The sequence below is a fragment of the Allobosea sp. FBZP-16 genome (genome assembly GCF_002831785.1).
Classification (GTDB): Bacteria; Pseudomonadota; Alphaproteobacteria; order Rhizobiales; family Beijerinckiaceae; genus Allobosea; species Allobosea lupini.
Map to the genome: position 1 here is coordinate 194654 of NZ_LNCQ01000022.1, position 57671 is coordinate 252324.

General features: G+C 65.8%; 40 protein-coding genes and 2 pseudogenes (1 of these 42 cut by a window edge). 25 read left to right on the forward strand and 17 right to left on the reverse strand.

Annotated elements, in window-relative coordinates; genetic code table 11:
* The 5 genes and pseudogenes from CXY91_RS30070 to CXY91_RS31095 all read left to right on the forward strand — a co-directional run.
* A pseudogene (locus CXY91_RS30070) lies at positions 1-540 on the forward strand (hypothetical protein); the annotation flags it as partial.
* On the forward strand, positions 530-2140 hold the full coding sequence (locus CXY91_RS07200) for an AAA family ATPase (protein WP_099503634.1): 1611 nt from the start codon (positions 530-532) through the stop codon (positions 2138-2140). The pseudogene CXY91_RS30070 and the gene CXY91_RS07200, both read left to right, overlap by 11 nt.
* A 4-nt stretch (positions 2141-2144) precedes the next feature.
* Positions 2145-2987 carry an HNH endonuclease family protein gene (locus tag CXY91_RS07205; RefSeq protein ID WP_099503632.1) on the forward strand — a complete coding sequence of 281 codons (843 nt, stop codon included), beginning with the start codon at positions 2145-2147 and terminating at the stop codon, positions 2985-2987.
* A 2-nt stretch (positions 2988-2989) separates the two neighbouring features.
* Positions 2990-3709 (forward strand): class I SAM-dependent DNA methyltransferase, encoded by a 720-nt coding sequence (locus tag CXY91_RS31090; RefSeq protein ID WP_199777375.1) that lies wholly within the window; start codon positions 2990-2992, stop codon positions 3707-3709.
* A complete protein-coding gene (locus CXY91_RS31095; RefSeq protein WP_282569370.1) occupies positions 3621-4439 on the forward strand; it encodes an HsdM family class I SAM-dependent methyltransferase in 819 nt (272 codons plus the stop codon). The genes CXY91_RS31090 and CXY91_RS31095 overlap by 89 nt, the downstream gene beginning before the upstream one ends.
* A 721-nt stretch (positions 4440-5160) precedes the next feature.
* Here CXY91_RS31095 and CXY91_RS07215 read toward each other — a convergent pair.
* Positions 5161-5352, reverse strand: coding sequence for a hypothetical protein (locus CXY91_RS07215; protein WP_100960002.1), 192 nt, complete (start codon positions 5350-5352; stop codon positions 5161-5163).
* A gap of 10 nt (positions 5353-5362) precedes the next feature.
* Here CXY91_RS07215 and CXY91_RS07220 point away from each other — a divergent pair.
* From CXY91_RS07220 to CXY91_RS07230, 3 genes and pseudogenes are all read left to right on the forward strand, one after another.
* Positions 5363-5545, forward strand: a pseudogene (locus CXY91_RS07220) (ABC transporter ATP-binding protein); the annotation flags it as partial.
* Positions 5546-5650: 105 nt separating this feature from the next.
* A complete protein-coding gene (locus CXY91_RS31285; protein ID WP_465246848.1) occupies positions 5651-5968 on the forward strand; it encodes an AAC(3) family N-acetyltransferase in 318 nt (105 codons plus the stop codon).
* 223 nt (positions 5969-6191) lie between these two features.
* Complete coding sequence (locus tag CXY91_RS07230) at positions 6192-6419, forward strand: hypothetical protein (RefSeq protein ID WP_100960004.1); 228 nt, start codon at positions 6192-6194, stop codon at positions 6417-6419.
* 88 nt (positions 6420-6507) lie between these two features.
* Here CXY91_RS07230 and CXY91_RS07235 read toward each other — a convergent pair whose 3' ends face one another.
* From CXY91_RS07235 to CXY91_RS07275, 9 genes are all read right to left on the reverse strand, one after another.
* Positions 6508-7320 carry a glycosyltransferase family 2 protein gene (locus tag CXY91_RS07235; protein WP_091829548.1) on the reverse strand — a complete coding sequence of 271 codons (813 nt, stop codon included), beginning with the start codon at positions 7318-7320 and terminating at the stop codon, positions 6508-6510.
* A 31-nt stretch (positions 7321-7351) separates the two neighbouring features.
* Positions 7352-8104, reverse strand: a complete 753-nt coding sequence (locus CXY91_RS07240) for a response regulator transcription factor (protein WP_100960006.1) — start codon at positions 8102-8104, stop codon at positions 7352-7354.
* Positions 8105-8479: 375 nt separating this feature from the next.
* Positions 8480-9160, reverse strand: a complete 681-nt coding sequence (locus CXY91_RS30845) for a LuxR C-terminal-related transcriptional regulator (protein ID WP_248307387.1) — start codon at positions 9158-9160, stop codon at positions 8480-8482.
* Between the two features lie 255 nt (positions 9161-9415).
* Complete coding sequence (locus CXY91_RS07250; protein WP_248307388.1) at positions 9416-10075, reverse strand: response regulator; 660 nt, start codon at positions 10073-10075, stop codon at positions 9416-9418.
* The gene (locus CXY91_RS07255) at positions 10072-11253 is read right to left on the reverse strand and encodes a sensor histidine kinase (RefSeq protein ID WP_100960009.1); all 1182 of its coding nucleotides are present in this window, start codon (positions 11251-11253) and stop codon (positions 10072-10074) included. The genes CXY91_RS07250 and CXY91_RS07255 overlap by 4 nt, the downstream gene beginning before the upstream one ends.
* Positions 11228-11782 carry a methanogen output domain 1-containing protein gene (locus tag CXY91_RS07260; RefSeq protein ID WP_100960011.1) on the reverse strand — a complete coding sequence of 185 codons (555 nt, stop codon included), beginning with the start codon at positions 11780-11782 and terminating at the stop codon, positions 11228-11230. Before CXY91_RS07260 ends, CXY91_RS07255 begins: the two co-directional genes overlap by 26 nt.
* Positions 11783-12752: 970 nt before the next feature.
* The gene (locus CXY91_RS07265) at positions 12753-13622 is read right to left on the reverse strand and encodes an HAD family hydrolase (protein WP_248307389.1); all 870 of its coding nucleotides are present in this window, start codon (positions 13620-13622) and stop codon (positions 12753-12755) included.
* 5 nt (positions 13623-13627) lie between these two features.
* Positions 13628-14284 (reverse strand): class I SAM-dependent methyltransferase, encoded by a 657-nt coding sequence (locus tag CXY91_RS07270; protein WP_100960015.1) that lies wholly within the window; start codon positions 14282-14284, stop codon positions 13628-13630.
* A gap of 89 nt (positions 14285-14373) precedes the next feature.
* Positions 14374-17268, reverse strand: a complete 2895-nt coding sequence (locus CXY91_RS07275; protein WP_158673300.1) for a right-handed parallel beta-helix repeat-containing protein — start codon at positions 17266-17268, stop codon at positions 14374-14376.
* A gap of 222 nt (positions 17269-17490) precedes the next feature.
* Between CXY91_RS07275 and CXY91_RS07280 the strand changes: the two genes are divergently transcribed.
* Positions 17491-18891: a lipopolysaccharide biosynthesis protein gene (locus CXY91_RS07280; protein WP_158673301.1), complete on the forward strand. Its 1401-nt coding sequence runs from the start codon at positions 17491-17493 to the stop codon at positions 18889-18891.
* Complete coding sequence (locus CXY91_RS07285; protein WP_100960021.1) at positions 18888-19586, forward strand: 4'-phosphopantetheinyl transferase family protein; 699 nt, start codon at positions 18888-18890, stop codon at positions 19584-19586. Before CXY91_RS07280 ends, CXY91_RS07285 begins: the two co-directional genes overlap by 4 nt.
* A gap of 25 nt (positions 19587-19611) precedes the next feature.
* On the opposite strand, the gene CXY91_RS07290 is transcribed toward CXY91_RS07285, so the two are convergent.
* The 6 genes from CXY91_RS07290 to CXY91_RS07315 all read right to left on the reverse strand — a co-directional run bounded on the left by CXY91_RS07290 (position 19612) and on the right by CXY91_RS07315 (position 34830).
* Entirely contained in the window at positions 19612-21867 is a 2256-nt protein-coding gene (locus CXY91_RS07290; RefSeq protein WP_100960023.1) for a condensation domain-containing protein, read from the reverse strand.
* A gap of 6 nt (positions 21868-21873) precedes the next feature.
* Positions 21874-29838: a hybrid non-ribosomal peptide synthetase/type I polyketide synthase gene (locus CXY91_RS07295; RefSeq protein ID WP_100960025.1), complete on the reverse strand. Its 7965-nt coding sequence runs from the start codon at positions 29836-29838 to the stop codon at positions 21874-21876.
* Positions 29831-31837 carry an amino acid adenylation domain-containing protein gene (locus CXY91_RS07300; protein WP_158673302.1) on the reverse strand — a complete coding sequence of 669 codons (2007 nt, stop codon included), beginning with the start codon at positions 31835-31837 and terminating at the stop codon, positions 29831-29833. The genes CXY91_RS07295 and CXY91_RS07300 overlap by 8 nt, the downstream gene beginning before the upstream one ends.
* Before the next feature lie 259 nt (positions 31838-32096).
* Complete coding sequence (locus CXY91_RS07305) at positions 32097-32966, reverse strand: methyltransferase, TIGR04325 family (RefSeq protein WP_100960035.1); 870 nt, start codon at positions 32964-32966, stop codon at positions 32097-32099.
* Between the two features lie 3 nt (positions 32967-32969).
* Positions 32970-33404, reverse strand: coding sequence for a hypothetical protein (locus tag CXY91_RS07310; protein WP_100960037.1), 435 nt, complete (start codon positions 33402-33404; stop codon positions 32970-32972).
* Positions 33405-33546: 142 nt separating this feature from the next.
* Positions 33547-34830, reverse strand: a complete 1284-nt coding sequence (locus CXY91_RS07315; protein ID WP_158673303.1) for a polysaccharide biosynthesis/export family protein — start codon at positions 34828-34830, stop codon at positions 33547-33549.
* Between the two features lie 336 nt (positions 34831-35166).
* On the opposite strand from CXY91_RS07315, the gene CXY91_RS07320 reads away from it, so the two are divergent.
* The 9 genes from CXY91_RS07320 (at position 35167) to CXY91_RS07365 (ending at position 49855) form a co-directional block, all read left to right on the forward strand.
* A complete protein-coding gene (locus CXY91_RS07320; RefSeq protein WP_100960041.1) occupies positions 35167-36153 on the forward strand; it encodes a UDP-glucuronic acid decarboxylase family protein in 987 nt (328 codons plus the stop codon).
* The gene (locus CXY91_RS07325) at positions 36153-36947 is read left to right on the forward strand and encodes a WecB/TagA/CpsF family glycosyltransferase (RefSeq protein WP_100960043.1); all 795 of its coding nucleotides are present in this window, start codon (positions 36153-36155) and stop codon (positions 36945-36947) included. Before CXY91_RS07320 ends, CXY91_RS07325 begins: the two co-directional genes overlap by 1 nt.
* A 106-nt stretch (positions 36948-37053) precedes the next feature.
* Positions 37054-38064 carry an NAD-dependent epimerase/dehydratase family protein gene (locus tag CXY91_RS07330; protein ID WP_100960045.1) on the forward strand — a complete coding sequence of 337 codons (1011 nt, stop codon included), beginning with the start codon at positions 37054-37056 and terminating at the stop codon, positions 38062-38064.
* Positions 38065-38107: 43 nt separating this feature from the next.
* Positions 38108-39583 carry an exopolysaccharide biosynthesis polyprenyl glycosylphosphotransferase gene (locus CXY91_RS07335; protein ID WP_100960046.1) on the forward strand — a complete coding sequence of 492 codons (1476 nt, stop codon included), beginning with the start codon at positions 38108-38110 and terminating at the stop codon, positions 39581-39583.
* A 95-nt stretch (positions 39584-39678) separates the two neighbouring features.
* On the forward strand, positions 39679-41847 hold the full coding sequence (locus tag CXY91_RS07340; RefSeq protein ID WP_091829509.1) for a GumC family protein: 2169 nt from the start codon (positions 39679-39681) through the stop codon (positions 41845-41847).
* A gap of 581 nt (positions 41848-42428) precedes the next feature.
* Positions 42429-44882, forward strand: a complete 2454-nt coding sequence (locus CXY91_RS07350) for a right-handed parallel beta-helix repeat-containing protein (protein WP_158673304.1) — start codon at positions 42429-42431, stop codon at positions 44880-44882.
* 261 nt (positions 44883-45143) lie between these two features.
* Positions 45144-46883 (forward strand): type I secretion system permease/ATPase, encoded by a 1740-nt coding sequence (locus CXY91_RS07355; protein ID WP_100960050.1) that lies wholly within the window; start codon positions 45144-45146, stop codon positions 46881-46883.
* On the forward strand, positions 46880-48307 hold the full coding sequence (locus CXY91_RS07360) for an HlyD family type I secretion periplasmic adaptor subunit (RefSeq protein ID WP_244543663.1): 1428 nt from the start codon (positions 46880-46882) through the stop codon (positions 48305-48307). The genes CXY91_RS07355 and CXY91_RS07360 overlap by 4 nt, the downstream gene beginning before the upstream one ends.
* Positions 48308-48457: 150 nt before the next feature.
* Complete coding sequence (locus CXY91_RS07365) at positions 48458-49855, forward strand: mannose-1-phosphate guanylyltransferase/mannose-6-phosphate isomerase (protein ID WP_100960052.1); 1398 nt, start codon at positions 48458-48460, stop codon at positions 49853-49855.
* An 11-nt stretch (positions 49856-49866) separates the two neighbouring features.
* On the opposite strand, the gene CXY91_RS07370 is transcribed toward CXY91_RS07365, so the two are convergent.
* Positions 49867-50679 carry a GntR family transcriptional regulator gene (locus tag CXY91_RS07370; protein ID WP_100960054.1) on the reverse strand — a complete coding sequence of 271 codons (813 nt, stop codon included), beginning with the start codon at positions 50677-50679 and terminating at the stop codon, positions 49867-49869.
* Positions 50680-50814: 135 nt separating this feature from the next.
* Between CXY91_RS07370 and CXY91_RS07375 the strand changes: the two genes are divergently transcribed.
* The 6 genes in view from CXY91_RS07375 to CXY91_RS07400 are tightly spaced (at most 21 nt apart) and all read left to right on the forward strand, a layout consistent with a single transcriptional unit that may run on beyond the window.
* The gene (locus CXY91_RS07375; RefSeq protein WP_100960056.1) at positions 50815-52140 is read left to right on the forward strand and encodes a M20/M25/M40 family metallo-hydrolase; all 1326 of its coding nucleotides are present in this window, start codon (positions 50815-50817) and stop codon (positions 52138-52140) included.
* An 11-nt stretch (positions 52141-52151) separates the two neighbouring features.
* Complete coding sequence (locus CXY91_RS07380; RefSeq protein WP_100960058.1) at positions 52152-53705, forward strand: ABC transporter substrate-binding protein; 1554 nt, start codon at positions 52152-52154, stop codon at positions 53703-53705.
* A 21-nt stretch (positions 53706-53726) separates the two neighbouring features.
* A complete protein-coding gene (locus CXY91_RS07385; protein WP_100960060.1) occupies positions 53727-54674 on the forward strand; it encodes an ABC transporter permease in 948 nt (315 codons plus the stop codon).
* Positions 54667-55491: an ABC transporter permease gene (locus CXY91_RS07390; protein ID WP_100960063.1), complete on the forward strand. Its 825-nt coding sequence runs from the start codon at positions 54667-54669 to the stop codon at positions 55489-55491. The genes CXY91_RS07385 and CXY91_RS07390 overlap by 8 nt, the downstream gene beginning before the upstream one ends.
* Before the next feature lie 3 nt (positions 55492-55494).
* Entirely contained in the window at positions 55495-57117 is a 1623-nt protein-coding gene (locus tag CXY91_RS07395) for a dipeptide ABC transporter ATP-binding protein (RefSeq protein ID WP_100960065.1), read from the forward strand.
* A gap of 16 nt (positions 57118-57133) precedes the next feature.
* Positions 57134-57671 carry the beginning of a M20 family metallopeptidase gene (locus tag CXY91_RS07400; protein WP_100960067.1) on the forward strand. Its footprint extends 683 nt past the window's final position, so only the first 538 of its 1221 coding nucleotides appear in the window; it begins with the start codon at positions 57134-57136; the stop codon falls past the right edge of the window.

Genomic DNA, 57671 nt, shown 5'->3' on the forward strand with positions numbered 1-57671 from the left:
GGCCTAGAGCGATACCGGGCGTTGCCGTTCCCGACGCCACCTTTGGCGGAGCAGGCGAGGATTGTGCAGGCGGCGCGAGATCGGCTGCGCATCACACAACAACAGATATCAGCCGTACGGACCTCGTTGGCTCGCCTGCCTGATCTCGAGCAGGAGCTGTTCGCTGCGGCCGTGGCCGGAGAACTCGCTCCTCAGGATCCCAACGATGAGCCGGCGTCGGCGCTCGCAATCAGGCTGGGCGGTCCGCCGCAGGCTGTGACCGCGGTGACGACGAAGAGCTCGGGAGGAAAGAATATGCCGCAACGTAAACCACGCCCATCGCGACAGGCGGAGCCAAGTCCTGATCTGACGTCCGTCCTCCGCGAGAATGGCGGGGTTCTTCCCTTGCCGGATCTGTTCGCATTAGCGGGATACAATCGCGACATGCCCGAGCATGTCGAACTTTTCTACCTCGCGCTTCGCGAGGGCATGAAAGGAAGCTTGCGGCTGAGAGGCGAGGCAACCGAGAACGCCGAAGTGGAGATCGTCGATGCGGCTTGAGAAGGTCAGGATCGGCTCCTTCAAAAACCTTCGTGACCTTAACGTCGTCTTCGACGAGCTCTCACCTTACACCGTCCTCGTTGGCGAAAACGGTGCCGGGAAGTCGAATCTGATCGAGGGCCTAGCGCTGGTCTTCCGCAACCTCGATCTCGATGTGGAGGCCCCCTTCGACTACGAGCTGCAATATGAGTGCCGTGACAACATCATATCGGTCAAGGCGAAGGCCGACCAGCATCCCAGCTTTCGGATAAGGCGGCCGGGCGAAGAGTCGTTCGCGGACTTATCCCGCAAGGCCTTCATGGCGGAGGACGCGGATGGGCGGCCTCGCCACCGGCCGGCGTTTGTGTTCGGCTATTACTCTGGGCCGAGTGATCGCCTAACGTCGATCTTCGAGAAGCATCGGGAGCGCTTTTACAGCTGGATCATCAAAGCGCCGGAGCAACGTGGGAAGGCGATCGCTGACCCGAATTCGCTGCGACGGCTGTTCTACGCCGAAACGCTGCACGGCCAGTTCGCCCTGATCGCCTTCTTCATGGAGGCGAGTGAGGCGTCGAAGGCCGACCGCGACTTCCTTCGCGACCACCTGCAAATCGAGGGTCTCGACAGTGTTCTGTTCGCTCTCAAGGAGCCGCCGTGGAAGCGCAAAGGCGGCGATCCGCGTTTCTGGAACGCCGTGGGCGAGGTTCAGCAGTTTCTTGCTTACCTTTACGACAAGGCACTGTTGCCGCTCCGTATGACGCGGCGAATTCCGATCGACTTGACCAAGAACCCGATCGTTCAGAGCTTATACCTGTTCCTCTCCAACACCGACGCGCTGGCCGAAGTTTACCGAACCTACGGCAACCAATATGCCTTCTTCACGGCATTGGAGAGCATGCACCTATCGAAAGTGCTCGGCGAGGTGCGCACTCGCGTCAAGATGACGCCGGAAGCTGGCGGCGGGAACGTGACCTACCGCGACTTGAGCGAGGGCGAACAGCAGTTGTTGCTCGTGCTCGGGCTTCTGAAATTTACCGCGAGGGATGAAGCTCTCTTCCTGCTCGATGAGCCGGACACCCATTTGAACCCCGCCTGGAGCACTCAGTATCTCAGTTTCCTCGACCGTTTCATCCGCGATCGGGACAGTTGCCATATTGTGATGTCGACGCATGATCCGTTGGTCTTCGCTGGATTGAAGCGCGAACAGGTGCGGATTTTTCGGCGTGACGAACAGGGGTGCGCCGTTGCTGACCCTCCTGACCAAGACCCGCGGGGCATGGGCGTCGCAGCTATTCTAACAAGCGATCTCTTCCGGCTGCGCACCACATTGGACCCCGAAACCCAGGCGGATCTTGATAAGCAACGCCTGTTGGCCATGAAGGAGAACCTCACTGATGACGATCAGGCCGAACTGGCGCGGCTGCGGGAGGTGCTGCGCGGGCGCGGTTTCGACCTGACGCAGCGCGATCCACTTTATCAGGAATTCCTGAAGGCCTGGACTGCCCAGGAGGACCCTCGCTGGCGCGAGACTGTGGAACTCACCCCTGAACAGCAGCAGGCGCGGAGCCGTTTAGCCGCTCGCATCGTCGAGGAGCTGCGTCGCGAGCAGGGCATGTCGTAACGCGATGCAGTACATTAATTTGGAAGATATCCTGCCCAACATCCGGCATCTGCTCGCCGATCTGCAAACGGCGCAAGACCTCATCATGGCCGAAGCCGACCCCCGCCGTCGGGCTGCGCTCATTGAGGCAAACCAGAACCGGTGGACTGCGTTGCGCGACGCCTTCGAGGGCGCGTCGGGCGGCAAATGCTGGTACACCGAGTGTGAGAGTCCTGGCGCGGACAACGACATCGACCATTTCCGGCCGAAGGGGAAGGTAAAAGAGGACCGGCGTCATCCCGGCTACTATTGGCTGGCCTTTGACTGGCGCAACATGCGGTTGAGCTGTCAGCGAGCGAACCGGCCACGGATTGCTCCGGGCGCCCGCGTTGCCGGCGGGAAATCGACCCATTTCCCGCTTCTCGCGACCGGTGTACGCGCAACCGAGCCAGGCGACGACATCCGTCTTGAGCATCCGGCTTTGCTGGATCCCACCGACCCCGGGGATCCGATTTTGCTGACGTTTTTACCGAACGGCGAGATCGATCTGTCTCCGCAGTATCGCGGAAATGCTGTCGCTGAAGCCAAGATCGCCGCCAGTCGATTGGGCCTGCACCTAAACTGGCCAAAGTTCGTGGAGGGCCGCATGACGCTCTACAACATTATTGAGCGCGACGTGGAGCGCGGCAAGCGAGAAGCGCCGAACGACTACCTTGGGATGCCGCAAGCCTCGCAAGCCTTCAAGGATGTGATCGGTGACCTCAAAAGGCGGCTGAACCCGAGGGCGCAGTACGCGGCTGCGGCCAAGGTCTACGTCGAATCGTTTCGTGATATTTGGTGGATTAACGACGTGGTGTTGAAGCTCTGATTATGGTGGGAACCCAGCAACGCGCCGATGGCGCACAGAACATTGTTCGTCGCCTCTGGCAGTATTGCAATATCCTGCGGGATGATGGCTTGTCTTACCCAGATTATGTCGAGCAGCTTACTTATCTGCTGTTTCTCAAGATGGCGGACGAGCAAGCGGGTGAGATGGTCCCAAAGGAGCTCTCGTGGGGCGTTCTTGCCAGCCTTGATGCGGTCGAGATGCACGCGCATTACACCCGTATTCTGCCCGCCCTCGGTGAGCTGGGAGGAATGCTGGGCCTGATTTTTGGCAACGCCAAAAACAAGATACGCGATCCCGCAAAACTGCGGCTCCTCATCGTTGATCTGATTGGCCAGACGGAGTGGACAGGCCTATCCGATGATCTGAAAGGGGACGCGTACGAGGGGCTGCTTGAGAAGAATGCACGCGACACCAAGAGCGGGGCAGGCCAGTATTTCACTCCGCGCCCCTTGATCGAGGCCGTTGTCGCTTGTGTGGATCCGCGTCTGGGCGAAGTCATCTGTGATCCAGCGTGCGGCACAGCCGGATTTTTGCTCGCGGCTCACGACTACCTCCGAGAGAATAATCCCGAAAATGACGCCGCGGCAACGCAAACAGCTTGCCACCAAAGCGATCCGCGGGGTCGAACTCGTCGAAGAGGTTGCACGGTTAGCCACGATGAACCTGCTGCTGCATGGCGTCGGCGGCAATGCCGAAGATGAGCTGCCGATCGCGTGCGAGGACAGCCTGAAGGCACCACCAAAGATGCAGGTCGATGTGGTGCTTACGAATCCCCCCTTCGGCATCAAAGGCAGCGTGACCTATTCACAAGGGAAGTCGTCCCGGGTCGACGACAGCCTTACTATCGTTCGCCCCGACTTTTGGGTTCAGACCGCCAACAAGCAGTTGAACTTCATGCAGCACATCGTGGCGCTGCTGAAACCGGGCGGCCGTGCGGCGGTCGTCGTGCCAGACAATGTTCTCTTTGAGACCGGTGCCGCAGCATCGGTTCGCCGCCGCTTGGTTGAGACATGCCGGCTCCACACCATCCTGCGGCTTCCGCCGGGCCTGTTTTATGCCGCGGGCGTTAAGTCAAACGTCGTCTTTTTCGACAAGCCGGTTCGCGCCTCCGGCGGTCCTGCGGAATCGATCTGGGTCTATGACCTTCGGTCTGACAAGCGCTTTTCGCTCCGTACCAAGCCGCTGCAGGCTGAAGACCTTCGCGAATTCGTAACGCTGTTCAAATCGGATCATCGGGAAAGCGGCGATCGGCACCGGCAATTTGCGACGTCTCACGTCCTCGCGAACGCTGACTGCCGGCTCGATCTTACGTGGAGCGCGACTGGGGCGGCGCAACGCACGCCCGGCCTCGCTCGTCTCGATGAGCTGTCGGAGTTGGTCGCTGATGATCTCCGGCGGGCGCTGGAACTCATCACTAAGGCGAAGGCTTGAATAACGACCATCGCCTCGTTCCGCCTTTAGGTCCCCGAGTTTCGGCAGCATCGATGTCGCGGGTTATGCCGAAGCGATCGCGCAGGATCGTGCCTTCATCGACAGCGCAAACGGCAACTAGCCGGACGATCCGAAGCGGCTCGCCCATCGGATCGTCGCGCTTGCTGCGCAGTTTGAGCCGCCATCGCGGCTCGTGTTCGGTGACGCCCTGCAGTGGGCGGCGCAAAGCTCGAGTAATGCAGCAGGAGATTCTCCAATCCGCCAATGATAACTGACAGGTGAGGCCGATAACCGCTGTTGAAATGCCGGACTCAGCGAAGGCCAGCAATCCGGTATGCCGCGGAGCGGAGGAAAACGACATACATTGAACAGTTTAGCGGCGGCTGACGGTATAGTGGGGCGGAGGATGTAAGGGAACAGTCGTACCGGGGCGTACAGGCGGCGGGGGGTGCGAACGCGGTCAGGAGGGGAGTTGGCTTTCCGTGCGCCGCGATAGACCGCGAAGGATCAAATTCCGGAAACCAACCAAAAAGACCAGTGTTTTCAATAGCCGGTGTTTTTGACGGTGTGCCTGACGGTATAGAGAACGTCGGAAAATTTTTTTGCGCGCAATATCAATTGGTTATGGTACTAGGAAATAATCGAGTGGGAATGATTTTTGCCACAAGCCAACCATGAACGAGCCTGAACCGGCCGCTCATGGGGGCATGCCAAGCGGGCTTTAGGCTTCTGGCGTCGCAGGGCGCTTTGCCTGCCGCTTCGCCCAGCTCGGCCGAACCATATCGAACCGATCCGTCGAGCGCAGATACCCCCCGCTCGCGTGCAGGCGGGCAATGAGCTTCAGCCCTGGCGTGTCGATGTAGCGGCGCTCGGGATCGATGACGAAGCGGTCGTCGATATGGGCATTGAGCACCCTGCCGATCACGATGCGCGAGCTCGGCGTCTCGGTGTTGCTGGTCGAACAGAATGCCCGCGCCGCGCTCGAGACCGCCGATTACGGCTATGTGCTGGAGACCGGCGAGATCGTCCAGCAGGGCAAGGCAGATACCTTGATCCACGATCCAAAACTCATCGCCGCCTATCTCGGGGGCGGCGAGGGGCACTGAGCCGTTGCGCCGGCTTGCTTAGGCTATTGCCGGACTGTGCGAATGCGCGCTCGCATGATTGGTGCCGGGCTGATGGCGAAGGGCAGCGGGATCTCGCCTGGCCGGATGCCGGACGACCCAAGAAGAAGGCATCGCCAGAAGCGCAAGGCCAGTCACGGTGGCAAGCCTTGGGAAAGATCTGCTGTCGCTGGGCGCGCCCCTGGGGGCACGCTTCTCGTGTACGCCTCCCTCCGTTCTCTAGGCTGGGGGAATGGCGGACCGGTCACCGTGATCCACGCTCTGCTTACGGCAGTGGGGGCCGAGGGCACAGCCTTCCGCCTTGCCGAGCATTGGGCTTGGCCCGACGGCCGAGGATCATCGAAGGCGCGCCTTGGATGCGCGACGGACAGCGGCAATGGGTCGCCTTCGACATTCCGAGCGTGATGGACGGCGATGCGTTTCGGCTGGTCTGAGCGAGCGCGCTGCGATCGGGATTGGCCACTGCGATATCCTCTGCGCTTATGGCGCGCGAGGCGGTTGCTGTGCTGTACGCCGGGCCGCTGCGGTAGTCCCGAATGGTCGGCAGAGATACCTTCCTGCCTCCTTGCCGATGCCTGCGTTGGCGCTAGCGTGACCTACGGAAGCCATTCGCCGATAGGCGGTTCAGATGGTCATCACGTTCGTCAGTCTAGCGGCGGCCCATCTGCTGATCGCGAGCCTGATCGCGCTCAATTCGGTTCTTGAAGCCGAGCGTGAGCGGCTCACCGCCAAAGACATCCTCATCGTTGCTCTGGTCTGCGCCATCTGGCCACTCGTCGCCTGTGTCCTGCTGCTGACACAAGGACGACGGAAGCTTGATCCTGGGCAGCGCCAATGTCAGCCCACGATGCGCTGACGCTTCAGCGCCGGACAACCGACACCCCGGCGGACTGGCATGGCCCGTCGGAATGTGGCTTGCCTGAGCAGCCTGGTGACCGGGCGGGTCAGAAATGCGCTTTCGGCTGAAGCCTCAGCGTCGCACGCGTCGTGTCGGCCATCTTCGACAGCATCCAGTCGGGATTGCCGAGGTTGAAATAGGCCTTCAGCAGCACCCGCCAGAACAGGCGTTCCGCCTGCGATGAAGGTCCGTGCTGGGCGTAGACCCGCGCGCATTCGGCGGCGGTACGGCTGCCATGGATCGCACTGTTGTTGACGCCCGTCCGTCGGAAGCAGGCGATCGGCTGGGTCATCCGGCCGTAAGGCTCCTTCGCCAGGGCCCGGCAGAACATGTCGTAGTCGCCGGCGTCCCGGTAGGCGATGTCGAACCCGCCCAGTTCCTCGAAAAAGGTCCGGGAGAAGTAGGTCGCCATGTGCATGATCGGATTCCAGCCCAGGCAGACAAGCATCGCCGGCGTCATCCAGTTCGGAGGCGCCGCGAGCCCGCCGAGGCCATGTCCGTTCGAATCGATCCATCGGATCGCGCCGACGACCCAGCGCCGCCGGCTCTTGCGGTAGGCGTCGACGACCGCCGCCGCCGCGCCCGGGAGCATCACATCGTCGGCGCCCAGGAAGCCCAGCAATTCGCCCGAAGAATTGAACGAGCCCTTATTGATGGCGTCGAAGATGCCGCTGTCCTTGCCCTGCATCACCTTCAGCCCATAGCTGCGCGCGAGCTCCACGGTCCCGTCGGTGCTGCCGCCGTCGACGATGACATGCTCGATCTCGATCCCGCGCGTCGCATTGCGGCGCGCGGATTCGATGCATTCCTTGAGATAGTCGACGGCGTTCAGCGTCGGGGTCACGATTGTCACGATCATTGGCGCAGTTCCGCTGCTGGAGCCGGTGCGGTCAGACGTGCCGAGGAGCGGAAGCCATGTCGGGCCTCGCCTGGATCATCGGCATCGGCGCCGCTTCCGCGGTGTCGGCCTCTTCGACGACCGGAATCCGGGTTACCGCGTTCTGCATGGCCCACATCGCCGCCTGGGTACGGTTCCTGACCCGGACCTTCCGAAGGATCGCCTTGACGTGCACCTTCACGGTGGCTTCGGCGATCTCCAGCTTGCGTGCGATCACCTTGTTGGACTCGCCGAGCATGAGCCCTTCCAAGATGCTCACCTCGCGGACCGAAAGCCCCTGGAACGGGGAGCCGTCAGCCCGGCGCTGCACGCCCTGCAGCAGGCGCTGCGGCTCGACCGCGACCTCGGAGAGCTGCGACAGCAGCTCGGGCGGGAACACTGCGCCGTTGGCGATGACGACTTCGAGCGAGGTAATGAGATCTTGTGCCGAGACGGACTCGACGAGATAGCCGACCGCACCGAGCTGCATCGCGCGATGCATCAAATCCCGGCTGCCGCGGAGGGCGAGCGCTACGATCTTGGCGCTCTTGAACTGTCGCTTGATGTCGCCGACGATGGAGCAGGACATGTCGTCGATCACGACGATGAAAAGATCGGGCGCCTGCTGGCCGTTATCGTATCGATGCAGGTCGAGACTGGTGGTTCTCTGGCTTACGTGGAAGCGAGCGCCATCCAACAACTTGGTTATGCCTTCGCGCAGAAGGGCATTGTCGCTCAGTACAGCGGTCTCGATGATGTCTGACATCGGTACTTCCCTCTTACTCGACACAAAACTGGGGTGGCGGATGCAGCCAGGCGCATGTCGCCCAGCCGCACCAGCGGAGGTATTCCGTAGCGCTGTTTGAGAAATTCCGAGATGAAGCAGGCAGTGACTAATCCAAAACGGCCACAAAGTGACACTGAGGGATGCAAGCACCCTGAATGTCATCGTTAATAATTAGTTCATTCGGATGTAGTCGTCTTGTCAGGAAAAATACGATCCCGTCAGGAAAAGCCTTACACGCGACCTGCGACAAAGCGTCCGATTTCACCAGCTTGGCTTGCAAGCCGGGGAGGGGATTGTCTTTAGGTTGCCGTAGAGGAAGCCGCTGATGCTCGGCCGCTTTCCGCGCGAGCCGTTTCAGCCGGTCGGATCGGTCTTGAGGATGCGGATGAGATCCTTGGCCAGCACGGCCGCCTCGGTGCGATTGCGGACGTTGAGCGTCCGCATCAGTGCGGAGACGTGGATCTTGGCCGTCGGTTCCGCGATATGGAGGGCCTGGGCGATCTCCCGGTTGGAGAGCCCGTCCGCAAGCAGCGCGAGGACATCCCGCTGCCGGCGCGTCAGCCCGAACGGATCCTGCTGAGAGCTGGTCCGGCGCTGCGGCGCCTCGCGAGAGCGGTAGGCCTCGGCGGCCGAGCCGAACGGGGTGAGGCCGCGTGGCACCGCGAGGCGGCCGGCGATCACCTCCTGAACCGCTTCGATGATCTCGTCGTCCCGCTGCAGCTTCGAGATGAAGCCGTGGAAGCCCTCCGCGATATAGTGGAGGACCTGGTCGAAGGTACCGTTGCCCGAGATGACGACGTAGCGTGTCGTCGGGGAGGCCCGCTTGAAATCCCAGATGATCGCCGGATCGGTGGATCCCGTCAGGCCAAGGCTGACCAGCACGAGATGGATAGGCTGTTCTTCCATCAGGTTGCGCATCAGGCCGTCGAAGTCTTCGGCTTCGAGGAGCTCGGCCTCCGGCAACGCGGCCTGCAGGATCGTACGCAGACCCGTGCGGTAGAGCGCATGTTCGTCGGCAACGAGAATCCTTGCCATGGTCGTGCCGCCGCTCTGGTCGTTTTTTCGGTGGGGACGCGGCCGCAATATCGGGCTCCGCCGTTCGAAGGCGGTTCCCGAGCGCAGGCCCCTATCCCCGGCCTGTCGTAGCGGGAACGGCTGTTCAAGTCGCGACGCTCTTCGGGAGATGCCGTTACGGGAGCTTGGCCATTATTGTGTCAGTCAAGCCAAGCTGAGTACTCCTCACAGGAGCAGGTCTGGCAATTCAACGCGCCAATGGCTTAGTCAGTATCGTCAGACGTCGAGAATCCAGCCATGGCTGGCGCCGTATCTGATGATGTCGAGACGCGAGTGTAGCATCAGCTTCTTGCAGGCCCTGTAGCGGTAGGTCTCGACCGATTTGATGCCGAGGCCGATGCGTCGGGCGATCTCCTTGTTGGAGTGGCCGACCGCAGCCAGTCGCAGGACCTGCATCTCGCGATAGGTCAATGTGTCGCTCGCGGTCGCCGTGCTGACGCCGGCTGCCGGACACAGCTTGCGGATCCATTCCGAGCGGAAATCCTCCAGCTCGGAATCGATATAGACCCCGCCGCTCAGGACCGTCCTCAACGCCTGGGCCACCTTGTCGCTCGCCGATGCCTTGAGGACGTAGCCGCGAATGCCGGCCCGCAGCGCCTTCTGGACATAGCTCGGCTCTGCATAATGGGTCAGCATGACGATCAGGGTTTCGGGCAGTTCTTCGAGGATGCGCTCGGCCAGCGTCAGGCCGTTCATGCCGGGAAGCCCCATGTCGAGGACAGCAAGATCCGGTCGTTGACCGCGCACGAGCGCGAGCGCCTCGGCCGCGCAACTCGCCTGTCCCACCAGCTCGAAATCCGGCTGGCCGAGCACGAGAGCCTTCAGTCCGGCCAGAACGACCGGGTGGTCGTCGACCAGGATGATCCGCGTCGTCACGAGGAGACGCTCCGCGGCACGACGCCGGTCAAGGGAGCGACCGCGGTGACGATAGTGCCCTTGCCGCAGCGGGGCCCGATACCGAGCGTACCGCCGACATCCGCCATGCGCTGGCGCATGCCTGGCAGCCCGATGCCGGTCTGGAGCCCATCTCCCGGCCGCTCGGGCTGACTTCGAAGTCCGATGCCGTCATCGGCTATGCTGAGCGAGACCGAACTCCTCGCGAAGTCCAGCACGACATCGAGCTTTCGCGCGCCGAGTGCATGTTTGAGAGTGTTGGTCAGAGCTTCCTGCGCCACCCGGTAGAGTGTGTCCTCGATGACGGCAGGCATCGGGTCCGGCTCGGCCCCCTTCTTCCTGAAACAGAGCTGGAGCCGCCCATCCGCTGCGAACGACGCCGCCATGGCCTCGATGGCACGGCTGAAGCCGAGTTCCTCGACGATGCGTGGTCGACCGCTGACGACGGCGTGATGGATCTTGCGCCCGACCCCGGTGACATGCTCGACGATCTCGTCGAGGCGCCGTCTTGCAAGTCCCTTCGTGCTCTCCTGCAAGGCTCTCAGCTCGATGAGGACCCGGGCCATCTCCTGCCCGGTATGGTCGTGCAGGTCCCGTGCTATGCGCGCGCGCTCGTCGGCTCGGATGTGGTTGAGTTCATCCTCGAGCCGGTGCGTCCGCGCCTCCACGATCCGCAGCGCCTCGGCAACGAAGCAATATTGCTCGACCAGCCGGAGGCGGTCGCTGCGCAACTCGTCGAATTGCTGCATGGCAAGGCGACGCTGCCGCTCGGCCGTCAAGCGTCTCATCCGCTCCGCAGCTGCCGAGAAGCGCGGGTCGAGCAGGGGGAAGAGCCGCAGGAGGAGCGTCGCCGGCTGGCTCTTGCGCCGCGGGATCAGGACATTGCCGAAGCAGCGGTAGTCGCCGGGGCCGTCGGGACCATTGAAGCCGACCCTTTCGATCAGGGGCTGGCGCGAGCCCGAGCAGGCGAGGAGATAGGTCCGCAAGGCATCGACCCGGCTCCCGCAGATGTCGAGCAGCGACGTGGCTGCTCGGCCGGGGGCAAGCAGCTGGCTGGCGGCGCGATTGAGCGCACGGATGCTTCCGTCGGTCAGGGCGATGACCGACGGCTCAAGATAGACCTCGAGATCCAGCTCATGCCGAAGCTGCAGATGCATCATCTCGGTAATATTCCCTCGTCCCCGGGCCCGGCTCGATCCGCTTCAGATGGAGGACCACGCGGCATTCAGCCGCCCCCGAGGCAATCGTCTCCTCCAGATCGACCGCGGCGTACCCGACTGCGTTGGCGGTCAGGCGGCCGAAGATGTTCGATGTCAGCATGCACAGTGAGGGACGGTTCGCTGCCGCCCGGCCAAGCGGGCACGCGCAATTGCTGAACACGACCCTGTCCTCGTCCTGCTCGACGATCGAGAATGCGCCGCCGGCGCGGTTTTTCAGGTCGATCAGGATCTCGAGCAGTTGATCGCGGTTGAGACGCTGGACACCGAGTGCCGTCTTGTACTGTTTCTCGATACCGGTGCCCAGGCGCGCGGCGATGCCGCTGACATAGGCGCAGGCGTCTTCGACCCCTGCAATGCTTTCCAGCAGCTCGGCCATGTCGGCCACCAAGATGTTGAAAAGACCATGATGATCGAAGTCGATCTCGAGAGCGCCGATACTCGGCGAAATATTGGAGACGGATGGAGTCACGCTCGCTAGCCCCCTGAATTGACACCCGCCCCAGGCGATCATTCTTTGCACGCAGCTCTGTACGAGGCTGCTGATCCGCGAGGGAGGTTAGACCAAGAGCCTTTCTCCGATTGGATTCGGGAAGGAATAGTTCAGAAACTTATCTCTTGGATCAGAGACGTGTTTCTTGGTGTGTTTCTCTTTTTGTATCTATAAATCGTTTAGCGAATGATATTTTCTGCAAAATAACAAAATTGAGTTCAAGACAAGACGTATTAGAGAGTTATCGTTTACAACATGAAATCCATTTCCAGGCCCGTAAAATATCGAAACAACCGGTTCTGTTGGGGCAGTTCGTCTCAAATTTTGCGTGGATTTTTATGGTGGATATACGGATAAAAAATACAGGAGAGCAGCGGTCATTCAGGCGTCGAGAGAACGGATCGTACAGGCCATCTCAGGTTGGGGTACTTATCTTCAGGGTGATGATAGCACATTGTCGGCGTTTGTCTGCCCAGATTCGTGGATGTATTTCCAAAACGGCTTCTTTGAACTATGAATTCTAACATAAGTTGTATCCGCGATTCTGTTTCGAATTTTAGACAGCTGGGGTTGCCGCCTGCGGGGACGAATAGACAAAGAAATATGAAAATATTATTCAAATATATATATTATTTTAATATTTGAAATAAGATTCAAACAATTTGCAGGTGATTGTTGGAGATAGGAAATAAGCTTAGAATCTATAATCAATGATAGTTCAGACTAGATATGGCTAATTTTCGTTTATCTAAAATGATTCGTATCTGTAGGAATGATGGCCGGTCGCCAAATCATCGTCCTGGTAATAATTTCGTGATCGGTGCGTCCAGACGCACGATTCCGTGGCGAAAACGTCGCGCAAGGCGTCGGCGTGCTTGGTTGCCGCCGGGTCAATGTTGACGGCTGTTCACATTTGTCAAGATGTTGGCCGCAACCAAATTCCGTTGCGTCACTCGGCGGGCAGGTTCGGCAGGCTGATGTGCCGAGGACGAGGCTGCGAGATCAGCTTGCGAAAGCGCCGCCAGGCGAAGGGCAGGAAGCTCTGCTCGGCGTGATCGCGAGGCGTGCGCAGCACCAGATCCGGGTCGATCAGCATCGCTCCGCCGGTCAGGGCGGCGAGGCGGCGGTTGAAGACGAGATGCTCGCAGATGATGGGGCCTGCCTGACGATAGCTGCCGAGACGATACGTCTCGGCGCGATAGAGGCACAGGCCGTTGAACGTCGAGGCGCAGGAGATCTCGCGATCGGAGGTGAGGGCGCGCTGGTGCGGATAGATGCGTGAGCGGAAGAAGCGGTAGTATTGCACGATCCCTGACCGATTGATCGCAAGCTCGTCAAGTAACGTCGTGAAGGACCTGTGCTCGTCTTCGTAGGCCAGGAGATCGTAATAGTGTGGGCGAGAGCTTGCCGATACGCCGAAGACGCCCGGCCGGTCCAGTTTCGCGGCAGCGGCGAGCAGCGCCGGAATGGAGGGCGGCACGGCGATGACGTTGTCGATGTCGAGCACGCAGACGACACGGGGTTCGAGGCCCGATGCTTCGAGCTCGCTCTTGAGCCGCTGTCGGCCGAGCGCCATCCGCCTCAGCCGCTCCGGCTCGCTTGCCATGAACGCGGTCGGGACGAGGATAAGCTCCCCGCGCCTCTGGGCCTGATCGAGCAACGCCTGCGTTCCGTCACGCGAGCCGTTCTCCCCGACAAAGGCGGCAACGCTCGAGCCGCTGCGCCTCAGCGTTTGCAGCAGCTCCAGAAACGGCGGGATCGTGGCTGCACAATCCTTGGCGAGGGCCAGGAATGCGAAGTCCGGCCGGGGGTTCCCCACCTGTCTCACCTGGCGGGAGCCCTGATGGCGATCAGCGATTTCGGCAGGAACAGGACGTTCTCGGTCAGGATCTCCGCGTCCGGAAAGAGTTCGGCGAGTTGGGCCCGGTCAAGCATCGTGGTGCCTTCGACGATCTGCATCGCCTGGTCGAGGGAGGCCGCCTTCGCGTAGAAGCCGCGGGCCTTGCTCGACACCATCCGCCGCTGCAGCGGTTGCGGCAGCCAGTGCATGATCGGCGCGTTGCTGTGCGGATCGAGCGGAAACCAGAAGTTCGGTGTCTGCACGTAGTAGTTCGGTGCCAGCCGTCTGATCTCGGCTGCGACGCGCTTCATGTCGGCCCAGCGCCCGACATGCTCGATCAGCGAGTTGGAATGGACGAAGTCGAAGCTCTGGTCGCCGAACGCATTGACGTCGCGCGCGTCGCCCTGGACGACATGGAAGCGCGGATCGGGCGAAGGGGGCTTGGCTTCGATGTTCAGGAGCGAGATCTCCACGCCCGACGGCGGCAGGTCGAACTGCCAGTAATCGGCGTCCCCTCCGAGGTCGAGGATGCGGCAGACCCCCCGCTTCTCGATCACCGCGTCGATGATCGGGCGGACATAGGTCTTGAACCGTTCTTCGCGGAACTGGGAGCGGCGGAACGAGCGCGGAATCATGTTCATGAGCTCTTCGCCTCGCGATGATCTACCGGTTCCGGTGCGCGATCCTAGCGCCAGGCGTTCAGCCGGCAGCCTGGTCCGACGGCTGAGCGCTAGGGCTTCTGGACTAAGCCGTTCTGGGCAGGCGGCCCCTGGTCGGCCCGGATGATCCGGCCGTTCGCCTCCTGGCCGAGATCGCGGAAGCGTTCGTAGGAGACCGGCTCTCCGCCCCAGATGAAGAGCGGGGCATTGGTCGGTCCGCGCAGCACATAGGTGTTGCGGTCGAACCGGTTTCCGCCTGTTTCGATGATCCCGAAATTCGGATTGGAAGCGGGAGCGTCGCTTGCTCCGCCGGACAGGCCGGAGTTGCCGTCGTAGACGATTTCATTGTCGTACACGGCGTTGCGCGCCGTCAGATAGAACAGCTTCTTTTGGCCGTCCTTCAGCCTGGGCTGATCGAGCCGCTCACGACCCTGATCGACGATGACGATGCCGGTGCCGCCCGAAGCTACGGTGACCTTGTTGCCGTAGACGCTCACGCCTTCGGACGCGGCGATCTGGATGCCGGCGCCCCAGATCCAGGCGCTGCCCTGCTGGCCGCCGCGCCCGGTCCCGTTCAGGCGAACCGTATTGTTGCGGATGATGGCGTCGAAGCTGATCTCGTAGAAGATTCCGGCGTCCGAATTGCGCTCGACGAGATTGTTCTCGAACAGGACGTTGCGGCAATCGACATCGCACCAGAGCCCCGAGCCGTAATTGTCGTGCACATGGTTGCCGCGCAGCGTCAGGCGCTCGACCTTGCCGGCCTTGACGCCGCCGGCCTCCCAGGCAGCATCGAAGCCGTAGATGTTGTTCTCATAGATCTCATTGTCTTCGATCACGACATCGCTGCCGTTGGGCGAGATGCCGAGCTGGCCATTATGGTGCACCTTGTTGCGGCGGACCATGCTCCTCTCCCCGGTCGCGATCCCGGATCCGCTGTTGAAGCGGACCTCGTTGTCCTCGATCAGCCAGTCGGTGGCGCGGGGATGCTCGTCGCCGAAGATCGCACCCTGCTGGGCGGGGGTCGCGTATTTCTCGACGATCAGGCCTTTGACGGTGACACCGCGCGCGCCCCGGCTGTTGAACGCATAGAGCAGGCGCGCGCGCTCCAGCGTTCGGCCGCGCGGATCGTCCGCGAGATAGCTCAGCCCCGTTGCGGCATCGGAATAGACGCGGCCCGGCTGCAGCTCGGCACGGTCGGAAACCGGCTCCAGCGGTTGGCCATCGAGAAAGAAACGTCGCGGATCGTTGCAGCGGGCGCGATTGGGCAGGCAGGAGCCGAACCGCTTGGTCCCGAACTGCGGCATGGCGGTCACCCAGACGGTGTCCTTCGGGCTGATGTCGGTGATCAGCTCGGCGCCGTTCAGAATGGCGCCGGGCTGACCGATGAAGGTTTGTCGATCTTTTGGCGCGACCAACTGGTCTCGATGAACGCCGGCTGCGATGCAGAAAGTGGCGCCCGGCGCGGCCTTGTCGACAAACGCCTGGATGGAGGCGCCCACCGGCACCAGGATCGAGCCGGATGGGCAATGCGCATTTTCGGCAGCGTCGGAGCGCGAGCTGCCCAGCAATGTCATCGCTCCGAGAAGAGCTGCGCCGGCGATGTGCGCGCCGCCGCGTGCAGCGCGACCGAAGCGGACCGGCGGCGCGACGATGTGCCAGGCCCGGTAGACCATCAGCGAGCCGAAGCCGATCCCGAACAGGATCCAGAATGGAATGCCGAGCATCGGTCCCTCGAGCGCGACGTCAAAGGAGGCGTCGATGACGATCGAGGCGAGGTAGCAGACCAGGAAGACGAAATAGCGCGCCCAGTCGAGGTCGCCGCGCCGCCAGGCGAGATGGGCGGCCCGCAGCAGCGCGATCGTCCAGCTGCCGATGGCCAGGAGCCAGAGGGCGAGACCGGGCACGCCGCCGCGCGCGAGATAGGTCATGTGTACGCTGTGAGGGCTGCGCACGATGGGTCCGCCGCGTTCGAGGCCGACGACGAAGCCGTCCGCCTCCGCCAGATTCACGCCGAAGCCCTTGCCGGTCCAGAAGTAGGGGCCGTGGATGGTGTAGTTGCGAATGGCTTGCCACCAGCTCAGCCGCCATTGCTTGGTCCCGTCGAGATTATTGGCGTCGCTCGATCCGGCGACGCTGGCGAGGTTCTCGACCACGGCGGCCGCGCTGATCGGCCGCTCGCCTCGCGGCAGGGCGAGCTCGAAATCGGCGGCGTAGGCCACCATCATGACGAGTGTGAGGGCCATGGTGATGCTGGCGAGGCGACCGATCTGGCCGGTTAGGACCATGCACAAAAGCAGGGGAAGCAGCAGGGCCAGCATGCCGCCGCGGCTCTGGCTGGCCACGAGCAGGGCCGCGCCGAGCGCGGCGACGAGCCAGGTCCGGCTGACCCTGCACAGGCCGACCAGGACGAGAACGAGCGCGCCGCACAGATGCGCGGCGAGTTCGCCGGAGCGCACCGAGATGATCTCGATATTCTGGCCCGGCAGCTTCGGGATATAGGCATTGAAGAAGCGCGCGATCAGATAGAACACGATCGCGATCGGGATGAGCACGCGGGCATGGACGCGAAAATAGCCCATGATCTGCGCGATGCGGATCGGACGCTCCACGATCAGCGCCGCGACGATGAAGGCGAAACCGCCATAGAGCGCGACCGCGCCGTCCCGCAACGCGTCGACCCCGTAGGAACCGATGCCTTGCAGCGTCCGCAGCAGGACCCAGCCCATCAGCAGGGCGGCGCTGAGCGCCGGCACGGTGGTCAGCAGCGCCGCGGTGCAACCCGAGGCGAGGAAGGCGAGCAGGCCGAGCGCGAACAGCATCTCACCGACGAAGAGCGGCGGCAGGCCGAGATAGGCGAAGCTCTTGCCGAAGACGACATAGCCGGCAAAGCCGAGCGCCAGGATCGGCAGGTAGCGGTCGGTCGCCCGCCGGTCAATTGCGGCGCTGGCCGGTGCTCGTGGCATTCCCTTCACGGTCGACCCTTGCTCTGCGCGGCGGCTGCCGTCCCGGGAGCAGCGTAACTCCGGGCCGGGCTGAAGCAGGCTGGGCATCCGAGGTAGCCAGGCCGGCGAGACAACTGGCCAACCTTCCTTCTGGGCAGTCCCTATGCCCAGCGCCGTCAGGACGAGGGCGACGCTAGACTTGGCCCGAGAAGATGCGGCCGGACAATGGCCGGCGGGGGCTCGATGACGTTCAGCGCAGGCAAGATGGGTGGGCATTTCGGCCGGGCGCGACGCGAGCCGGCCAGTGTCGCCTCAGATCAGCGCAGCCCGGGCAAGGTATCCGAGGGCAAATGGGCACGCCTGCGGGCAATGCGCGATCCGGCGTTGTCCTTTACCGACCAGGCGTTGTCGAGCGCCTGCAACTTCCTGACGACCATCCTGCTCGCCCGGGCGCTCGGTCTCGAAGCCTTCGGCGTCTACACGATGGTCTGGCTCGCGCTCTATCTCGCGATGAGTCTTCAGCTCGGCCTCATCGTCAGCCCGATGATGAGTATCGGCACCAAAGAGCATGGGGCTGAGGCCGAGGCCTACTACACCGTGGTCTTCCTGCATCAGGCCGGTTACGTCGTCGTCGCGACCGCCGCGATCTTCGCCGCCCTGATCCTCGCGGCAGGCGCGGACTCAGGCCTGGCCGGTGCTGCGCTGCCGGGCGCTATGGCCGCAGCCTCCTATCTGACGCAGGATTTCCTGCGCCGGTATCTGTTCGCCCGCCGGAGGCCCGCCGGAATCCTGCTGATCGACGCGATCAACCAGCTCCTCAAGATCGGTGCGCTCGCAGCCCTCTGGCAGGCGGGGATGATCAGCGTCGCGAATGCGCTATGGGCCGTCGCCGGTGCCGCCACCGTGTCGACGCTGTGCGGACTGAGCATGTCGGGACCGCTGCTGTGGCGCCGGGAGATTCTGATCAGCGTGACCGCGCGGCAATGGCGCTCGGCGCGCTGGCTGGTCCTGACCGGCTCGGTGCAATGGGTGCTGAGCTATAGCGGGCTCCTGGTGACGGCCGGCCTGTTCGGACCGAAGGTGCTCGGCGCGCTCCGGGCGGCGCAGAGCCTGCTCGCCGTACTCAACGTGGTGCGTGAGGCGCTGGAGAACATCGTGCCGCCGATGGCCGGGAAGGCCTTTGCCGAGGGGGGCATGCAAGCTCTCCATCGCACCCTCGGTCGCGCGATGCTGTTCGCCGGGCTGACCGGGGGCGCGACGGTTCTCGGTCTCGGCCTGTTCGGCCCTTGGTTGCTGCACCAGCTCTATGGCGGCGAGATCCTCGAATTCGACTGGGTGATCATCTGGTACGCCTTCACCTTCCCTATGGCGCTGACGAGCCTGGTCCTCGGCTGCGCCTTCCGGGCGCTGGAGCGCACGCGGCCCGTCTTCATCGCATCGCTTGTCGGAGGCTGTTTCAGCTTGCTCGCGGTCTATCCGGCCGCGGCGACCTTCGGTGTGGCCGGGCTGATCGCGGTGACCCTCCTGTCGGAACTCGCCGCTCTCGTCGTACTGACGATGCTCGCTCTGCGGGTTCCGGGCCTGCTTGCCCGCCCGCCGGCCGGGCCGGTCGGCGGCCGCATCATGACGGCGTCCTCGCCATGATGCCGCTGCCGCCCTCCCAAGTGCATCTTTGGTGCTGCCGGGTCGATCTTCCTGCGATGGAGGCGGCTGAACGGCGCGGAATCCTCTCGGCTGAGGAGCGTGCGCGTGCCGACCGCTTCCACGACGCCAAGGCGCGGATCGCCTTCATCGTGGCGCGCAACTGGCTGCGGCGCGTCCTGGCGCTCTACGTTCCGATTCCGCCGCCCCGGCTCCGCTTCGGCGAAACGGCGTTCGGCAAGCCGTTCCTCGTGAACGAGTACAGCGGGCGCCCGATCGCGTTCAATCTCAGCCATTCCGGCGAGCTCGCGATCGTCGCGGTCGCCGAGGGCATGCCGGTCGGCGTCGATATCGAGCGGATCAGGCCGGTCTCGGCCGACCTGCTGGCGGGCTGTCTCGCGCCGCGGGAGTTCGCCATGCTCGCGGCCCTGACGCCTGAACTGCGCGAGGAATCCTTCATCCGCTGCTGGACGCGCAAGGAGGCCTGCCTGAAGGCGATCGGCGTCGGCCTCAACGGCTCGCCATCGAGCTTCGAGGTCTCGCTCGATCCGTTCAGGGCGCGGCTTCTGACGGTGGAATCCGACCCGGCGGAGGCCGATCTCTGGCAGCTCGCCGATCTGGAACCGGCACCCGGCTATTGCGGCACGCTGGCCGCGCGCCATCGCGGCTGGTCCCCGATCTGGATGGCCCGGCCCTGATCCTCGACGACTAAAGGCGCCGCGATCAGCCCCGGTTCCGCCCTGTGGCCTCGAGAATCCGTTCGGCCATGGTCCGCGATCCGGCTTCGGAGAAGGCGCCTTCATGGCCTTCGCCGTCGACCGAGAAGCAGGGTGTGCCCGGCGCAAGATGCCCCGCCCAGCCGAGGGTGGCATCCGGCGGCCAGCCGGCCGGGATCGCCCCGCTCCGGAAAACCAGGACGCGCCCGTTATAGTTCGGCAACGCATAGCGCTGGACCAGCGCCTCGAGCTCGTCGGTCGTCCGCCAGAAATCGGCCTCGTCGGCTGCTTCCTCGGCCGGGCGCCAGAAGATCAGTCGCTTCGCCTGCCTGACGGCGGCGGTCGATTGCAGCCAGAACGACATGCGCGTCACGAAGCTGCGTGGCCCGCCCTGCCAGAAGCGCCGCGCGAAGCGGCCGGCACGCTTCAGCCGGAACCAAAGGCGTGCGCCATAGGGCTGCCGCAGGAAGTAGCCGGGTGCCCAGCAGTCGATCAGCATGACCAGATCGACCTGCCTGCCGCTCGCTACCAACTGCTTCGCGACCTCGACGGTGATCACGCCGGAGCGGCAGAAGCCCGCAAGCCGATAGCGGCCATTCGGCTCCGTCGCGATGATCGCTTCGCAATAGGCGGCGGCGAGTTGTTCGATCGAGCTCGGCGCTGCGCCGTTCACCAGCGGGTCAAGCAATTGCAGCGCGACGAAAGGCTGGTCAGGCCCGAGTTCCTGCGCCAGCGGCCGATACAGGCGGAGATTATGCGCGGTGTGGTTGAGCGCGAACAAGGTCGGCTGCGTGCCGCTCTTTTGCAACCAGGTCCGGCGCAGGCCCGTCACGTCGATCACCGGCGGCAAGGCCGGCGTCGCCGGCAGCCAGAGTGGCGATGCGATCGGCAGGGAGGTCGGCGCCGGATGCGGCAGCTTCGCGGCCGGGTTGGCGACGAGCGCCTCTGCCAGGATCTCGAACTGCGCCGCCAGCTCGCTGGCAGTCGCCTCGTCATAGAGGTCGAGATGATACTCGCAGGTCAGGCGCCAGCCTTCCTCGCGCTCGACCAGGATGAAGTTGAGGTCATAGAGCGCGCCCGGCAAAGGCGATGGAATCCCCGACAGCTGGAAACTGTCGTTGGCGAGCTCGCCGATGAAGGCGCGCTGGACGATGAAGTTGATCGAGATCGGCGGCCGGCCGGCGTCGCCATGGCTTGGCAGCAGTTCGGTGAGCCTGTCGAACGGCCATTGATGATGATCGACCGCGTCCTCGAAGGTCTCACGCGCCGCTTGGCACAGGTCGAGGAAGCTCTGATCCCCGGAGACCTTGGTCCGCAGTACGAGCGTGTTGACGAAAGGACCGACGATCGCTTCCAGCTCGATGTCGTCCCGGTTCGCCATCTGCGTGCTCAGCACGAGGTCGGACGCGCCGGTGCGTTGCCGAAGCAGGGTCAGGAGAACGGCGTAAGCGACTGAAAAGAAAGTCGTGCCCTCCTTCCGCGCCAGATCGGCGAGGCCCGTGGTTAGGGGGCGGGGAAGCAGCCGCGACAGCGAGGCGGCGTGCGTGCTCCGCGTCGCCGGCCGCGGACGATCGCCCGGCACCTCGACGGTAGGCAGATCGGCGAGCTTGCCTTGCCAATAGGCTTCCTCGCGTGCCAGCGCACCGCCTTCCATGCTGTCCTGGCTGCCTTCGGCGAAGTCGGAGTATTGCAGGGGAAGCTCTGAGAGGACCGGCTCGCGGCCGCGGCCGAGCGCCTGATAGGCCGCGACGAAATCCTTGGCGATGAGGCCCATCGACCAGCCGTCGCTGACGATGTGATGGGCGACGACCAGGATCACCGCTTCGGCGCGGCTCTTGCGCAGCAGCGTCGCCCGCAGCAACGGGGCTTCGCCGAGATCGAAGCGCGTGCAGGCTTCGCTCTGGGCGATGCGGTCGGCCTCCCGGGCCCGGCCTGCCTCCGGCAGGCCGGAGAGATCGATCTCCGGCAGCTTGAAAGGAACATGCTCGGCAATTGCCTGGACGGGCCGGCCATCCTCCAGCCGGATCGCCGTTCGCAGGGATTCATGGCGATCGAGGATCGCCTGGAACGCATCCTGCGCCAGCGACGCGTCCAGATGCCCGCGGATCCGCCATTTCACGGCGATGTTGAGCGCTGGTGTGCCCGGATCCCTGGCGTCGATCTCCCAATAGCGCTGCTGCGCTGACGAGCACCTGGCCGTCATCACGATGCGCTCCGGTTCGCGCAGTTGCGGCTCCGGTTCGCGGGTGAACTGATTTGCCATGATCGTTCACCCTCTCTCGCGCTGCGAGGCGGCGCTCGGCTCGTTCGGCTGCTGCGCGCCGTCGCGCGGGCGTCGCCATGGCCGCTTCCAGAACGTCGCGGCAGGCGCGGCGGCTTGGGCGGCGGGCTCATCGGGAAGCGCAGCTGCGACGGCGGCGATGGTCCGATTCCGGAAGAAATCCCGGGCCGCGACCTTGAGGCCTTCGCGGCGGGCACGGCTGGTGATCTGGAAGATGCTGAGGGAATCGGCGCCGAGATCGAAGAGGTCGTCGTGGACATCGATGTCCTCGCGCCGCAGCACCTCGCTCCAGATCCGGATCAGCGTCTCCTCCACTGGGGTTCGCGGCGCAGCCTTGTCTGCCGCCTTTTCGGTCTTGGGCGCAGCGCTCTGGGCATCCGGCGCCGGCAGCGCGGCACGGTCGAGCTTGCCGCTCGCGTTCAGCGGCAGGGCCGGCAGACCGATCCAGGCGGTCGGGACCATGTAGTCCGGCAGGTCCTGCGCCAGCGCCGCCCGCAATTCGGCCGGCGGCGGACTGTCCGTATCCATGACGTAGTAGCAGACCAGGCGCGGCTCGCCCGGGACGTCTTCGCGCAGGATCACCGCCGAGACGATGCCGGCCTTGCGGGCGAGGACAGCCTCGATCTCGCCGGGCTCGATGCGGAAGCCGCGCAGCTTGACCTGATGGTCGAGCCGCCCGAGATGCACGATACGGCCGTCGGGGAGATACTTGGCACGATCGCCGGTGCGGTAGGCCCTGGCGCTGGTGCCCGGATCGACCGGGTTGGCGATGAAGCTCCTGGCGGTGAGCTTGGGATTGTTGGCATAGCCGCGCGCCAGGCCTGCGCCGGCGATCAACAGTTCGCCGGGGATGCCGACGCCGACGGGCTCGTTGTTGCCGTCGACGATGTAGAACTGCGTATTGGCGATCGGCAGGCCGATGGTGACAACCTCGTCCTCCGGCTGGATGCGGGCGACCGAGGACCAGATCGTCGTCTCGGTGGGCCCGTACATGTTCCAGAGCTCGCCGCCGCCTTCGAGCAGCTTGCGTGCGAGGTCGAGCGGCAGCGCTTCGCCGCCGCAGAGCATGCGGAATCCCGGCCGTGAGCGGAAGCCGGCTTCGAGCAGCAGGCGCCAGGTCATCGGCGTCGCCTGCAGCACGTTGGCGCCGCTCTGCTGCAGCCGCGCCAGCAATTCGGCGCCGTCCTTGGCTTCATCCGCGGTCGCGATCGCGACGCGGCCGCCCTGGATCAATGGCAGCAGCAATTCCAGCGCGGCGATGTCGAAGGTCACCGTGGTCACGGCGAGCATCGTGTCCGAGCTGGAGAAACCGGGCTCGCGTGCCATGGCTAACAGCAGGTTCGACAGCCCGCCATGGCTGACCTCGACGCCCTTCGGCGCGCCGGTCGAGCCGGAGGTGTAGATCACATAGGCGAGCTGATCGGGGCCGATCGCCGCCGTCCGGATCCCGGCGAGATTCGCTGTGGTCTGGTCGACATCGATCAGCATGAGGTGCTCGTCTGCCTCGACGAGGGTCGGATCTGACGGTCCCGCGGTCAGGAGCGCGACCGCCTCGGAATCCCGCAGAATCCGCTGGATGCGCGCCTTCGGCATGACGGGATCGAGCGGCACATAGGGGAAGCCGGCCTTGAGCGCGCCGAGCATGCCGGCGACCAGCGCCGGCGAGCGCTTGATCAGGAGGCCGACGCGACTCTCGGGAGTGTCGACGCGCGCCGTCAGCTCCGCCGCGATCCGGTCCGCCCAGGCGTTCAGCGCGGCATAGGAAATCTGCTGGTCGCCGCATGACACGGCGATCGCCTCGGGCTGCTGCTGGACCTTGCGTTCGAAGGCCTGGATCGTGCCGTCGTCGCTCTGGAGCGTGACCTGGGTGGCGTTGATGTCGGAGACGAGGCGCTGGCGCTCGTCGCCCTCGATCAGCGGCATCGCCGCGATGATCATGTCGGGATTGGCGACGAAGGCGGCGAGCAGCGTACGGTAATGGCCGAGCCAGCGGTCGATCGTCGCCGCGTCGAAGAGATCGGCGCCATAGCAGCAATCGATGCGTAGGCCATCATCGGATTCGCCGATGTTGAAATAGAGATCGAAGGTGGAGAAGGCCTTGGGGTTCGGCTCGGCGCTGGCTTTGATCGCAGGACCGAAGTCGAGATTGCCGGCGAGCCGCTCGAGATTGAACTGCACTTCGACCAGCGGCAATCGCCCGGAGACCGGCGGGACGCGCAGCCGCTTCAACAGGGCGCCGAGCGTGAAGCTCTGATGGTCGTAGGCGTCGAGGACGAGGCGTCCGACCTTGTCGAGATGGGCGCTGAACGGCTCGGCCGGATCGATTCCGCCGCGGATCGGCAGGAAATTGACGCAATGGCCGACGGGCGAGGGGCCTTCGAGCTGCGATTGTCCGGCGGCAGGTACGCCGATGACGAGGTCGCGCTGGCCCGAGAGCCGCAGCAGCAGCACCTGGAAGCCGGCGAAGAGCGTGGCGAAGAGAGTCCGCCGGCGCTTTGCACCCGCCGCCTTCACCTGGCGATAGAGCTCGGCCTCGATGAAGCTCGTGCGCGTGCCGCCATTGAAGCTGCGCGGCGCCTGCCGCGGCCGGTCCGTCGGCAATTCCAGCGGCGCGGGAAGTTCCGCGAACATCTTGGCCCAGTAGGCCGCTGCTTCCTCCGTGCGCGGGTCCTCGCGGGCTGCTGTTGCATAGTCCGCGAAGGGCATCGCTTCCGGCAGTGCGTCGATGTTTGAGCGATAGGCCGTTGCGATCTCGTCGAGCAGGATATTGGTCGACCAGCCGTCGCAGACGATGTGATGCGCCGACAGGATCAGCACATGCTTCCGCTCGCCGAGCCGGATGATTTCGGCTTCGGCCACTGGCCCTTGCACGAGATCGTAGGGGCGGCTGGCATAGGCTTCGATCCTGGCCTGCAGCGTGGCCTGCGGGTCGCACTCGCCGCGCAGGTCGCTGATCGCGACAGGGAACGTTCCAGAGGACGAGACCTGCATCGTCTCGCCATCGGGCGAGAAGCGCGCATTGAGGATCGCGTGCCGGCCGGCGACCTGCCTGATCGTTTCGGCGAGGCGCAGCGCATCGACATCGCCGTCGAGCGTCAGGCTGACGGATTCGTTGAAGGCGGCGCTGGCCTCAGGGCCGGTCTGGTCCGACAGCCAGATCTCGGTCTGGGCTTCGGTCAGCGGAAGCTCGATCTCCGAAGGCGCAGCTGGCATGTCCGGCGGCAGGCTATCGGCTGTGGCTCCAGGCAGCATTCCGTCCCGGCGCATCAAAGCGAGGCTGTCTTCGAACGCAGCGATGATCGCCGCGATCTCGGCTTCGCCGTGCTGGGTCGTCAGGAAGCAGGGATAGTGCTCCTGGATGAAGATGCCGCGGGCGCGCAGATGATAGTGCAGCAGGCTGCCGAGCCGGTGATCGCGGCCGGGCTCGAAATAGGCGACACTGCCATAGCTCTCGATCGGCACGTCCCAGCCGACCTTGGCGAAGGCGCGCCGCAGCGCCTCGACGAGGCCCTGCATGCGCTGCGTAAGGGCGTCGCTCAGCGCCGGCCCCTTTTCCTTGATGTGCCGGAGCACCGCGACCGTCGCCGCCAGCGCCAGCGGATGCCTGACGAAGGTCCCGGCGAAGAAGGTGACGCCGACTTCGGGAACGCTGTCGTCGCCGAAGCGCCAGGCGCCGCCATCGAGCGCATCCATGAAGCGCGGGGTGCCTGCCAGCAGGCCGACCGGCAGGCCGCCGCCGACGACTTTGCCATAGGTCGCGAGGTCCGGCTTGATGCCGAGCAGGGCCTGCACGCCGGCCGGATGGACGCGGAAGCCGGTGACGACCTCGTCGAGGACCAGCGCGGTGCCGGCCTGCTCAGTGATGGCGCGCAGCTCCTTGAGGAACGCGACCGGGAGATGGCCCGGCCGGCGGCTCTGCACCGGCTCGACCAGGACGGCGGCGAGCTCATGCGCATGCTCGCGCAGCCAGGCGAGGCTCTCATCCGTGCCGTAGTCGAGGATGGTCATGCGTCCGACGGCCTCGGCCGGAATGCCGGGAGCCGCCGGCACCGAGCGGTGCTGCTCGCCGACGCCACGGACCAGCACTTCGTCGAACTGGCCGTGATAAGCGCCTGAGAATGCGACGATTCTGTTCCGGCCGGTGACGGTGCGGGCGACGCGCATCGCCGCCATCACCGCTTCCGAGCCGGTGTTGCAGAAGGCGACCCGGGCATGGCCGGTCAGTTCGCAGAACAGCGTCGAGGCCTCATGTGCCAGCGGCGATTGCGGCCCGATCGCGAAGCCGTCAGTCAGCTGCGCCTGGACCGCCTCGACGACGAAATCCGGCGCATGGCCGAAGGCGGTCTGGCCGTAGCCGTTGACGAGGTCGATATAGACGTTGCCGTCGACGTCCCAGATCCGGGCCCCTTTCGCCCGGGCGGAGACGATCGGATAGACCATTTCCTTCCAGTCGGCCGCGAAGCCGGAAACGGTGCGCGGATCGGCCAGGACCGGCCGGTGCTGGTCGGCGAGGCGCTTCGAGGTCGCGGTCTTGCCGACATAAAGCTTGGTCAGCCGGGCGATATGCGCCCGCTGGGCTTCGGTAAGCGTTTCGCTGCCGGTACGGATCAGGGGCTTGAACCGGGCAGTCGAGCCGGATGCGGCGCTTGCGGCCGGGGAAGCCGAGGCTGGCTTAGACGGCGCGGCCGCCGGCGGCTGCGGGGCGGGCGAGGGCTGCAAGGCCGGCGTTACGGCTGCGATGGCCGGCGCTGCGGGTTGCCCGCTCAGGGTCTGGAGCTGGCGCTCCATCAGGCGCGACATCACGTCGAGCTGCTCGCGCATCAGAGCGTCCAGGCCCGATGCGGCCGGCTGCGCGCTGGCGACCGCGGCTACGGGGGGGATGGGAGCCGACGCGATAGGCGCAGATGCGACCGGCGCCGCCGCCTGAACGATCGCAGCCGGCTTCGCCATTTCCTGCGGGCAAAGCTCGGCTATGTGGCGCGTGACGTCGTCGACGCTCGGGAGATCGTCGAGCAGCTGGCGGAAGCGGATCTGGACGCCGAAGGCCGTCTGCAGGCCCTGCGCGGCCTGCGTCAGCAGCAGCGAGTCGAAGCCGAGCTCGAGGAAGCTCGCGCCGGTCTCCTCCGCGCCGAAGGGTCGCCCCGACAAGTTCTCGAAGATCGCAGCGACCCGGCCGCCGAGCTCCGAACGGCCCAGGGGGATGTCGGTATCAGCATGGGGAGGCATGGCCGGTTCCTGCTCGGGTTGAGTGGGATGAGGTCGAACGGAAGCAGCCGCAGGCGCCGTCGTGGAGCTGGTAGCCAAGACAGCCGGCGCTTCGACCCAGTGCCGGCTGCGTTCGAACGGATAGGTCGGGAGCGAGACGCGCTTCGGCTTGCCTGCAGCCTGGTAGGCTGACCAGTCCGGCGCGATCCCGGCTGTCCATAGGCGCCCCAGAGCGGCTGCCAGCATGCCTTCGGCATCGCCCTGCGCATCGGGCAGGCAGGAGATGGCGGCCCGGCCCGCACCGGAACCTTGCAACGCGAAACTGGCCAGCGCTGCGCCGGGTCCCACTTCGAGCAGGATGGGCGAGAGGCCACGCGCCAGCGTCGCGATGCCGTCGGCAAAGCGCACGGGCTCGCGGGCGTGCCGCGCCCAATAAGACGGATCGGTGGTCTGTGCGGCGCTGACCCAATCGCCGGACACGCCGGAGATGTAAGGCAGCTTCGGCGCATTGAGGCTAACGGCCGCGACCGCCTCGGTGAACGGCGCGACCAGCGGGTCGATCATGGCCGAATGGAAGGCGTGCGAGGTCTGCAGGCGGCGATGCGTCACCTTGCGGTGCGCGAGCTCGGCCTCAAGCGCCTCGATCGCCTCGAACGGCCCGGCGAGCACGCCCATGCCGGGCGCGTTGACCGCCGCCACGCTGACGCCGTCCCGTGCGAGCGCCGCGATCTCGGCGTCGGGCAGGCGCACGGCCAGCATCGCGCCGCCGGGCAGCTCCTGCATCATCCGGCCGCGCCTGGCGACGAGCGAGAGGGCGTCTTCGAGCGAGAACACGCCGGCGAGGCAGGCGGCGGCGAACTCGCCGACGCTGTGGCCGATCATGGCGGAGGGCTGCAGCCCCCAGCTCATCAGCAGTTGCGCCAGCGCGTACTCCACCGTGAAGATCGCCGGCTGGGCGAGCAGCGTCGCCGAGAGCTTTTCCGGATCGCCGCCATTGCTCGGATAGAGCAGGCTGCGCAGGTCGAGCCCGAGCTCGGGCTTCAGCAGCTCGCAGCAGAGATCGACGGTCCGGCGGAAGACCGGCTCGCCGGCATAGAGCTCCCGCGCCATTTGCGGGAATTGCGAGCCCTGTCCGGGGAACATGAAGACGAGATCGCCGGCGCCGGTCACTGCGGCAGAGCGTTCGGTGTTCTGCTTGCGCAGAACAATGGCGGCCTCGGCGTGATCGCCAGCGACCACGGCGAGACGGTGCGGGAAGGGCCGTCGCCCCGCTTGCAAGGTGAAGGCGATGTCGGCGAGGCTCTGCTCTGGGTGCGCTTCGATATGCTCTGCCAGCTTGTCCCGCGCCTGCCCGAGCGCCGCGGCGCTGCGGGCCGTAAGCGTCAGCAGTTGGTTGCGGCGGGCTGGCGCCACGGTTTCGCCCGCGGGGGCCTGCTCCAGCACGAGATGGACATTGGTTCCGCCGAAGCCGAAGGCGCTGACGCCGGCCCGGCGTGGTCCGCGCTGTTCGGGCCATTCCTGCCTGTGGTCGGCGATGAAAAACGGGCTGTCGGGCAGCTCCAGCGCCGGATTCGGCTGCGTGACGTGCAGGCTCGCCGGCAGCACCCCGTTCTTCACCGCGAGCGAGGCCTTGATCAGCCCCGTCACACCCGCGGCGGCGTCGAGATGGCCGATATTGGACTTGATCGAGCCGAGCGCGCAGAATCCGCGATCCTCTGTCGTCAGCCGGAAGGCGGCGGTGAGACCGGCGACCTCGATCGGGTCGCCCATCGGCGTGCCGGTGCCGTGGCATTCGACATAGCCGATCGAGCGCGCATCGATATCGGCGGCGGCATGCGCCATTGCGATCGCCGCGGCCTGGCCGTCGACGCTCGGCGCGGTGAAGCCGACCTTGCCGGCGCCGTCATTGTTGACGCCGACGCCGCGAATGACGGCGTAGATCTGGTCGCGATCTGCAACCGCATCTTCCAGCCGCTTCAGCACGACGAGTCCGGCGCCGCTGCCGAAGATCGTGCCGCTGGCGCTGGCGTCGAAGGCACGGCAATGGCCGTCCGTCGAGACGATGCCACCCTCCTGGGCGAGATAGCCGCGCCGTTGCGGGAAGGTGATCGAGACGCCGCCGGCCAAGGCCATGTCGCAGCCATGGCAGAGGAGGTTCTGCACGGCCTGGGCGACGGCGAGCAGCGAGGTTGAGCAGGCGGACTGGACGGCGACGCAGGGGCCGGTGAGGCCGAGCTTGTAGCCGATCCGCGTCGCGGTGAAATCCGCAGCCGAGCCGACCAGCAGCGGCAGGTTGCCGATCTGGAAGCCCGAGGTGTAGTCGGCGATCGCCGAGCGGTCGTGCAGCAGGTTCTGCAGCAGATAGGTGCTGAAGGTGGCGCCGGCGAAGACGCCGATGCACTGGCCAGGCACTGCGGGGTCGTAGCCGGCATCCTCCAGGGCTTCCCAGGCGCATTCGAGCAGCAGGCGCTGCTGCGGATCGGTGAGCGCGGCCTCGCGCGGCATCATGCCGAAGAACGGTGCGTCGAACTGGTCGACGCCGTCGAGCACGGGCTTAGCCGCGACGAAGTTCGGGAGCGCGCGCGTCGCAGCGCCGAAGCCGTCCTCGAGCACGGCGGGATCGAACCTCGTGATCGACTCCACGCCATCAAGCAGGTTCTGCCAGAGCGTGCCGACATTCGGTGCGCCGGGGAAGCGGCCGGCCAGGCCGATGATCGCGATGGCGCGCTCGGGAAGGTAGTCAGTCATGCGAACCGCCTGTCGACGTGCTGTCGGCGGAGGATGTGGGCACGCCGCGCGAGCGCAGGCCGCGTTCGCGCGCCGCCGCCAGGCTGCCGAGCACGCTGGGCTTCTGTGGCGTCAGATGGCCGGCCAGCGCCCGCACATTCGGATAGCGGTAGAGATCGACCAGAGCGAACCAGGGCAGGTCCCGAACGAGGCGCCGGTGCAGTTCGGCGACGAGCAGGGAATTGCCGCCGAGATCGAAGAAATTGTCGTCGATGCCGACGATGTCGATCTGGAAGATGTCGGCGACGGCGTCGGCGAACCGCCGCTCCATGGCATTGCGGGGCGCAGCATAGGGCGCGGCTGTCTCCGGCCGGGCGCGGCCGGGCGCCGGCAGTGCGGCACGGTCGAGCTTGCCGTTCACGGTCAGGGGGATCTCGGGCACGAAGACGAAGGCCGCCGGCACCATATGCGCCGGCAGGGTCTCGCCGAGGCTGGCCTTCAGCGCTGCGGCCGAGGGGCGTTCCGTGCCATCGGCCACGAGATAGCCGACGAGCCGTTCGTTGCCGTCGTCGGATCGAAGCAGTACGGCGGCCTGCCCGATGCCGGAATGGCCCATCAGCGCTGTCTCGATCTCGCCCAGCTCGACGCGAAAACCGCGGATCTTCACCTGCTGGTCGGCCCGCCCCAGATACTCGTAGTCGTCCTCGTCGACCTGGCGGGCGAGGTCGCCCGAGCGGTAGAGCCGGGCGCCGGGCTCGTCCGGATGCGGCACGAAGCGCGCGGCGTTGAGTTCGGGCCGGTTCAGATAGCCACGCGCCAGCCCCGCGCCGGCGACGAAGATCTCGCCGATCTCGCCGCGCGGAACCGGGCGCATGGTCTCGCCGTCGAGCAGCAGCAGCTTGAGGTCCGGGATCGCCCGCCCGATCAGGCTCGACCGCTGTTCCGTATCCGTGGGGGAGAGCGGACGATAGGTGACGTGGACCGTCGTCTCCGTGATCCCGTACATGTTGACGAGATGGGCATGCTCGCCGCGGCGCTGGTACCAGCCGGCGAGGCGGCGCGGATCGAGCGCTTCGCCGCCGAAGATCACCAGCCGCAGTGAGAGCTGGTCGCGTCCGCCGCGGTCATGATCGGCGCGGTCGAGGGCAGCGAAAGCCGACGGTGTCTGGTTGAGCACCGTTACGCCCTCGTCGGCGAGCAGCCGCAAAAAAGCGGCGGGGTCCCGCGTCGTGCTCTCCGGCACGATCACGAGACGCCCGCCGTGAAGCAGCGCCCCCCAGATCTCCCAGACCGAGAAGTCGAACGAGACGGAGTGGAACAGGGTCCAGACATCGCCGGGCCGGAAGCCGAACCAGCCATCCGTCGCACTGAAGAGCCGTGTGACCGCCGCATGTTCGATGGCGACGCCCTTCGGCTTGCCGGTCGAGCCAGAGGTGTAGATCACATAGGCGAGATCGTTGGCCGCAGCCGCGCGCCGCGTCGGCGAAGGGGTCGCCTTGGAGCCTTCGGCCTGATGCGGATCGATCCGTTGCCGGCCGGGCGGCAGCCAGTCGGCGTGCTCGGAGGCGATTATCAGCGAGGCATTGGCATCCTCGACCATGAAGGCGAGGCGCTCGCCCGGATAGGCCGGGTCGAGCGGCAGATAGCCGGCACCGCTCTTCAGGATCGCGACCAGCGCGACGATGAGGTCGAGCGAACGCGGCAGGCAGAGCCCGACCATTGCGCCGGGGCCGGCGCCCAACATGGTCAGCTGCCCGGCCAGTTTTTCGGCGCGCGCATCGAGGTCGGCATAGGAGAGATGGGTCGCGCCGAATGACAAGGCGACGGCACGCGGCCGGGCCGCGACTTGCGCGGCAAAGAGATCGACCAGGGTCGCCGGCGCGGCTGGCGCGCTTTGTGGCGCTTCCTGCCGGGCGACTTGTGGGCGGGCGACTCCGGCGAGATCGGGAGCGGCGGACGCCCGGGGCCGGCTACGACGCGGGGCCTGGCGGGCAGCTTTCCTGTCGATGGTCTGTGTCATGCAGGGAAGGCTATGCGCCAAGCCCCCCCGACAACATTGGAGCAGGTGGAGTAACGCCATTCTCCCACGGGGTAGGGGCACGGGGCGGGGATGACGCATGCCAAACGCGCTCAGCCGGGCGAAGCATGCCCGAAAGGGCCGTGGATGCGGGGGCGTGGTGCGGGGACGTCAGGATCCTGGATCATCGCGCGTCCGAATGGACGCGATCACGATGATCTATCACTCTGTTATCACGTCGGATTTTTCCGAAAAGTGGATCTCACTTTTCGGTCGGATGCGGTAGCTGGAAGTAGAGCCCTGAATAGGTTTCGACATGGCATTCCGGATGGAAAGGCACATCGAGGCTGCGGGGCTTCTCCCAGGAATCCACGAGCTCATAGCCGAGCGCGAGCAGGCCATCGATGAAGCCGGTGCGCGCCGGAACGCTGTAGGGGCAGAACGAGACCTCGCCCGTTCGCGTGATCACCGACTGGATCGTCACGAATGAGTGTCGCGCGTGGAGCGGCGTGCGCTGGACGATCAGATGCCGGGGGCGCTTCGGCCAGGCCTTCAGCCGCTCGTGCAGATAGTTCTCCGGCAGGTATTGCAGCGAACCCGCCGCGAGCAGGATCTCCATGCCGCAGCCGTCGTCGACGCTGTTGGTGAAGCGCAGGCGTGGCGTGGGCTGTCGTGCGGCGATCGTCTGTCCTGCCCGGGTGATGTGCGGCAGGTCGAAGACGGTCCAGCGGAAGTCATCAGGAAAGTCGAGATACCGATCGTATTGGCGGAAGGCGTGCCCGACATAGCCGCCGAGATCGAGCAGCGTCCGGGCACCTTCGTCGAGCGCGCCGCGCAGCCAGAACAGCAAGGGGTACTCGGTCGCCGGCATCGGCTCGATTCCGCCGGCCATGGTGGTGTAGTGGTCGATGTCTGCCATAGCGTCATGATCGAAGCCGGACAGGCCCGTCGGCAAGGCGCGCTCGGCCGCCTCGAAGCTGGCAAACCTGCCGCTGTAGCCGCAGTGATAGCGACCGGCGCGAAAGCGAGCCTCGTAGAGCTTCCGGCGAAGCTGGGCGATGCCGGGCCAGTGCGCCGAGGCCGTGCGAACCGTCAGGCGCAGGCTCTGTTGCCATGTGGCGCTGGCGGACATCGCTCAGGCCTCGCCGGCGCGTTTCGCCTCGGGGCGAGGGCTCGGTTTCAGGAGCGGCGCCTTGCCGCGCGGCGAGACCTCGGCGGTGCCGGCCCGCTCGGGCCGCGGCGCGAAGCCCAGCAGCCTGGCGGCAGGCGTGGCGAAAAGCACGGCCAGGACGAGCAACAGCAGGGCGACGGTCGCCCGTAGGCGGGAAGGGGCCGGCGCGCTGTGCGAGGCGGGCGTGGAGGGGGGCGAGGATTGTGCCGCTTTGTTCGGATTTGGCGGGGGTGGGGCCCGCCGCGCGGGTGCACCGAACACGGCCTTGGTCAGCTCCGCGCCGCCTTCGTCGATAGCGAGCCAGTGCTTCGCGAAGGCGGAGTTCCGGACCGCCGGAAGCAGGGGGGCAGTGCGTGCGCTGCTGCCATCATCCCGGCTGTGCTTCTCCGAACTCGTCAAGACTGCCTCCGTCCTGGTCGGGAGAGGGCTTGCTCTCGCCCTCGCCTCGAGATCGCCCGATCATTGAACTGGATCGCGCTCGGCGTCGTCGACAGCTGCCCTTTCAGGCATGGCGGCGCGGCCGGCTCGAGCCGTGACGGGGTCATTGCTGGCTGGCGAGGCCGGTAAGCTGGCGTACCGGCGTCTTTGCCGCCTCCCCGGGAATGGAACTCTCCGCGGCGCGCGTCTTCGGGTTCACCTGGACGATATCGCCGGGTTGAAGGGTGGTTTCGAAATTCGCCTGGAGCGTCACCGGTGCGAGGCCGGCCTGCCGCGTGATCCGGATGTCCCAATCCGCTGCCGCGCCGGAGCCCTGGCTCGCCACCACCCGGCGGCGCCGGCTTTCGGCGATCTCGCGCGCGGTCGGCAGGCTGCGCTCGACCTCGAGAATCTTTTGCCGGGTGTCCTGCAGCTCGAGCACGACACGGCGCATATAGGTGGTGTCGAGCTCACGCAGCCGCAGCGTCAGCTCGCCGAGCGCCGTCTCGCTCTTGGCCAGCTCTGCCCGCAGGCGCGCCGCTTCGCCCTGCGTGCGGGCATAGTCGCGCTCGCGCTCGACCTGGACGGTGCGCAGGCCATGGCCGGTCGTCGCCAGCTTGTTGTATTCGGTCGACTGCTCGCGCGTCAGCTCGACCTGCCTCTCGACCAGTCGGGCTTGCTCGGTCAGGGCGGCCTTTTCGGACTGGAGCCGCGCGACCTGCTGGCTCAGCAAATCGCGCTCGCCCTCGCGGGCCCGCCGCTGGAAGTCGAGGATCTCCTGCTCGCCGGCCAGGATCTGGGCGCTGCCTGCGCTTCGTGCATCGGCCACGAGCTGCTTGACGCCGTCGCGCTCGGCTTCGAGGCGCTGGCGGCGTGCCGTCAGCGTCTGCAGCGAGGCGGTGAGCAGCTGCTCGCGCTCGTCGGCGAGCAGGAGCTCGGATTTGAGCACGGCGATCGACTCGTCACCGACCCGATAGCCGCCGGCCAATGCGACCGCCGCGAGGATGTTGAGCCCGTGCCGGAAGGGATAGGTTCCCGGCGAGCGTACCTCGCCCATGATGTAGACCGGCTTCAGCTCGGCGATCCGCAGGCTGACCACGGCATCCTTGAGGTAACCGTCCATGAGGCCGCTGCGGATCCGTGCTTCCGCCTCCATCGCCGTGAGGCCTGCGACCTTGATGCGCCCGGCGAGCGGCATGTTGACCGCGCCAGAGCCATCGAGGACGAAGTCGCCGGAAAGGTCCGTCTGGCCGAAGACCGAGATCGTGACCTTGTCGCCGATCGAGAGAGTCTCGGCCGCCTCGCGCTCGGCGGCCGAGACGGTCGCGACCAGGATGAGTGTCCAAGCCGCCAGCGCCAGGATGAGCAGCTGCAGCCGATGCCGTCCCGACGGGGCGGCGAGAGCCACGGCGCGCGAGGCATGATGAGATTTCCGGGGGTGGATTGACGTGTCCAAAGCCGGCTCCGACCGTCTTGCCCGCAGAGGGGCGATGCGATGCCGGCAGGATGTCAGGGCAGGGCCACTTTCCGCATTGGCATTCGGGCCAAGGCGTGTCGCTACCGGATTAACCCCATAGTCGAACGCGGCAGCCATCCTTGGGCGGGGGTGCCGTTCGCGTCGCCTGGGAGTAGCCCTTCCTTGTTGGCGCCGAGGCGCTCACCTCCCAAAAGCGTCCTTTGAGAAGGCGGCGCTTGCAGCAAAGCTTTTGGCTCCCTCCCGTGCACGATCCGGCGGAGCTCAGACATGCAGAAGCGTATCCTCGTCACTGGCGGCGCCGGCTTCGTTGGCTGCCACCTCTGTGAACGGCTGGTCGCCCAGGGGCACCAGGTCATCGCGGTCGACAACTACTATACCGGGCGCCGCGAGAACCTGACGGCGTTGCTCGGCCTGCCCAATTTCGAGGCGCTCAGGCACGATGTGACCTTCCCGCTCTATCTCGAGGTCGACGAGATCTACAATCTCGCCTGTCCGGCCTCGCCGGTGCATTACCAGCGCGACCCCGTGCAGACCACGAAGACCAGCGTCCTCGGCGCGATCAACATGCTCGGCATGGCCAAGCGGCTCGGCATCCCGATCCTGCAGGCATCGACCAGCGAGATCTACGGAGACCCGGACGTCCATCCGCAGGTCGAGGATTATCGCGGGCTCGTCAGCATCAGCGGGCCGCGCGCCTGCTACGATGAAGGCAAGCGCTGCGCCGAGACGCTGTTCTACGACTACAAGCGGCGCCATGGCGTCGAGATCCGCGTCGCCCGCATCTTCAACACCTACGGACCGCGGATGAATCTGGAGGATGGCCGCGTCGTCTCCAACTTCATCGTCCAGGCGCTGCGCAACGAGCCGATCACGCTCTATGGCGATGGCCGCCAGACCCGCGCCTTCTGCTTCGTCGACGACCTGGTCGAAGGCCTGATGCGGCTGATGAACGTGACCCAGCCTTTGGACAGCGCGGTCAATCTCGGCAATCCGGTCGAGACCTCCATGGCCGAGATCGCCGATCTGATCATCTCGCTGACCGGCTCGCGGTCGCCGATCGTGTTCAGGCCGCTGCCGCAGGACGACCCGCGCCAGCGCTGCCCCGACATCAGCAAGGCGCAGGAGCTGCTGCACTGGCGGCCCAAGGTGCCCCTGCAGGAGGGGCTGAAGCGGACGATCTCCTATTTCGAAGGCGTGCTGTCGAGGATGCAAGACCCCGTGCGCCGGGTCGAGGTCGCGAGGGCGAACTCGTGATGCAGGACGGCACGCTTCCCCGCGCCCGCATCATGGGCGTCAACGTCAGTGCCATTACCATGGCGGACGCCCTTGGCGCGGTCGAAGGCTGGATAGCCCGCAGAGATCGGAACTATGTCTGCATCACCGGCGTCCACGGCGTGATCGAGAGCCAGTCGGATCCCAGGCTCATGGCGATCCATGAGCGCGCGGGGATGGCAACGCCCGACGGCATGCCGCTGGTCTGGATGGCCCGCAAGCTCGGCCATGGCCGGACCGAACGGGTCTACGGCCCGGACCTGATGCTGCGGCTCACGGCGTTGTCGGCCGAGAAGGGCTATCGCCAGTACTATTTCGGCGGTGCGCCCGGCCTTGCCGAGCGCTTGCGCGAGCGTCTCGCCGCGCGCTTTCCCGGGCTCGCCGTCGTGGGCACCTTCTCGCCGCCCTTCCGGCCTTCCTCGGCGGAGGAGGACGAGGAGATCGTGCGCATGATCAACGCCGCCAAGCCGGACATCGTCTGGGTTGGGCTCAGTACGCCCAAGCAGGAATACTGGATGGCGGCGCACCTCGACCGGATCGAGGCGCCGGTCATGATCGGGGTTGGCGCGGCCTTCGATTTCCTCGCCGGCACCAAGCGCCAGGCCCCGGCCTGGATGCAGAAGGGCGGGCTCGAATGGCTGTTCCGGCTGCTCTCGGAACCGCGGCGGCTCTGGCGCCGCTACGGCAAGATCGTCCCGCAGTTCATGCTCGGCGCCAGTCTGCAACTGCTCCGGCAGAAGACCGTGCTCGCTGCTGCCTCGAAGAAGTCGACCTAACCCCAACAGATAACTAGTCCCAAAAGGGTTATAGTTCCGTTTAACCACCTGATTTAAAAAGATAAAAACGCTATCACTGAGTTCCATTCTTCAGTGGAGCGAAGTAATGTCCAAGAAATCTGTGCTGGTTACCGGTGCTGGCGGCTTTATCGGCTTCCATCTTGTCAATTACCTCAAGGATCGAGGCTATTGGGTTCGAGGGGTCGACATCAAGGACCCCGAGTATCAAGCCAGCGCGGCGGACGAGTTCCGCATCCTGGACCTGCGCGAGATGGACGATTGCCGCGAGGCGGTCCAGGGCATGGACGAGGTCTACAATCTCGCCGCCGACATGGGCGGTATCGGCTACATCTCCGGCGCGCACGCCTCGATCACCTTCAACAACACGATGATCAGCGCGCAGATGCTGAAGGCGGCCTACGATGCCAAGGTCCAGCGCTTCCTGTTCTCGTCTTCGGCCTGCGTCTATCCGCAATATCTCCAGGATGTGCCCTCGGTCGTGCCGCTGAAGGAGGATGATGCCTTCCCCGCAGATCCCGAACCAGGATACGGGCTGGAGAAGCTCTACACCGAGAAACTGTGCGAATACTTCACGCAGGACTACGGTTTCCAGACCCGATTGGTCCGCTTCCACAATGTCTACGGGCCGCTCGGCACCTGGGACGGCGGCAAGGAGAAGGCGCCGGCTGCCATCTGCCGCAAGGTCGCGATGGCGAAGTCGGGCGAGACGATCGAGGTCTGGGGCGACGGCAAGCAGACCCGCTCCTTCATGTACATCGACGACTGCGTCGAGGGCATCTACCGCATCATGCGCTCTGACTATTCCGGGCCGCTGAACCTCGGCACGGACGAGCTGGTCGATGTCAGCGGGCTGGTCGACATCATCGCCGGCATCTCCGGAAAGACGATCCATAAGCGCTTCAACACCAATCGTCCGCAAGGCGTGCGCGGTCGCAACAGCGACAACAACCGCCTGCGCGAGGTCCTCGGCTGGGAACCGTCGATCCATCTCAGCCAGGGGCTGATCCCGACCTATGCCTGGATCTCGGGCGAGGTGAAAGCGCGGGCCGAGCGCGAGGCCGGCATCGAGCACATTCCGACGATCGCGGCGCAATAGCGCCGCCTTTCCGCCTGGCCGAGCAAGATCCCTGGAGTATGTCATGCCGGATGTAGTCACGACTGTCGTGCCCGCCTCGGTCGGCATGGCAAAGCCGGGCCGGCCGCTCGGCGCCACTGTCACGCCAGCCGAGCGGCGGCGGCTTGTCGCTGCCGCTCTGATGGTCGGAGACCTCGTCACGCTGACCATCGTCATGGGACTGCTTCAGTTGGGCGCGGCCATGGCCGCGTCCGATACCGACACCAATATGGCGAGCCTGATGCTGGTCTGGGCCCTGTCGCTGTGCGGCGCCCTTGGCGGCTTCAGGCTTTATGGCTCGGATCGGGCCGAGCCGGTCGACCGCTTGCGCCGGCGCACGCTCGGCAACATCGTCGCGGCTGCCGTGGTGCTCACCTGGCTGGCGGTCGATGATCCCGCCAGCCATCTCTGGGGCTTCGTGGTCGCCGGCGCCGGATTGTCGGTCGTGCTCGGCTATTATGTCGAAGCGCTGGTCCGTGGTGCGTTGGTGCGGCGCGATCTCTGGTCCGCCCCGACCGTGCTCTACGGCACCATGCCGGCCTGCCTCGCCCTGGCGCGCGATCTGGCTTTGCACCCGGAGCTCGGCCTGAAGCCGGTCGCCATCCTCACCGACGAGGAGGCCGATGTGCTCACCGAGGCTTTGGAGACTGCGGGCCTTCCGGTGATCACCCGCGGCCAGGCCAACATCATCTCGCCGGGCATCGAGGTCGCGCTCTGCGCCTCGGGGGATCTCCATGTCGAGAAGGCCGACTGGCTGGCTCGCCTGCCGCTGCGCCAGATCTTCGTGGTCCATGACGCCTCGATGCTGCAGGTCCTCAATCCCCAATTGCGGGCCATGGGCGGGCTGCTCGGCCTCGAATTGCGCAGCGCCATCCACATGCCGCGCAACCTGCGCCTGAAACGGGTGCTCGACCTCGTCGTCGCGATCCCGCTCGCCCTTCTCGCTCTGCCCGTGATCGCGGTGCTCGCATTGGCGGTGAAGGCGGTCGACAACGGGCCTGCCTTCTATGCCCAGCCGCGGATCGGCCGGAACGGCCACGTCTTCAAGGTCTACAAGCTGCGCAGCATGTACGTCGATGCCGAGGCGCGGCTCGCTGCGCATCTGGAGGCCGACAGCGCGGCGCGGCATGAATGGGAGCGCTTCTTCAAGCTGTCGAACGACCCCCGGATCCTGCCGAGGATCGGCCAGTTCATCCGCCGCACAAGCCTGGATGAGTTGCCCCAGCTCTGGAACGTCCTGCGCGGCGAGATGAGCATCGTCGGGCCCAGGCCGTTCCCGGCCTATCACAACCAGTGCTTCGACACCGCCTTCCAGGCGCTGCGCACCAGCGTCCCACCTGGCCTGACCGGACTCTGGCAGGTCACGGATCGCAGCGAAGGCGATCTCGTGGTCCAGAAGCGGCAGGACAGCTTCTACATCCACAACTGGTCGTTCTGGCTGGATTTCTACGTGCTGCTGCAGACGGTCCCGGCCGTTCTGCACGGGCGCGGCGCGAAATAGTACGCAAGGCGATCTGAGCCGAAGCCGGTCGCTCGCGAGGCGCCGGCCGGGTCGATCGGTATCCCCGGGTGAAACCGCAGGCGAGGCATCAGGCCATGGATCTCTTCAGCGATATGCGAGGCCCCCGTCAGCCTGTGACGCTCGCCAGGCACTATGATGTGGTGACCTTCGACTTCCTCTCCATGCTCTGGCGCCGCAGATTGCTGATCGCCGCAGTGACCTGCGGGGTCATGTTGATGGCGGCCCTCTATCTGATGGTGACGCCGCAGCGCTACACCGCCGACCTGGTGCTGCAATTCGACTTCACGCGCGAAGACAGCGGCGGGGGCGGCAAGGCGAGCAGCGTCGCGCTCGATGCCTCGACGCTGGTCGAAAGCGAGGCGCGGATCATCCGCTCGCTCGCGACGGCGCGCGCCGTCGCGGCGCGCCTTGGCCTCGACCAGGAGACAAGGACGCAGTCCTCCGGCCTTCTCGGAGGGGCGGCCGAACTGATCTTTCCGTCGGCTGTGCGCAGGACATTGCGCGACCTCACCGGTTTCGGCGATGCCGCCGAGCCGACCCAGCGCGACATCGCCGCGCAGCGGCTGCTCGCGTCGCTGGGCGTCAGCAACGACACCAAGGCCTATCTGGTCACGCTGACCTATCGCGACACCGATCCCGACCGTGCCGCGCTGATCGTCAACACCTTCGGAAACGAGTATCTGCGCCGGAAGATGGAAGCCACGGCGAACGCCTCCCAGCGCTCCAGCCAGTGGTACGGGGCGCAGGCGCAGGAGGCCCGCGCCAATCTGGGACGGATCGAGAAGGAGATCGAGGCATTCCGGGTAAGGACCGGCTTCGTCGAACTCGGGCAGGACGGCGCCGACATCCAGCAGCAGCAACTGCGCGACATGCTGACCCAGCTCAATACAGTCTCCGCCACGCGGCTCGGCGAGGAAACTCGATTGCAGCGCGCGCGGGTCTCGCTTGCAGCCGGCAACATCCCGCAGACCAGCGATCTCGGCAGTTCGCCAGTGGTCCAGCAGCTGCTCGACGAGGAGGGCAAGGCCCGCCGGGCGCTCGACGAGATGGTCGCGGTGTCGGGCGAGCGTCATCCGGCCGTGCAGCGGCTAAGGCTGTCGCTGACGGCGGTGCAGGAACGGCTGCAGAAGCAGCTGGCGCAATCCGTCGCCAATATCGAGACCGACGTCCAGGCCGCCCGCAATGCCGAGGCGGCGCTGCGCGAGCGCGTCGCCGCCTTGCAGACCAAGTCGATCGAGGCGAGGGGTCTGGAAGGACAGCTGCGCACCTTGCAGGCTGAAGCGACGGCGGCACGCGACCGCCTGAAGCAGCTTTCGGATGCCCACCAGCAGGCCAGCGCCGTGAGCGAATTGCGGCCGATCATCGCCCAGATCGTCGCGCCGGCCGACATTCCCTCGCTGCCGAGCTCGATCAAGCCGTCGCTGCTGCTGGGGCTGGCCATGGCGGGCGGGCTGATGGCCGGGGCAGGACTCTCCTACCTGCTGGAGAAGCGCGATCGTGGCTTCCGCAGCGAGAACGAGTTCGCCACCGAGACAAGGACCAATTGCGTCGGCCTTCTGCCTAATCTCGAGCATTATCCGGGTGGGCTGGAGAGCCTGGTCTTCGCGGAGGCGGTGCGCTCGATGGTGGCCGAGCTGTTCCCGGCCAGCAATCCTCCCAAATTCGTGCTGATCACCTCGTCGGCGCCGGGGGAGGGCAAGTCCTTCGTCGCCTCCGCCATGGCGCGCGTGCTGGCGATGATGGGCCAGCGGGTCCTGGTCGTGGACGGCTCGCCCCGGCGCCTGCTGCTCGGCCAGAACTTTCCGCACGAGGCGCTGCTCGACCAGTGCCTGCCGCAGGTCGGCGACGCCGGCGGTCCGGGAACGAGCCCGGTCGCCACGGTCCGGCGCGCGTCCGGCCTGCGCGACAGCCAGAACGTCTATTCGAATCCGGCGTTCGAGGCGATGTTGCGCGAGGCTCGGGCGCGCTACGACGTCATCCTGTTCGAGGTGGCGCCCGTGCTGCTCTCCGCCGACAGCGCCTTGCTGCGCGAGCACGCCGACACCGTGTTGCATGTGGTCAGATGGAACGACACGCTGAAGAGCACCGTGTCGGCGACGCTCGATCATCTCGGCAAGCTCGGTCTGGATGTCGCGGGCGTTGTGCTCAACGGCGTCGATCTCGAAGAGCAGGGCCGGTACGACGTCTCCGACCGCGGCCGGGTCTATCGCAACTACAAGTCCTTCTATCAGGCCTCGGCATGAGCCGGCGCTTGCATCGTTATGCAGCGCTGCTTGCGCCCCCGGACATCGGCGCGCCGGCGCCATCGACGGGGGGCGGGTTCAGCTGCAAGGAGTGCGGGTCGCCCGCTGTCCACCTGCCGAGCGAGCTGTCACCCGAGGCACTGGTCATCTGCGACGGCTGTCAGCGCCCGGTCGCAACGCTGGCGGCCTTCCGGACCTATGTCGATCGCCTGGCTGCGAGTGCCAGGTTCTGCGACCATCATCTGACGGTCTGCCATTCGGACGGTGGAACCCGGGCGGACCCGACCGCGTTGACATAGTCGGCGAGTTCGCCTTCTGGTTTCGAGAATAAGGCCATTTGAGGGCCCGATCTGTGAGGCAAACCACTGCCTCGGGGCGTATGAGGCCAATCCGTCAACAGGATGAGGCTGGCGACGCCAAGAATTAATCCATTGATATACTGAACCAAAACAAGACGATTAGTCCGTTCGGACTAATCCTTACGAGTAAGGGCTCGCCGGTTTAGGTAGCACCGAATCAGGCCTCAAGGGTATCTAGGCAGCGATCACTTAATGTGTTGCAGCCAAAAAAGGAGCCCCTTTATGGCCACATTCTACGTCTCGACTACCGGAAGCGACAGCAATACGGGTCTGGATGAGAATTCATCTTTCCAGACGCTGGAGCGGGCGGTCGAAGCCATGCACCAGAGCAATGGTGCCGACACGGTCTACATCGCTGGAGGTACCTATTATGTGGACGATGCTCTGCAGCTGACCTCCGCCGATTCCGGCTCCTCCTTCGTGGCGATGTCCGGCGAGAACGTCGTGATCAGCGGCGGCACGCAGGTCAGCGGCTGGACGCAAGGTTCCGACGGCATCTGGACGGCCCATGTCGATGCGCAGGACGTCCAGCAATTCACCGTCAACGGCGAGAAGCAGACCGAAAGCCGCTACCCCGACGTCGATCCGAACGATCCGGTCCATGGCGGCTGGCTCTGGGGGCAGGACCTCCCGGCAGGATACGACGCCCAGAAGTCGATGGCGTTCGACCCCTCGGACTACCCAGACGGCGAGCAACCCAAGGCCGGCGACACCGTTACGGTCTACACCGAGAACGGCTATGCCAGCGAGGTGCTGACCATCGCCTCGGTCGAAGGCAATGTGATGACCTTCACCACGGAGGCCAATTACGATCTCGGCGCCGCGAGCCGCTACTACGTCTCCCAGGACACGCCGGATAATGTCGGCGAATGGTCCTACGATGCCGAGACGCAGACCATTTCCTACAAGGCTCCGGACGGCTTCACCGGCGAGGGCGGCGTCGTCTCCGGCGACCACAGCATCATCTCCATCGACGGAGCGGACAACGTCACCGTCAAGGGCATCACCTTTACCGACACCGCCTCGAGCTCGGGCGACCCGACCACCGCGGCGATCGAGGTGAACGACGCCAACGGCGTGGTCATCGACGGCAACCAGTTCGTCAATGTCGGCGTCGGCGTCGCCCTGCACGGCGACAGCAGCGGCAATACCGTCTCGAGCAACAGCTTCGAGCACACCTGGTCGAGCGCCATCGCCATGACGGCCGGCACCAGCGACAACCGCATCACCAACAATACCGTTGACCACTCGAACGAGGTGTACGTCCAGTACGGCTCGATCGACATGCAGGAGTCTGCAGGCAACCAGATCGACCACAACACGATCACCAACGTGCCGCGCTTCGGCATCTCCGAGGTCAATTACGATCCCGACAACCAGTCCGGCGGCAACACGATCGAGTACAACGACATCCGCCATTCCGGACAGCAGACGCCCGATACCGGCGCCATCTACCTGTTCTCGGCCGATGACTCCGGCGCTGACGGCAGCATCATCCGCTACAACACGATCGTCGACACCGGTGGAACCAACACCAAGGATGGCGGCTTTGCGGAGGACTGGAGCTCCGGCATCTATCTCGACAACATGGCGAGCAATGCCCAGATCTACGGCAACTTTGTCCAAGGGACGACGTTCAGCGGTATCCTCGTCCATGGCGGCTCGAACAACGAGATCCACGACAACACGCTGCTCGACAATGGCAAGTACGGGATCTCGACGATCGAGGCGGACGGCAATCCGGTCGACGGCAACGAGACCTACAACAACTTCATCCAGGTCTCCGGAGACGGCAGCAACACGATCGATACCGACCAGACCGATCCGAGCCTGATCCACGATAATGTCTACTACAACCCGGACGGTGGCGAGCTGACCATTGCCGACGTCTCGCTGGCGAGTTTCCAGCGCCAGGGCGGCGATTCCGGCAGCACCGAGACGAGCCAGGCCGGCTTCACCGATGCGGCGAATGGCGACTACAGCTTCGTGTCGGGATCCGTGGCGCAGGCGCATGGCATCGACTCGGTGCCGTTCGACTCGGTCGGCTCGGCGCTGACCGGCACCTCGCCCGAGGTCGAGACGCCGTCGAGCGGGAACGGCAGCGGCACGCCGCCGACGACCTCCGAGCCGGTCACCGAAACGCCGCCGGTGACGGCCGAGCCGTCGACGCCGAGCGAGGAAACGCCGACGACGCCGGCCACCGGGGAAGGCACGTCGCCTGGCACCTCCGAGCCCGGCAACGAAACGCCTCCGGTGACGGCCGAGCCGTCGACGCCGAGCGAGGAGGCGCCGACGACTCCGGCGACCGGGGAAGGCACGACGCCCGACACCTCCGAACCGGGCAGCGGGAACCCGGACGTGATCACCATCCCCGATGTCGATACCGGCACGGGCGGGACGGACGCGGAAACGCCGTCGAATTCCGGAGGTGGTGGCTGGGGCGGCCATGGTGGCTGGGGCGGCCTCAGCGGCGGCCGCTGGTCCTGGGATGGCGGCTCATCGCGTCGTGGTGACGACGACCATGGCGGCGGCCGCAACGGGTCGCGGGACAGTCAGGCAAGCAACGACGACGATACCGGCGGTGGTGGCCGCAACGATTGGCGAGGGGGCCAGTCGCGCCATGACGACGACAACGACCACTACTGCCACAGCCAGCTCTCGCACTGGCACTGGTAGCGCCTGGAGCATCGGACCGAAAAGCGGGATCGACTTTTCGGGGAAATCCGGTGCCGAAACAAAGAGTTAGATCGCCATTTCGCGTCCGTTCGGCCGCACGGCGATCTGGCCGCTGCCTTGAGGCGACCCGGCCATGGCGGCCGGGTCGCCATTCTCCGCGGCGCGCTTCGCGGGGGCCTCGCCTTCCTCTTCCAATGATTGCCGCCCGCCCGGATACGCCGGCGTCGACGGCTGCAATTGCGCCAAAGGAAACCGACGGACATGCTCTCGCAAACGGTTCGCAAGCTGACGCCCGCATTCGCATCGCTGTTCGGGCTTTCCTTCGTGCTGAACCTGTTCGTCTTCGTCTCCCCGCTCTACACGATGCAGATCTATGACAGGGTGCTGACCAGCCGGAACGGCACCACGCTGGTCATGCTGTCGCTGATCGTGCTGGCCTTGTTTGCGGCTTATGCCGCGCTTGAGCATTTCCGCAGCAGAGCGCTGGTCCAGCTCGGCCTGTGCGTCGACCAGGCGCTGTCCGAGCCTGCCTTCGAAGCCGCCTTCTACGGTGCGCTCGACGCGAAGGGCTCGCCGACCCTGCCCATTCGCGATGTCGAGACACTGCGGGCGACGCTGTCGGGCAGCCTCGTGCCATCGCTGATGGATGCGCCCTGGATTCCGATCTATCTCGCCCTCTGCTTCATCCTGCATCCGGCGATCGGTGCCGTCGCCACGCTCGGCGCCATCGCGATCCTGGGTGTAGCCCTGCTGAACGAGCGCATCACCAAGGGATCGCTGATCCGCGCCTCGGAGCTCGGCCATGGCGCAAACGAGCGACTGACGGCCTCGCTGCGCAACGCCGAAGTCATCAAGGCGCTCGGCATGGGCCAGCCGATCCGAACCGAATGGCAACGGCAGCGTGGCCAGGCGCTGGCTTACCACACGGCCGCGGCCGATTGGGGCGGGACGCTGCTGGCCGCGACGAAGCTGTTGCGGCTGACGCTGCAATGCGCGGTGCTTGGCGTCGGCGCCTATCTCGCGATCAACCAGAACCTCGCGGCCGGCGCGATGTTCGCGGCATCCCTGATCATGGGCCGCGCGCTCGCGCCGATCGAGGGCGCCGTCGGCCAATGGAAGAGCTTCGTCTCCGCCCGCAGCGCCTTGCAGCGGTTGAGCCGGAGCCTGAAGGCGCCATCGGATGATGCGATGCCGATGACCTTGCCGAATCCGGCCGGCTCGCTGCGGGTCGAAGGCCTGAGCGTGCGCAGCCCGAACGGGAACGCCTTGCTGCTGCATAACGTTTCGTTCGAGGTCGAGCCCGGCGAGATCGCTGCGGTGGTCGGGCTGACCGGTTCCGGCAAGTCGTCGCTGGCCCGGGCGCTGGTCGGCGTCTGGTCCCCTACCCATGGCGTGGTGCGGCTCGACGGAAACGACATCAGGCATTTCCCCGACGAGCAGCGCGGGCGCATCCTCGGCTATCTGCCTCAGGACGTGGAATTGTTCGCCGGCAGCGTGCGCGACAATGTCACCCGCTTCGATCCCGAGGCGACCGACGAGGCCGCCGTCGCGGCCGCCTCGGCCGCCTCCGCGCATGAGCTGATCCAGGGCTTCCCGGACGGCTATGCGACGCAGATCGGCGAGGGCGGGGCAACCCTCTCCGGCGGGCAGCGCCAGCGCATCGGGCTGGCGCGCGCGCTTTACGGGCAGCCGGCGCTGGTCGTGCTCGACGAGCCGAACGCCAATCTCGACATGGATGGCGATGCCGCGCTGGCGCGCTCCCTGGCTGGCTTGCGCGACGCCGGCGCGATCGTCGTCGTGATCACCCATCGCCCGCAACTGCTCTCGCAGGTCGACAAGATCATCCTGATGCAGAAGGGCCAGGCCGTCAGGGTCGGCGGGCGCGACGAAATCCTGCCGGTGCTGCTGCAGCCGGGCAATGGCGCACGCATCCAGCCGCCACAGCGCGGTCAGACGGGACAGGTCGAGCCGCTCTCGGCAGCAAGGTGGGCACGTCGATGAACTCCGTCCTGAACAAGCTGAAGCTCGTCCCGCACACAATGAAATCCGTCCTGAACCGGCTGCCCTGGCGCCGGCATCTCGAACCTCTGCTCGCGTTCGCGAGGCAATGGCTCCAGCGCACGAGCGTGCCTGCGCAGGGGGATGGCGATTGGCGCGCCCCGGTGCGCAAGGGTTATGTCGTGGTCGGTCTCGCGCTGGGAGCCGGCGGCCTCTGGTCGGTGACCGCGCGGCTCGACAGCGCCGTGGTGGCGCATGGCAGCATCGTCGTCGAGAGCGATCGCAAGGCGGTGCAGCATCTCGAGGGCGGGCTCGTCGAGGCGATCGCGGTGCGCGACGGGGCCGACGTCAAGGCCGGCGAAACCCTCCTGCGCCTCGATACGACGCAGGTAGCGGCGCAGCGCAGCGTGGCGCGGCTGATCGTGTTGCAGGCCCTGGGTGAGGAGGCGCGCTTCACCGCCGAGATCGACCGCCTCGACCGCATCACCTTCCCGAGCGAACTGCTCGATACCGCTGAGTCGAAGGAGGCGCGCCGGGTCATGCTCGACCAGGAGCGCCTGTTCAAGGAACGGCAGTCCACGCAGAAACTGGAGGTCTCGATCCTCAAGGAGCGGCTGACGCAGTCCGAAAAGCAGTACCAGTCGAACGAAGCGCAGCGCGAGGCCGCGATCAGCCAGGCCGCTAGCATCAACGAGGAGCTGACCAGCCTGCGGCCTCTCGCCGACAAAGGGTTTGTCGCCTCGACCCGGATCAACCCGCTCAAGCGCTCTTTGACAGAACTGCAGGGCCGCATTGGCTCGCTGGAGGCCGATCTGGCAAGGCTTGCCGTCGCCAATGACGAGATCCGGCTCCAGATGAGCCAGATCGGCCTGAAAGCCTCCGAGGAGGCCTCGACAAAGCTTGCCGAATGCCGGGTCAAGCTCGCCGATGCCCGCGAGAAGCTGCGGATCGCCGAGGACGTGCTGGCGCGCGCCGAAGTCCGCGCGCCGCGGGCCGGGCGGGTCGTGGCTTCGAAGATCCATACCGTCGGGGCCGTGGTTAAGCCGGGCGAGACACTGATGGAGATCGTGCCGCAGGACGACGAGCTGATCGTCACCGCCAAGGTCTCGCCGATGGATGTCAACAACCTGCATCCGGGCATGGCCGCGGAGGTTCGCCTGCCATCGTTCAAGGGGCGGGCGACGCCCTTCACCGTCGGCGAGGTCAAATCGGTTGCCGCCGATGCACTGCGCGACGATGTCCTGCAGCAGATGGTCTATGAATTGCGCGTCAGCGTCTCGGCCTCGGGCTTCCCGCCCAAGGTCAGGGCCAAGCTCAGGCCCGGCATGCCGGCCGAGGTCTATGTCCCGACCGGCGAGCGCACCGCCATCGCCTATCTGATGCAGCCGCTGACCGACTCGATGCGGTCGAGCTTCCGCGAGGAGTGAGCGCGGACGGGGTAGGGCGATCGGAGGAGCCGATCGCCCTGCGGCACGGCAACTTCGCTCGGCCGATCAGCCGAGATGGCCGCTTGAGCCCGCAGGTTTCTCTTCCAGTATTGCGGCGCGATCATCAGCCGCTTTCGGGGAGCCGAACCTATGCCCAAGATCATCCCGGTCGTGATGTGCACGGGACATGGCGCCGGCCTCTGGCCGATCGCGCGCGAGACGATGCCGAAGCAGTTCATCCCGTTGTTCGGCCGGGATTCCTCCTTCCAGCGCACGCTTCGGCTGCTGTCCGATCCCGATGTGTTCGATCTGCCGATCGTGGTGACGAACGGGGACCAGCGCTTCACCATCGCCGACCAGTTGCAGGCGATCGGCCTGCGCGCCGAGATCGTGCTGGAACCCGCCGGGCGCGGGGCTGATTCCGCCGCGGCGACCGCGGCCGAGCTCGGCCTTGCCCGCAGCGAGACGGCGCTTGTCGGCATCTTTCCGGCCGACCATGTCGTGCAGGACGGCAAGCTCTTCGTCGCAACCTGCGCGAGAGCCGCGGCGGTCGCCGCACAGGGCCGTATCGTCGCGATCGGCATACCTCCATGCCATCCGGCGACTGCCTATGGCTACATCCGGCCGGGAACGGAGATCGCCGACGGCGTACGCGGGGTCGAGGACGTGGCGGCGAAGCCAGATGCGGCGCTGGCGGCGCGCTATCTCGCCGAAGGCTACCTCTGGAACTCCGGCAATGTCGTCTTCGACGCAGCGACGATGCGGACGAGGCTTCAGGCTGCCGCCAGGGGAGCGATCGGCAACGGTAAGGCGAACGGGGCCAGTCTCGGCATCCGCATGCTCGAAACCGACGCTTCCGCCGAACTGCCGGCGATTGCAGCGGAGCCCCCAGCGCTGGAGCAGGCCGATACCGCAGCGGTTATCGCCGGCCATTTCGGCTGGTCGGATGTCGGCAATTGGACCGCGGTCTGGCAGCTTTCCGAGAAGGGCGCGCACGGCAACGTCGTCCAGGGACGCGGCTACGTGCTGGATGGCACGAACAATCTGGTTCGCTCCGAGGATGCCGTCGTTGCCATTGTCGGCCTGGACGATGTCGCCGTCATCGCGACCCGCGACGCCATCCTGGTGACGTCGAAAGCCAAGGCCGAAAAGGTCAAGGACATTGTCGCGCTGGTTGCGGCGAACCATGAGCCGGAAGCCGCCAGCCATCGCGAGATCCACCGGCCCTGGGGCAAGTATCTCTCCGTCGATCTCGACGAGCGCCATCAGGTCAAGCGCATCACCGTCAAGCCGAACGGCGTCCTCTCCCTGCAGAAGCACCATCACCGCGCCGAGCACTGGGTCGTGGTCCGCGGCACCGCGCAGGTGACGCGCGACGACGAGACCATCCTCGTGCATGAGAACGGGGCGATCTACCTGCCGATCGGCTGCGTCCATCGCATGGCCAATCCGGGCAAGATTCCGCTCGAGATCATCGAGGTCCAGGTCGGCTCCTATCTCGGCGAGGACGACATCATCCGCATCGAGGACATCTATCAGCGCTGCTGAAAGCGCCGTGGTTACCGCACCTCGTTGACGTAGATGTGGGCTCGCGTCGTGGCGCGATGCCAGCCGAGGACCGTGGGAACTCCGGCCTGGTCATAGGCGACCTCGTCGATCGTCAGCACCGGATCACCGGCGGCGAGTGCCAGGAGCGCGACGTCCTCCGCGCTTGCGATGTCGGCGGTGATCTGCTCGCGCATGGCTGAAATCCGGATGCCGTAGCGCTCGAGCAGATGGAGATAGAGCAGAGGCGGCAGCTCGGCGATGTCGCGCGGCCAGTCCGGCAGCCGCTCCTGCGCCAGCACCAGCTTGTCGTGCATCACCGGGTGGCCGTCGGCATGGCGGATGCGATGGACGCGGATCACGCCGCCGGCCTTGATCTGGAGGGCCTCGGCCTGTGCCTGCGTGGCAGGCAGGGCTTCGACGCTGAGGAACTGGCTAGTCGAGCGCACCAGGCTGCCATCGGCCCGGTGCAGGCGAAAATACTGGAAGACGAAGCGCAGGCTGTGATGCGGTGTGCGTCCGGTCACCACCGTCCCGGTCTTGCGGCGGCGCGTCAGCAGCCCCTCCGCCACCAGATCGGCCATCGCCCGGCGGACCGTCCCGACGGCGATGCCGAAGCCCTGGGCCAGCGAGGTCTCGCTCGGCAGCACCATGCCGGGCGGCCATTCGCCGACGAGGATCGCCTCCGACATGTGCCGCTTCACGCGCTCATAGAGCGGCGCGGCCCCCGCAGCGCCGAAATTCGGCAGCGTCGGCGCCGAGGCCCCGGAGCCGTTGCCCGTTCCGACGGCAGTTGCCGTCGTTTTTTTGGCATTGACAGGAGGCATGCCGTTCGTTCCTATTTCTATATAGTTTATATGAAAAAGAGGTATCCGCAAATGGCCTTGCCCACTGCGGCTTGTCGACGGCTCCATCGCAGATCGCACCGGCGCTGGACAAGCGTCGCGTCGTCCGGCTGAGCGATGACCGCGCCTGAATCCCTGCTGTATGGCAAGACAGCGCTGGCCGAGGCCCAAGGCTGGATCGCCGCCAATGTCGATGGCGCCGTCGCCGAGCTCGGCCGGATGATTGCGGTCGACACCTCCTTTCCGCCGGGCCAGGGCTATGACGAGTTCGCCGGGCTGATGGAGGACCTCGTCGTGCCGCTCGGTTTCGCGACCGAACGGGTGACCGTGCCCGAGACGCTGTGGCAGGTGCCGAACGGCCCGGCCGTTGGCCCGCGCACAAACCTGATCGCCAGCCGCCCCGGCGATCGGCCAGTCTGCGGCCTGTATTTCCACGTCGACACCGTGCCCGCTGCCGCTGGCTGGGCGACCGACCCGCTGCGGATGCAGTGCGATGGCGATCGCCTGATCGGCCTTGGCGCCGCCGACATGAAGGGCAGCATCGCCGCGATCCTGCTGGCTTTGCGCGCAGCGCAGGCCTGCGGTGTCGCGCTCGCCTATGACCCGATGCTGCTGTTCTGCACCGACGAGGAGGGCGGCCTCTATCCCGGCATTCGCTATTTCGCCGAGCAGGGCAAGCTTCCGGCTCACATCCTCAACTTCAACGGCAGCGCCGAGGCGCGGATCTGGGCCGGCTGCTTCGGCCTGTTCAACCTGCTGGTGCGTGTCCATGGCCAGGCCGTCCATGCCGGCGAGGGCAACCGCAAAGGCTCCGGCCTCAACGCCATAGAGAGCGCCCTGCCGCTGCTCAACGCGTTGATGGCGCTGAAGGCACAGGTCGCGACCCGGATCTCCGCCTTGCCGCCGCCGCCCGGCAAGCCGCCGCTCGCTGCCCAGCTCAATCTCGCCGCGATCGCAGGCGGCACGGCCGGGGGCCAGGTTCCGGCTCTGCTCGAGCTGACGATCAACCGCCGCTATGCCCCCGAGGAGCGTTTCGAGAAGGCGCTGGCCGAGATCGAGGCGGTGATCCGCCGCAGCGTCGCTACAGTACCCGGCCTCACGGTCGAGACCGCCTTGGTCGGCCATCTGATGCCGACGGCCGATCCGGCCGGCCCGCATTGGCCGCGCTGGCAGGCTGCGATGGGAGAGGGCTTCGGCTACGCGCCGGAGGATTTCCGGCGCTGGGGGGCGGCGAGCTGCTCCGATTTCGGCTGGGTCCAACGCGCGACCGGCCGGCAAGAGGTGCTGCTCGGTGGTCTCGGCCGGCCCGACCGCAACATCCATTCGCCCGGCGAATACACGACGGTGCCGGACATCGTCTCGCTGGCGCAGGCGGTGCTGTCCTATCTCGCCGCCGATTTCAGGCCCGATCTCAACCCCGACACCCCGCCGTCCCAGAGCTGAAGGAGCGCCCCATGCCGAGCATCCATCGTCGCGATTTCCTCGTCGCCTCCGCAGCCCTGAGCGGCCTAGCCCTCTCCGGCATGCCGGCCTTCGCCCAGGCGCCGCGCCGCGGCGGCACGCTTCGCGTCAGCGTCGACCAGGCGGTCGCCAAGCTCAACCCGCTCGTCACCCGGGTGAACCCGGAATATCTCGTCGCCGAACTGCTCTATTCCGGCCTGACCCGGCTCAAGCTCGACATGAGTGCCGAGCCCGATCTCGCTGAATCCTGGACGAATTCCGCCGATCTGACCGAATGGACCTTCGTTCTGCGCAAGGGCCTGGCCTTTCATGACGGCTCGCCCTGCACCGCTGCCGACGTCGTCGCGACCTTCGAGGCGATCCTCGACGCCAAGACCGCTTCGCCCGCCCGCCAGAATGTCGGGCCGATCGCCAAGGTGACGGCCAAGGACGACAGCACAGTCGTGTTCAGCCTGTTGGCGCCCTTTGCGGATCTGCCGGTGACGCTGGCCTATACCAACGCCAAGATCGTGCCGGCCGCCGTGATCAAAAGCGGGCTGGAGAAGCTCGATCGCCAGGCGGTCGGTACCGGCCCGTTCAAGCTCGTCTCCTTCGAGCCGGAGCGACTGATCGTCGTCGCCCGCAACGAGGCCTTCTACGACAAGGAGCGGCCCTATCTCGATCGGATCGAAGTGGTGGTCTACCCGGACGTCAGCGCCGAGGCTTCCGCTTTGATCTCGGGCGATACCGACCTCATCACCACGACCCCGCCGACCGAGTTCGGGCGCCTGCAGAAGGCGTCCGGTGTGAAGGCGCTGCGCGTGCCTTCGGGCCAGTTCTGCAATGTCAATTTCGGCTGCGACCAGAAGCCGTTCAATGACGTGCGCGTACGCCAGGCGCTGGCCCTCACCGTCGATCGCGCCGCGATGGTCGATTTCGTCACCGAAGGCTTCGGCTCCGCCGGCAACGACACGCCGCTCAACCCGGCCTATCGCTTCTATGCCGAGCAGCCGCTGAAGAAGGCCGATATCGCCAAGGCCAAGGCGCTGCTCGCCGAAGCCGGTTATCCGAAGGGGCTGGAGGCCACGTTGATCGCCTCCGACCGGCCGGGCCAGCGCACCCAGCTCGCGGTCGCGCTGCGCGAGATGGCCAAGCCCGCCGGCTTCGACATCAAGGTCGAGACCATGCCGCATGCGACCTATCTCGACCAGGTCTGGAAGAAAGGCTCGTTCTATGTCGGCTTCTACAACATGCAGGCGACGGCCGACGCCATCTTCTCGCTGCTCTACACCTCCAATGCCGCCTGGAACGAGACGCGCTGGAACAACGCGGCCTTCGACAAGCTCGTGTTCGAGGCGAGGGCCACGGTCGACGAGGCGAAGCGCCGCGCGCTCTATGCCGACGCGCAGAAGCTGATGAATGCCGAGGTGCCCTCGATCATCCCGGCCTTCTTCGACCTGCTCGGCGCCCAGCGCGACTGGGTCGAGGGCTATCAGCTGCATCCGCGCGGCGCCGTCTTCCGGCTCGACCATGTCTCGCTCGGCGCCAAGGCGCCGAAGCGCGGCTGAGCCGGACGGGACCGCAGCGCCGTGTCGCCGAGTTACGTCCTCAAGCGCATTCTGCTGATCGGCTACACGCTGCTGGTCGTGTCGCTGATCGTCTTCGCGATCACCCAGGTTCTGCCGGCCGACGCGGCCGTGATGATGCTGGGCGAGAATGCGACGCCGGACGCGCTGGCGGCGCTGCGTGCCAGGATGGGGCTGAACGATCCCATCTGGATGCAGTACCTGCACTGGCTCTCCGGCGTGTTGCGCGGTGATTTCGGCGTCTCGATGCGCACCGGCCAGCCGGTCGCGCCGGCGATGCTGGAAGCGCTCGGCCGCTCGCTGCTGCTCGCTTTGTTCTCGATCACGCTGATGCTGGCGGTGGCGATCCCGCTCGGCATCGTCGCCGCGGTCAGGCGGGGCAGGGCGGCCGATCTCGGTGTCGGCTTCCTGTCCTATGTCGGCGTCTCCTTGCCGGAATTCGTCACCGCGACGCTGATCGTGCTGGTGCTGGCCGACTGGCTGCAATGGCTGCCGGCGACCGGCTATGTGCCGCTGACCGAGGATCCGCTGCGGGGGGTGAAACACCTCGTCCTGCCGGTGCTGACGGTGTCGCTGATCCTGATCGCCCATGTCTCGCGCATGGTGCGTTCCGAGCTCGTCGATGTCCTGCACTCCGACTACATCCGCGCGGCGCGACTGAAGGGGCTGTCGAAGCGGCAGGTGCTGTTCAAACACGCGCTGCGCAACGCGCTGCTGCCGACCATCACCATCGTCGCGCTCGATGTCGGCTATCTGCTCGGCGGCGTCATCGTGGTCGAGGAGATCTTCGCGCTCCCCGGTATCGGCCGGCAGCTCATCGTCGCCATCCAGGCGCGCGACCTGCCCTCGATCCAGGCTGGCGCGCTGATCATGGCAACGACCTATGCCATCGCCAATTTCCTTGCCGATATCGCCTATGCCTGGCTCGACCGGAGGATCCAGTATGATTGAGATCCTCCGGCGCATGCTGCGCTCGCCGCAAGGCGCGCTCGGCCTCGTGATCGTCGGGCTGATCCTGCTCATCGTCATTGTCGGGCCCGCCGTCGCGCCCTACGACCCCGAGAAGATGGCGCCCTTGACGCGCTACAAGCCGCCGAGCGCGCAGTTCTGGCTCGGCACCGACCAGTATGGTCGCGATATCCTGAGCCGGCTGCTGCACGGCGCCCGCGCCACCGTCCTGCTGGCCGTGCTGGCGACGGCGCTGGGTACGCTGGTCGGGGCAGTCGTCGGCACTGTCTCCGCCTTCCTCGGCGGGCGCAGCGACGAGGCGATCATGCGCACCGTCGACGCGATCATGTCGATCCCGAGCCTGCTGCTGGCGCTGCTGATCGTGAACTTGCTCGGCAAGAGCAGCCTCAATGCGCTCTTCGCCATCGCGCTCGCCTTCGCGCCGGGCATGGCGCGCGTCACCCGCTCGGTCGCGCTCTCGGTGCGCAAGCAGGATTATGTCAACGCCGCGATCGCGCGTGGCGAGAGCGCCGCCTTCATCGTCGGGCGCGAGATGCTGCCGAACGTCATCGCGCCGATCATCGTCGAGATGACGATCCGCGTCGCCTTTGCGGTGATGCTGTTCGCGACGCTGTCCTTCCTTGGCCTCGGCGCCCAGCCACCGGCCTCCGAATGGGGGCTGATGGTCTCGGAAGCCCGGCGCTTCATGCATTTGAGCCCATGGATGATCCTGTGGCCGAGCCTTGCCGTCGCCCTGGTCGCGATCGGCTTCAACCTGCTCGGCGACGGGCTGCGCGACGTGCTGAACCCGAGGAGCTGAGCGATGGGCGAACCGATCCTCGACATCGCCGGCTACAGCCTCGACTACGCGACGCCGAGCGGCTTCACCCGCGCGCTAGATGACGTCACGCTGGCGATCGCCAGGGGCGAGGTGCTCGGCCTGGTCGGCGAATCCGGCTCGGGCAAGACCTCTCTCGCCTGGGCGATCATGCGCCATTTGCCCAAGAGCGCGCGCGAGGCCGGCCGCATCAGCCTGACGGGTCAGGACCTGCTCAAGACTAGCGAGGCCGAGATCGAGGCGATCCGCGGCCGGCGCATCGGCATGGTCTTCCAGGACCCCAGCACCTCGCTCAACCCGACCCTGCCGCTCGGCGAACAGCTCTCCGAGGTGCTGGTGCGCCATCGCGGCCTGACGCGCCGGCAGGCCTGGGCGGAAGGCGAGGAGCGCCTCGCCCATGTCGGCCTCAAGATTCCCAAGCAGATGATGCGGCGCTATCCGCACGAGGCCTCCGGCGGCGAGAAGCAGCGTGTCGTCATCGCCACCGCCTTCGCCTGCCAGCCCGAATGCATCATCTTCGACGAGCCGACGACGGCGCTCGACGTCATCACCGCCCGGCAGATCCTCGACTTGTTCAAGGCCTTGCAGGAGGAGACCGGCGTCGCCTCGCTCTATATCTCGCATGATCTCGCGCTGGTCTCGCAGATCGCGAGCAGAGTCGCCGTGATCCATCGCGGCAAGATCGTCGAGCAGGGTGGGGTGGGCGAGGTCTTTGCCCGGCCGCGCGACGCCTATACCCAAAGGCTGCTCGCCGCCGTGCCGCGGCCCGATCATCGCCTGGTCGAAGCCGCGCCTGAGACGGGGGACAGGCCGCTGGTCGAGGTCGAGAAGGTCAGCGTCCATTATGGCCGAAAACCCTTCCTCGGCCGCCTGCTCGGCCGGGCGAACACGCAATTCACCGGCAATCGCGAGGTCAGCCTGTCGATCAAGCCGGGCGAGATCCTCGGCATCGTCGGCGAATCCGGCTCGGGGAAGTCGACGCTGGCCAAGGCGATGACGGGCCTGAACCGCTTCGAGGGCGAGATCCGCTTCGCCGGCCGCAGGATCACCGGCCTCTCCGACATGGACCGGGCCTATCGCCGCGACGTCCAGATCATCTTCCAGCACCCCGATTCCTCGCTCAATCCACGCCAGCGCATCCGCGAGATCCTGTCGCGCCCGCTCGCGCTCTACGGCGAGCCGAGTGCGCGCAAGGATGCAGCCGCGATCGGCGAACTGTTGGAGCAGGTCAGGCTGCCGGCATCCTATGCCGAGCGTTATCCGCACCAGCTCTCCGGCGGCGAGAAGCAGCGCGTCGCGATCGCGCGCGCCTTCGCCTCCAGGCCCAAGCTGGTGATCTGCGACGAGATCACCTCGGCCCTCGACGTTTCCGTGCAAGCTTCGGTGATCGAGCTCTTGGTCGACCTGCAGAAGCGCTTCGGCACGGCCTATCTCTTCATTACTCACGACCTCAATCTGGTCCGCCAGATCGCCCACCGGATTGCGGTGATGTATCGCGGCGACCTGGTCGATCTCGTCGATGTCGCCGCGCTCTCCGGTGGCGATCTCCACCCCTACACCCGCTCCCTGCTCGCCGCCGTGCCCGCCTCGGCCACGGCCGCCGCCTGACCTTGCGAGGCCGACGATGACCCCCCGCGACCTGATCCATGCGCTCGACGAGAAGGCCTGCCTCGCGCTCCTCTCCGACTGGGTGAAGCACAAGAGCTACAGCGAAACCGAAGGTGAGAAGGCGCTCGTCCACCATGTCGTCGGACAGATGCAGGCGATGGGCCTCGAGGCGGAGGCGCAGCCCTTCGACGACGGCCGCCGCGCCAACGCCATCGGCCGCTGGAAGGGCGTCGGCGGCGGCAAGAGCCTGCTGTTCAACGGCCATCTCGACACCAATCCGGCTACCGAGGGCTGGACGGTCGATCCCTGGGGCGGGGTGGTCGACGACGAGTTCATCTACGGCATCGGCGTCTCGAACATGAAGGCCGGCGACGCGGCCTATTATTGCGCGGTCAAGACGCTGATCGACGCCGGCGTGAAGCTGAAGGGCGACGTGATCCTGACTTTCGTCGTCGGCGAGTTGCAGGGCGGCGTCGGCACAGTCGCGGCGATCCGCAACGGCATTCGCGCCGACTATTTCGTCAACAGCGAGCCGACCGACCTGCAGGCCGTGA

What these genes read in the sequence shown, in the direction of transcription:
- CXY91_RS07200 (WP_099503634.1), top strand. Translation starts at nt 530, where the DNA reads ATGCGGCTTGAGAAGGTCAGGATCGGCTCCTTCAAAAACCTTCGTGAC.
- CXY91_RS07205 (WP_099503632.1), top strand. Translation starts at nt 2,145, where the DNA reads ATGCAGTACATTAATTTGGAAGATATCCTGCCCAACATCCGGCATCTG.
- CXY91_RS31090 (WP_199777375.1), top strand. Translation starts at nt 2,990, where the DNA reads ATGGTGGGAACCCAGCAACGCGCCGATGGCGCACAGAACATTGTTCGT.
- CXY91_RS31285 (WP_465246848.1), top strand. Translation starts at nt 5,651, where the DNA reads ATGCCGGACGACCCAAGAAGAAGGCATCGCCAGAAGCGCAAGGCCAGT.
- CXY91_RS07230 (WP_100960004.1), top strand. Translation starts at nt 6,192, where the DNA reads ATGGTCATCACGTTCGTCAGTCTAGCGGCGGCCCATCTGCTGATCGCG.
- CXY91_RS07235 (WP_091829548.1), bottom strand. Translation starts at nt 7,320, where the DNA reads ATGATCGTGACAATCGTGACCCCGACGCTGAACGCCGTCGACTATCTC.
- CXY91_RS07240 (WP_100960006.1), bottom strand. Translation starts at nt 8,104, where the DNA reads ATGTCAGACATCATCGAGACCGCTGTACTGAGCGACAATGCCCTTCTG.
- CXY91_RS30845 (WP_248307387.1), bottom strand. Translation starts at nt 9,160, where the DNA reads ATGGCAAGGATTCTCGTTGCCGACGAACATGCGCTCTACCGCACGGGT.
- CXY91_RS07255 (WP_100960009.1), bottom strand. Translation starts at nt 11,253, where the DNA reads ATGATGCATCTGCAGCTTCGGCATGAGCTGGATCTCGAGGTCTATCTT.
- CXY91_RS07270 (WP_100960015.1), bottom strand. Translation starts at nt 14,284, where the DNA reads ATGAACATGATTCCGCGCTCGTTCCGCCGCTCCCAGTTCCGCGAAGAA.
- CXY91_RS07275 (WP_158673300.1), bottom strand. Translation starts at nt 17,268, where the DNA reads ATGCCACGAGCACCGGCCAGCGCCGCAATTGACCGGCGGGCGACCGAC.
- CXY91_RS07280 (WP_158673301.1), top strand. Translation starts at nt 17,491, where the DNA reads ATGACGTTCAGCGCAGGCAAGATGGGTGGGCATTTCGGCCGGGCGCGA.
- CXY91_RS07285 (WP_100960021.1), top strand. Translation starts at nt 18,888, where the DNA reads ATGATGCCGCTGCCGCCCTCCCAAGTGCATCTTTGGTGCTGCCGGGTC.
- CXY91_RS07290 (WP_100960023.1), bottom strand. Translation starts at nt 21,867, where the DNA reads ATGGCAAATCAGTTCACCCGCGAACCGGAGCCGCAACTGCGCGAACCG.
- CXY91_RS07295 (WP_100960025.1), bottom strand. Translation starts at nt 29,838, where the DNA reads ATGACTGACTACCTTCCCGAGCGCGCCATCGCGATCATCGGCCTGGCC.
- CXY91_RS07300 (WP_158673302.1), bottom strand. Translation starts at nt 31,837, where the DNA reads ATGACACAGACCATCGACAGGAAAGCTGCCCGCCAGGCCCCGCGTCGT.
- CXY91_RS07305 (WP_100960035.1), bottom strand. Translation starts at nt 32,966, where the DNA reads ATGTCCGCCAGCGCCACATGGCAACAGAGCCTGCGCCTGACGGTTCGC.
- CXY91_RS07320 (WP_100960041.1), top strand. Translation starts at nt 35,167, where the DNA reads ATGCAGAAGCGTATCCTCGTCACTGGCGGCGCCGGCTTCGTTGGCTGC.
- CXY91_RS07325 (WP_100960043.1), top strand. Translation starts at nt 36,153, where the DNA reads ATGCAGGACGGCACGCTTCCCCGCGCCCGCATCATGGGCGTCAACGTC.
- CXY91_RS07330 (WP_100960045.1), top strand. Translation starts at nt 37,054, where the DNA reads ATGTCCAAGAAATCTGTGCTGGTTACCGGTGCTGGCGGCTTTATCGGC.
- CXY91_RS07335 (WP_100960046.1), top strand. Translation starts at nt 38,108, where the DNA reads ATGCCGGATGTAGTCACGACTGTCGTGCCCGCCTCGGTCGGCATGGCA.
- CXY91_RS07340 (WP_091829509.1), top strand. Translation starts at nt 39,679, where the DNA reads ATGGATCTCTTCAGCGATATGCGAGGCCCCCGTCAGCCTGTGACGCTC.
- CXY91_RS07350 (WP_158673304.1), top strand. Translation starts at nt 42,429, where the DNA reads ATGGCCACATTCTACGTCTCGACTACCGGAAGCGACAGCAATACGGGT.
- CXY91_RS07355 (WP_100960050.1), top strand. Translation starts at nt 45,144, where the DNA reads ATGCTCTCGCAAACGGTTCGCAAGCTGACGCCCGCATTCGCATCGCTG.
- CXY91_RS07360 (WP_244543663.1), top strand. Translation starts at nt 46,880, where the DNA reads ATGAACTCCGTCCTGAACAAGCTGAAGCTCGTCCCGCACACAATGAAA.
- CXY91_RS07365 (WP_100960052.1), top strand. Translation starts at nt 48,458, where the DNA reads ATGCCCAAGATCATCCCGGTCGTGATGTGCACGGGACATGGCGCCGGC.
- CXY91_RS07370 (WP_100960054.1), bottom strand. Translation starts at nt 50,679, where the DNA reads ATGCCTCCTGTCAATGCCAAAAAAACGACGGCAACTGCCGTCGGAACG.
- CXY91_RS07375 (WP_100960056.1), top strand. Translation starts at nt 50,815, where the DNA reads ATGACCGCGCCTGAATCCCTGCTGTATGGCAAGACAGCGCTGGCCGAG.
- CXY91_RS07380 (WP_100960058.1), top strand. Translation starts at nt 52,152, where the DNA reads ATGCCGAGCATCCATCGTCGCGATTTCCTCGTCGCCTCCGCAGCCCTG.
- CXY91_RS07390 (WP_100960063.1), top strand. Translation starts at nt 54,667, where the DNA reads ATGATTGAGATCCTCCGGCGCATGCTGCGCTCGCCGCAAGGCGCGCTC.
- CXY91_RS07395 (WP_100960065.1), top strand. Translation starts at nt 55,495, where the DNA reads ATGGGCGAACCGATCCTCGACATCGCCGGCTACAGCCTCGACTACGCG.